The following is a 57,450-nucleotide window of genomic DNA, read 5'->3' on the forward strand; positions in this document are numbered from 1 at the left end:
TACATGCTGATCCAGCCCACGCTGGCCCCGGTGAACATCGCCCCGGCGGCGCTGACGGTAACGGGCACCACCATCGCCAATAAGCTGTTTGATGGGACTGTGTCAGCCACGGTAAGCGGCGGAACGCTGGTTGGGGTTGTCCCGAATGACGTCGTCACCCTCGCGCAAAGTGCTGTTTTTGGCAGTATCACCCCTGGCGCGCAGGTACCGATTATCGTGAATGACACACTCGGCGGCGCCAGCGCGCGCAATTATGTGCTGAACGAGCCGGCCGGTCTTTTTGCGACGATCCTTGCGCCGATGGCAGCACCGACCGCTGTTGAACAGACTGGAGTGTTAACGCAAACGAACACCTCTCTCGCCACGGGGGCGATTAACCCGCTTGGCCTGGTGAGCGGTGGTCTCTCTGCCGTTACGCTCGGCGTGACACAGGGCGGCGTGAACGGTGCCGGGACGAGCGGCGGCACGAGTTCGACGGTGATCTCGCCATACGTCGTGCAGAGCAACGACCGGTTATGGAAGAAAAACCGCACATCTTAAGCCTCGAAATTGACGAACAAAAACGTTCTGATCCCGGTCGGGTGATTCAAGTAAAAGGACTCTCATAAGATGTATGGTTTGGTTTCGAAGCCCAAGCGAATCCGGTTGCGCATGGCGCAAATATCCGCGCTGACCCTCACCACGGCTATGACCGTCATTCCCATGGGCCACAGCTACGCGGCGCCTGCGCCGACGACGGGCGCGATTATGCAGCAGGCCATGCCACCCGCACCGGCGATGACACCACCGCCCGCGGTGTTATCCTTGCCGGCCCCGCAGGCGCAGGCGGAGTCTTCAAATCTCAAGATTCCGGTCAAGACGCTGGTCATTGATGGCAATAAGCTTCTGCCGGCCGCGCTGTTGCACGCGCTGGTGCAGCCGGCCGAAGGGCAGAGCCTGACCTTGGGGGAATTGCGCGATTATGTGGCACGTATCACCAGTGCCTATCAGGCGCATGGGTACCCTCTGGCCTATGCGTATCTCCCGGCGCAGCAGATACGCGATGGCGTGATCCATATCGGCATCGTGGAGCCGAATTATGATGCCGTGCAAATTCTTGGCCACGCGCGTCTGCGTGTGGATGTTGCCAAGCGTACCCTCGGCATAACCCCCGGCACGCCGGTCGCGCAAGCGCCGCTGGATCGTGGGTTGCTGCTGCTTGACCAGACGCCGGGCGTAAAGGTGAACGGCGTTCTGGTGCCTGGTGCGCAACCTCGCACCAGCACCCTGCAGGTGAATGTCGCCGATGAGGACCTCGTCTCAGGGGATGTTTACACCAGCAACTACGGCAACCGTTACACCGGCAGCTATGTGGTGGGTTTTGACACCAGCGTTAACGACCCATTTGGCTATGGTAGCTCTATCGCGTTCAACGGCATGTACGCACCCGGAGGGCATTTGAAGGCGGGTGGCTTCAACCTCAATTCGCCCTACATCTGGAATGGGCTGCGTCTGGGCGTTTATGGTTCTTACACCGACTACCATCTCGGCGGCAGCTTCACCTCCCTGCTCCAACGCGGACACGCAAACCAGCTCGGCGCAGACCTGAGCTATCCGCTGATCCTGCGTCCTGGGCGGGCGTTGAACCTCCGCTTCGATGTGTTGCAGAACTGGCTGGGGCAGAAGACCCTCAGCGTCGGTTCAGCTTCCAAACAATCCATCACGCTCGAACGCGTGACCCTCAGCGGAGTCGAAAGCGATCATTGGCAGGGCATCACCACGGCCAGCCTTGCCATCACGCAGGGAAACCTCGCCATCGGAGATGCCCAGGCAAAAGCGACGGACGCCTTGGGGCCAAAAGCTCGAGGAAATTTCGAGACCGCGCTGCTACAAATCATGCGGACACAGTCCATCTCCTACGGTTTTACCCTTACGCCCTCGCTGACGGCTCAGATCGCCAGCAAAAATCTGGATAGCTCGCAACAGCTTTATCTCGGCGGACCGTATGGCGTCATGAGTTATCCGGTGGGTGAGGGTGGCGGTGATGCAGGGTATCTGGCCGATGTGCATCTCAGCCACGCGCTGCTGCTGCCGTCCCATATTCCCGGCCAGCTCCAGGCATCCATCCTGGCCCAGACCGGGGCTGTTTGGGTTAACCACAATGTCTATGCCGGGTATGCTGGCGCCAATCGCATCACAGAAATGGGGGTTGGCGGCGAACTCACCTACGACCTAAAAAATTGGCACGGGCAGATCGTGTATGTCCATCAGGCCGGTCCGGCAAATCCCGCCGGGCTCTCAACACATGGCGGACAAATCTGGTTCCTGATCAATTACAGCTTCTGAGGTTACGCGCCAAGGTCGTGTCCCCACAGTCCCGGCACCACTCGAGTGCGATCGTTTGAGGTTCGCTCAACCGAGCGAGCCGAAAGCGCGAATCGCCCTCAGAAAAATAGCGAGAGCCTGATCGCACTTAAAGCGGTCAGGCTCTCGGGGCGACACGGCCAATCAATGACGGACGGCAGTAGGATATTTGTGCCGGAGGTGTCTCAACGCATGCGCTACGCCGCCATATCTGCGCCATATCGCCGCGTTATCTGGCCTGCGGACCCGGCTTGCGCCGCCCCTCGGCAGACCCCAAAGAGGATTCAATGAAGACACTCTCCCTCGCCATTGCGTTTTGCATCCTATCTCTCGGCGTGCCGGCCCAAGCCCAGGAAGATTTGGGCACCCCGGCCGATGTGCTGGCTGCCCATAATGCCTACCGGGCGAGCGTTGGTCTTCCGCCGTTGCGCTGGTCAGGCCCGCTGGCGGTGCAGGCGCAGCAATGGGCTGATCATCTGGCCGAGACGGGCGTGCTCCAGCATAGCGGATCAGGGCAAAATCTGGCCATGGCGGAAGACGGCACGCAGACGGTCACGCAGCTGGTTGATCTCTGGGGCCGTGAGCAGGCAGATTTCACGGATGGCATCTTCCCCAGCATCTCCACCACCGGAAACTGGATGGATGTGGGCCATTACAGCCAAATGGTCTGGAGGGCGACAACCGCGGTCGGGTGCGGGTTCGCGGAGAATTATGGGCGCGAGGTTCTGGTTTGTGATTACAGCCCCGTTGGGAATGTCATGGGTGAGCGGGCCTATTAGGTCCTGTTACATTCATCGCAAAAATCAAAAATCTACGCCAGCGTCCGGCAGCGTTCCAGTGCTGCGATCAAAACGGTCCGCACCCCTGGCTCCAGGGCCGAATGTCCGGCATCGGGCACCATGGTCAGCCGGGCGCGGGGCCATGCCGCCGTCAGTTCAAACGCCGACTGCGCCGGGCAAATCATGTCATAGCGCCCTTGCACGATCTCGCCAGGAATCTCCCGCAATTTTTCCATTTGGCCGAGTAATCCACCCTCAGGCAGAAACAGATCATTTACAAAATAATGCGCCTCGATTCGCGCCAGCCCAAGGGCCGAGCGGTCCTGCGCAAAAGCCGATACGGCTTCAAAACTGGGCAGCAGCGTTGAGCACGACCCCTCATAAATACTCCAGCTCCGCGCTGCGGGCCCGTGGATCAGCGGGTCGGGATCGGTCAATCGCCGCAAATAGCTGGCCAGCAAATCTCCCCGTTCATGCTCAGGCAGAAACTGCGAAAACGCCGCATGCGCCTCGGGGAACACACGCGCCATGCCATGCAGAAACCACTCCACCTCCATCGCCCGGCCAAGAAAAATTCCACGCAATACCGCGCCCGTTACTGCCTCGGGATGCGCCTGCGCATAAGCCAGCGCCAGCGTCGAGCCCCATGAGCCGCCAAACAGCAGCCAGCGCTCGATGCCTAAAAACCTCCGCAACACCTCAATGTCAGCCACCAGATGCGGCGTGGTATTGGCCACCAGGCTACCCAGCGGCGTTGATCTGCCCGCCCCGCGCTGGTCAAAAATAATCACCCGCCACACGTTCGGGTCAAAAAACCGGCGATGCACCGTCCCCGCACCCGCACCCGGCCCGCCGTGCAGAAACAACACGGGCTTGCCGAGCGGGTTGCCCACCTGTTCCCAATACATCACATGCCCGTCGGAGAGGGGCAGATACCCGCTCTGATAAGGGCCGATCTCGGGGAACAAATCACCGCGCGGCATGGCCAGCCCTAAACCAGCGCGGCGCGCAGCACCGCCGCCACCCGGGCTGCTTGTGCGTCGCTTAAATCCGGGTGGATCGGCAGCGCCAAAATCCGCCGCCCCAGCCCTTCGGCCACCGGCAGCGGCACGCCATCATGGCAGGAGGCATAGGCCGGCTGCTGATGCAGCGCGCGCGGATAATACACCGCATGCCCAATCCCCGCCGCCTGCAGCGCCGCCTTCGCCGTTTCGCGTTCCGCCTCGTCGCGCAGCAACACCGAATACACAGCCCAGGCGCTTACGCTCTGCGCCACCCGCGATGGAATTTTGAGGACATCCGCCAGCGCCTTGTCATAAATCCCGGCGATCTGCTCACGGCGCGCGATTTCGCCCTCGAACACTTCCAGCTTCGCCAGCAACACGGCCGCCTGCATCGTATCCAGCCGGCCGTTCATGCCGATGCGCATCACCTCATAGCGCGTGGTGCCCTCGCCATGCGTGCGCAATGAGCGGAACAGCGCCGCGCGCTCCGCCGACTCCGTAAACAGCGCGCCGCCATCGCCATAAGCGCCGAGCGGCTTGGAGGGGAAAAAGCTGGTCGCCGTGGCATCCGCTGCCCGGCCCAGGCGCTCGCCTTTCAGCGCCGCGCCGAAGCTCTGCGCGCAGTCATCCAGCGTAAACAGCCCTTCACGTGTGGCGATGGCGCGGATTGCGTCCCAATCCGCCGGTTGCCCGAACAAATCCACGCCGACAATGGCCCGCGGCCGCAACGTGCCGCCACGCTTCACATCGGCGATCCGCGCCTTCAGCCCCGCTACATCAATCTGGAATGTATGTGGATCAACATCCACAAACACCGGCGTGGCGCCCAGCAGCAGCGGCACCTCGGCGGTCGCGGTGTAGGTGAAGGCGGGCAGAAACACCGCATCGCCGCGCCCGATTCCCTCGGCCATCATCGCAATCTGCAACGCATCGGTGCCCGAACTCACCGTCACGCAATGCGCCGCGCCGCAAAACGCCGCCAGCCGGGCCTCCAGTTCGCTCACCTCCGGCCCCAGAATATACTGTCCGTGCGCCAGCACCGCATCCAGCCTGGCGCGCAGGCCGGGGCCAATGCGCGCCTGCTGCGCCTTCAAATCGAGAAACGGGATCGGCGGAAAATCATCACTGTTCATAATACCAACCCTAGCTCGCCGGACTAAAAACGGCGAGACCTCCCGCCGGTACAAATTCAGGCACCATCCGCGCCAGCGCCGCCAGCGCCGCGGCCTCGTCGGCCGCCACGCAAGCCGCTTCAATATCCCTTATCGCCGCCGCGACCAGCCGCACATCGCTCACGCGCGGGCTGGCCATCAACAATCCCTCATGGCCCGTGGGCTCCGCTTGTTCGCCGCCATGGAACAACTCCTCGAATAACTTCTCTCCCGCCCGCAGCCCGGTATAGCGGATCGCCACATCCACATCCGGCCGCAATCCGGCAAGCCGGATCATCTGCCGCGCCAGATCCACGATTTTCACGGGCGCCCCCATGTCCAGCACAAAAATCCCGCCACCGGGGAGCGTGGTTTCGCCGTTCCCCGCCACAGAGGCCTGAAGCACCAATTCCACGGCTTCGCGCACGGTCATGAAGTAGCGCTGCATTTCGGGATGCGTCACCGTCAGCGGTCCGCCCTGCGCCAGTTGCCGGCGGAACAGCGGCACCACAGAGCCGGTGGAGCCCAGCACATTACCGAACCGCACCGTCACGCAGCGCATCCTCTGGCTACCGCCGCGCCGTGCCTCCAGGTTCAACCCTTGGCAATACATTTCCGCCAGCCGCTTGCTCGCCCCCATCACCGAGCTGGGGTTAACCGCCTTGTCGGTCGAGATCAGCACCATCAACGCCGCACCGCTGGCGGCAGCGGCATCAGCCACCGCCCTTGTGCCGAGCACATTGGTCTCCAGCCCCTCCAGCGGGTTTGCTTCCACGATCGGCACATGTTTCAGCGCGGCGGCGTGGAACACCAGCTCGGGCCGGAATTTTTTGCATAACGCCGTCATCCGCGCCGCATCGCGCACATCGCCGATAACCGCGTGCCGCGCCACCTCCGGGGCCAGCTCCGCCAGCTCCAGATCAATCTGCCAAAGCGCATACTCGCCATTGTCCAGCAGCAGAATTTCCGCCGGCGCAAAGCCCGCCACCTGGCGCGCGAGTTCCGCGCCAATACTCCCCCCCGCACCCGTCACCAGCACGCGCCTGCCCGCGATCAGCCGGGCCATGCCCGAACGGTCCGGCCGCACTTGCTGGCGGTTCAGCAAATCCTCAATCGCGATCGGCTGTAATTCAAGCTTTTGTTCCGCCGGCGCCAGCCGGGTCAGGCTGGGAGCCCGCAACACCCTTATGCCGCTCCGCGCGGCAACCGCCAGCAATCCCGCCAGCCTGTCACCCGCCAGCCCGCCCGAGGTGATAATCAGCAGGTCAGGCTTTTGTTCCAGCCTGGCCAGCGCCGCCTCGGCCTTCTCCACGGTGGCGAAAACGTCCAGCCCGTGCAGACGCTGCCCCATATGCCGGGCTGAGAGCGAGATCACCCCAATCACCCGGTAGGGTGACGCGGCAGCCTGGTGATGCGCCGTCAAAAACAATTCAGCACTTGGCGCATCCCCCACCAGAACCGCCCTCTGCGCCGCTGTCCGGCGCTCAGAGCTGGGGATACGTGCGAGCCGGTACAGAAATTTCGGCGAAACCAGAAAAACCACCAGGGCAAGTGCCAATATGACCGGAAAAGCCGGCGAGGGCAGGGGGATGCCCGAACCCACCATCAGCAGCACCAGCATCACCGCCGTCACCGCGCCGGCAGCGCCGATCACCGCCAGATCACGGAAGGAAATAAACCGCCAATGCAGCCGGGGAAGCCCGAGCGGCACCCCAATCAGCCAGATCGCCACGGCGCCGCCGAGCGGCAGGGTATGCGGTTGCGGAACGGGGGAAGCCGGGTTGGCCAGCCAGAAACTAAAACCCACGGCGAGGGCCGCCAGCACGCCGTCCAGGAGAATGTTCACTGCCATGCGGACCGGGAGACGTGAGGAGCTGTGCTGACTCATGGTTGCAGCCTTATACCCGCGGAAACCGCCGTTGATCCATAAGCAAGATCAGCCGTGCGGATTTAAAACATCCCGGTCCGGCGGCATGCTCTCAGCCGAGCCAGAAAATCCCTTCGACCTCAACCGCCGCATCCAGCGGCAACGACGCGACGCCAACGGTCGAGCGCGCATGGCGCCCAGCCTCGCCAAAGGCTGCCACGGCCAGATCGGATGCACCGTTCATCACAACGGCATGCTGCGAGAATTCCGGCGTCGCGGCAATGAAGCCGCCAAGCCGGACCACCTTGGCAATGCTGGCCAAGCCACCTGGCAGCGCCGTTTCAAGCTGCGCCAGCACATTAATCAGGCAGAGCCGCGCCGCGTGCTGCCCCTCCTCGATCGAGACATTCAATCCGAGCTTTCCCGTCACCGCCACCTTGCCGTCAATGGCGGGCAGTTGCCCGCTCACGGTCACAAGGTTGCCGGCAATGCTCACCGGCACATAAGTCGCCACGGGCGGCATCGGCTTGGGCAGAGTAATGCCAAGCGCCGCCAGTCGTTCAATCACGTTCATGCGTTGCTCACCAGTTTAAGGTTTTTGCGCCGTTCGCGCGGGGCAGGGGCGGGAAGGTCAAGCGGCAGCAGCGGTGCGCGGTCAGCCGCGCCATCGCCCACGGTATCGCTGGCCTCGGGCGTCGCCGGGGCCAAATTGGTCTGCCCCAGATAATTCACCGCGAGATTGCGGAACACATAATCGATCATCGAGGTCGCCTGCGGCACCGCCGGATCGCCTTCCACCGCCCCGGCGGGACCAAAGCGCGTGAAGGTGAATGCCTCCACGTAATCCTCCAGGTTCACCCCATGCTGCAGCCCGAGGCTCACCGCGATCGCAAAGGCATCCATCAGGCCGCGGAAGGCCGATCCCTCCTTGTGCAGCGCGATGAAAATCTCGCCCAACCGGCCATTGCCATACTCGCCGGTGGAGATAAATAATTTATGCCCGCCAACGCTGGCTTTCTGCGTATAGCCGCTGCGCCGCGCGGGCAGGGCCTCGCGGTTGGATTGCCGGCGTGCCGGCATGGGGGCGGCCGGACGCGCGGGCATTGCCGCCACCAAAGGCTCCAGCGCGTCGTGCATGGCAACATGCGCCGCCGGGCGAATGGGGGCGAACAGCGATTCACCGCCCAACATTTTAACCAGCGCCGCCTCCGCGCTCAGCCCTTGTGCCGCCAGCCGCGCCCGGGCCCAAAGGCTGAGTTGCCCCTCACCAGTCAACGGCGAGAGGGCGGGTGCGAAATTGCGCACTTCGGCGCCCAACAGCGCCTCCACCTCCGGCGCCTCGGCAAAGCCCAGCAACGCCTCATGGCGGCGTGTACCCGCCGCCAGAGCCTCCTGTTGTGCCGCCAAGGTTGCCGTTTTCAACCCCGGCACCACGCAATCGGCCGGAAGCGCCGCGGCCGTCACCGGATATCCGGGCGCCGCGCCACGGGCCAGCAATTTCGCCGAGGCAATATCCGCCTGCGCGCCGATGAACGCCGTCACCATCACGGCGATGTCCCACGCCGCTGTGGAATCATAATCCACCCCGAGTCCCGCCAGGAACAGGTTAAGGTCCGTGAACCCGATATTCAGCCGATGCGCCGAGGGTGTTCCCAGCGTCAGCGCCGTCACCGCGAGCCGCACCGCCGCCCCCAGCCCGGTAATGTCAAAAACGCCGGCCTCATCAACAAACGCATTCAGGTTGAACACAAAACCCGGCTGCCCCGGTAATTTATTCTGCCAGACATTCGCATTGGGGCTGCCCCGCCGTGCCGCCAGCAGCGCATGCAGCTGCGCCCCCAGCTCCGATGAAATCCCGGCGGTTTCCGCCCGGGCTGCAACCGGTGCAATCCAGGCCTGCGCGGCGAGCGCAATATCCAGCGCGCCCCGGTCCGGCAATATTCCAGCCAGCGCATCAGCCGCCACGGCGCCCCAGGCGGCGGGTATCTTCACTTCCACCGCCGCCGCATCCGGGTCCGCGCGCCCGGCGAACACCGCCTGTTTTATGCCATGCCAGGATTTATCTGTTTTATAAGTGCCCATGCCCTCATCCTATGCCGAGCCGTGCGCCAGTTAAAGTGCATATAGTGGTAATTTTTGCTCCCAGCCACAAAATACTGTGGATAGTCTGCATGCAACTTCAAGATGGACCCCGGCGCCCGCTTCACTTATATCAGGCGGCATGAGCACCTCCCCTTCGCCTGCCAAAGTCTCAATCAGCCAGCTTGGCGGTTTGCGCCGGCTTATCTTCAACCCCGGCCTGATCCTCTACACGCTCCGCCATGGCCGTCTCGCCGGGCAGGACGAACAGGGTAATCATTATTTCGAGCGCCCGGCCCACGGCATCGCCCGCAACGGCCGCCGCTGGGTGGTTTATGCCGGCGCTGACGACCCTTCCGCGATCGGCCCGCGCTGGCACGCCTGGCTGCACCACCTCACGGATAAACCGCTGCCCGAGACGGGCGCCAGGCCGTGGGTAAAGCCGCACCAGCCCAACCTCACCGGCACGGCGGAAAGCTACCGCCCCGCCGGGCATGACTATCAGGGCGGCCAGCGCGCGGCGGCCTCGGCTGATTACGAATCCTGGACTCCGGGGCAGTAACGATGGCCCGTAAGCTTCCCGAACTGCTTACCGGCTTTGCCGTTATCATCGCTTCGGCGGCGTTTCTGGTCTACGCACTTAGCGCGTCCGGAACCGTCACAACCGGCGGCTATCCGTTGCAGGCGCAATTCGCCAGCATCGGCGGGCTCACCGTCGGCGCGGATGTTAAAATTGGCGGCGTTGTCATCGGCCATGTCGCCGATGAGCGGCTCGATCCCAATACCTACGCCGCCATCGTCCGGCTGGTCATCGACAATGGCATCAAGGTTCCCGATGACAGCAGTGCCGCCATCTCCTCCGATGGTCTGCTCGGCGGCAATTACGTCTCCGTATCGCCAGGCGGCTCAAATAACATGCTTGCCGCCGGCCAGTCCTTCGCCGTGACCCAGTCGGCGATCAACATCGAGGATCTGCTTGGCAAGTTCATCTTCTCGATGGGCGGAACCTCCGGCAAAACATCCACACAGGCCGCGCCGGCCCAGGGCAATGCCAGCAACCCGCCGGCGAACCCCGCCGCGCTCTCTCCCGCCGCGGCAAAATAATGCGTTTTTGCGCCGCCACGGCTGTTCTTACATTGCTGGCGGGCAGCCTGGCCTGGGGGCAGACGGATAATGCCGTGGTGGTGCCGCCTGCACCGCCCATTGTCTCCGCGCCGCTGGCCAGCCCGGCGCCCGTGGCCCCGCCCGCGGCGCAGCCGCCGCCCGGCCTTGTGCAAACGCAGCCGCCGCCGGTGCCTGCCGCCGCCGCCACGGACTCCAGTACGGCGGATGCAGCCCCCGCGACACCCAACAACTGGGTGGTTGGCACGACCGCGCTACTCGGTGTGCTCGATAAAGTTGATGGCAGTACAACCAAGATATCCATCCCGGCCGGGGGGCAGGCGAATGTGGGTGATCTCCAGATCTCCGTGCAGTCCTGCGTCAACCGCCCCGCCGGGCAATTGCCCGACGCCGCGATCTTCCTCACGGTTCAACCTCTGTCCAACACCGCCGGCCCGCCGCTGTTCCGCGGCTGGATGGTCCGCTCCACGCCCGGCGCAACCGTTGTCGGCGACGCTGGAGAAATTTTCCGCGTCATGGGCTGTTCTTAAGTCTTCTGCCGCCTCTGAGGCCGCATGCCGCTTGCAGCGAGCGGAAGAGACCTGCAGGCCCCGTGAAGTTCGTATGCCGCGACGGCTGAAATCTGGACATTAGTTCATGTTGCGGCGCGCAAATTGTGCTAAAAATACAACAGGTTCAGAATGTTAAAGCTTGAAGTGAATTGGCTCTGTTGATTCATTCCCGAAGTCACTAAATGGGCTTGGTTCGTCTCGTCATTTTTGTTTGGAGTTTAGATTATGAAGCTGCGCTTAGCCCTTGCCGCCGCCACCTGCCTTGCATTGCCGCTCGCGGCCCATGCGCAGCCGGTCACCGGCCCTTATGTCAGCCTCGGTGCTGGCACCAGCATTCTCAATCCGATCCCGGCAAGCGACGCAACCGGTTCCGGCAAAATTCTGTCCCGTCCTTCCTATGCTGGCGATGCCGCCGTCGGTTACGGCTTTGGCAACGGCCTGCGCGTGGAGCTGAATGGTGACTTCTACCGCAACACAGCCCATAAAATCGGTGGCGGCCCGCGCGTGACGGGCGGCTTCAATACTTATGGCCCGATGGTCAACGCGCTGTATGACATGAACGTCGGCCTGCCGATCTTCCCATATGTTGGCGCTGGCGTCGGCTATCAGTGGCAGAACCTCGACTCCGCTCTGAGAAGTTCAACCGGTGGCTTCGCGGTCAGAGGCAACAGGGGCAGCTTCGCCTATAACGTTATCGCTGGCGCCGCTTATCCGCTGCCGATGGTTCCGGGTCTTTCCGTAACCGCTGAGTACAAGTTCACCCAGCTGGTTGAGAGCCGTAACTATAGCGAAGGGAATGGCCTCAAGTTCAAGCTTGGCCAGGAGTCGAGCCACACCTTCCTGCTCGGCCTGCGCTATCAGCTGTTCAACGCCCCTGCGGCCGCCCCGGCCGTTGCCCCGGTTGCAGCTCCGGTTGCCGCAGCCCCGGCCCCGGCTCCGGCCCGCACCTACCTGGTCTTCTTTGATTGGGATAAGGCAAGCCTGACCCCGCGCGCCACGCAGATCATCGCGCAGGCGGCGTCCGACAGCAAAACCCAGTCCACCACGACGATCGACGTGAACGGCTACACCGACACCTCCGGCACCCCGGTTTACAACCAGGGCCTCTCCGTGCGCCGCGCCAAGGCCGTTGCGGCCCAGCTGGTGGCGGACGGCGTTCCCGCCTCCGAGATCACCGCCCAGGGCTTTGGCGACACCAAGCTGCTCGTGCCGACCGGCCCGGGCGTGCGCGAGCCGCAGAACCGCCGCGTGGAAATCATCCTCAACTAACCACGGTTTGTTCGAGAATAACGGCCCCGGCAGGCAACTGCCGGGGTTTTTTTTATTCAGCAGGCTGGCGCCGGACAAAAAAAGCCCCGGCAGTTGCCCGCCGGGGCTTAGAGCCTGATCGCTTTAGGTGCGATCAGGCTCTAGCGGTTTTTCTGAGGGCGATTCACGCTTTCGGCTCGCTCGGTTGAGCGAACCTCAAACGATCGCGCTTAACTTATATTCTGGCGCTACCAGAACCGCTGTGACCTGCCTTTTGCCTGCCCCGGATCGGATGCCTGCCCCGGATCAGACGGAAATTGGCTCAGGGTTCGCCGGCGGAAGCCACCGTGGTTGGCGCCTGCGGTGTCATGTTGGACGCGAAATTATCCAGCTCCTGCGTGTTGCGTAACGCCAGTACCGCGTTGAATTCCGCACTGTTGTTCAGACAAAAAACGGAGCCTTGCGCCTGGGCGCTGACGGACTGGTTGTTGGCCAGCAGCGTCACGAAATCATCCTCCCGGCTTTGGCCCGCCCGTCCGCCCACGCGGCGGAAATAGCCATCCATGACATGCTGTTCTGCCAGAATATGCGGCTGGAAGGTGGTCATGAACACGTCATACTGTCTTCTCTGGTCACAGGTGAGCGCGCCGACCATCAATGCCGATTTCAGCCCGATAACATTGAACGCCTGCTGGTAGGATTCCACCTGCGCCCGGCTCATCTTGATTCTGTGCGAGCTGACGACCGGCATTTCCACCATGGTCGGGTAAATATGCCCCACCGGCGCGGGCGGCGGCGGCTGCATGACCGCGACTGCCCCCGGTCTGGAGCAGCCCGCCAGTGTCAGCATCGTCAGGCCGATCACCATACCCGTTTTGCCCACACCCGAGGCTGCCCGCATTGAATGCAATGTCAAATCCTTCAAATTAACGTGTATAAATAGTTTTCCATGCATTAATACAGAGAAACTCCCGCGCCGCCAAGGCGCAAATCATGCTGAATGTGACGTGTAAAACGTTCATATTAAAACATTTTTACGGCCCATGGTGAATTTGTAATGCGGGGCTATATGCTCACCACCCGCAGCGCATTCGTTGTTCCCGGCTGCCCAAACGGCACCCCGGCCACCACCACGATTTCCTCGCCCTTTTTGGCAAAGCCCTCCAGCCGGGTTATTTTCACCGCCTGCGCCACGGCCTCGGTCATGGAGTGCACCTGCACGGTCATGGCCGCATGCACCCCCCACACTAACGCCAGCCGCCGCGCCACGGGAGTCGTGGTGGTCAGCCCCAAAACCGGGCAGTCCGGCTTCTCGCGCGCCACCCGCAACGCGGTGGAACCGGACTCCGTCAGCGCCACAATCGCCTGCGCGCCGATGGTATGCGCCACCTGCACCGCCGCCGCGGCAATCGCGTCGGCGGAGGATCTTTCCGGTGCCGGGCGTTTCGCATCAATCCCGCGCCGCCAGTCCGCATCGCGCTCCACCCGCGCGATAATCCGGTCCATCATGTTCACCGCCTCGCGCGGATACTGCCCGGCGGCCGACTCTGCCGAGAGCATCACCGCATCCGCCCCATCATACACGGCCGTCGCCACATCTGAGGCTTCCGCGCGCGTTGGCGCCGGCGCCGAGATCATGCTCTCAAGCATCTGCGTCGCCACCACCACCGGCATCCCCCGCTGCTGCGCCGCGCGGATGATCTGCTTCTGCGCAATGGGCACATCCTCGGGCGGCAGCTCCACGCCAAGATCACCGCGCGCCACCATCACCGCATCCGCCAGCCGGAGAATTTCCTCCAGGTTTTCCAGCGCCTGCGGTTTTTCCAGCTTGGCCATCACCATCGCCCGCCCGCCCGCCAGCGCTTTCGCCTGCGCCACATCCTCCGGCCGCTGCACGAATGAGAGCCCGATATAGTCGATCCCCAGCGGCAGCACGAAATTAAGGTCCGCGATATCCTTCGCCGTCAGCGCCGGGATCGGCAGCACCACGTCGGGAATATTCACCCCCTTGCGGTCGGAGAGCACGCCACCATTCAACACCTCGGTGAGCAGATGGTCCTCGCGCTTGCGCAGCACCCGCAGCCGCAATTTGCCATCATCGAGCAACAGCATAGAGCCGATTTCCGCGGCTCCCAGAATTTCCGGGTGCGGCAGGCAGACCCGCCGCGTGTCGCCGGGCGCCGCATTCATATCCAGCGTGAACTGCTGCCCCGCCTGCAGGCTCACCCGCCCGGACTGAAACTGCCCCACCCGCAGCTTCGGCCCCTGCACATCGGCCAAAATCCCGATGGGGCGGCCAAATTTCTTCTCCAGCGCGCGGATCATCCCGATCCGCGCGGCATGGTCGTCGTGGCTCCCGTGCGAAAAATTCAGCCGGAACACATCGGCCCCGGCAACGAATAATTGCGCGAGCATCTCCGGGGTGGCGCTCGCCGGCCCCAGTGTCGCGATGATTTTGGTACGGCGGTGGCGGCGCAGGCGTTCGGTCATGTAAACCTCATAAAATCATTACAGCGCGAATATCGTTGACATTTGTTAACGTCGGCCCGGTGACGATCAGATCACCAAGCGATTTAAAAAAACTGTAGCTGTCGTGCGCGGCCAAAAACCCCGCCGCATCCAGCCCCAGGGCGCGGGCGCGGGCCAGCGTCTCCGGGCCGATCATCGCCCCGGCGGCGTCCTCGGTGCCATCGATTCCATCGGAATCCCCCGCCAGCGCGTAAACATTTTTAGCCCCGTCCAAGGCAATCGCCATGCTGAGCAGAAACTCCATATTGCGCCCGCCGCGCCCGGGCTTTGCCGCCCCGATCGTCACAGTGGTCTCGCCGCCCGAAAGCAGCAATACCGGCCCGCGCTCCGCCAGAGCCAGCGCCGCCATGCCGCGCCCAAGCACCGCGGCTTCCCCCTCCAGCGCGTCCCCCAATATTTTCACCCTCATGCCACTGGCCCCGGCCGCCGCCTGCAAGGCCATCATCGGCGTCGCGATGAGGCGATAATCCGCGCCCTCAACCCATGTCGGTCCGGAGCCGATAACAGCCGGGTCATCTCCCGGAACATCGGAAATCGCCAGCGTCACAAGCTTCGCCGGCGCGCAGGCCGCGGCCAGCCTGCCGCCCTTGATGCCCGAAAGCCGTTTGCGAATCCGGTTCATCGCCGCAATAGGCGCGCCGGAGGCCAGCAGCGCCTGATTGACCAGAATCTTATCCTCCAGCGTCACCCCCGCCGCCGGCAGTGCGAGCAACGCCGATGCCCCGCCGGAAATCAGCGCGATCACCTGATCCTGCGGACCAAGCCCGTGCACCGCCGCCATGATTTCACGCGCAGCCGCCTCGCTCGCCGCGTCAGGCACCGGGTGCGCCGCCTGCAGCACCCTGATTTTCCGCGTGGGCAGTTCATGGCCGTAGCGGGTCACGACAACGCCCTCTATCGCCTGCCCCTCGGGCCAGGCATTCTCCATCGCCGCCGCCATCGCCGCCGCGGCCTTCCCCGCGCCGATAACGATGTTCCGCCCCTTGCCAGGTGGCGGCAGATTCGGAGGCAAACACACCGCCGGGTCCGCGGCGGCAATCGCCGCTTGGAATATCGCGCGCAGACGATTGGCGGTATCATGCTCCACAACGCCACTATGCCAGGAGCCACAGGATGAGCAAACCGGAGATCACCCCCGCCCAGACCGAAAAACTGGAGGCCGCCGCCTTCCGCGCCCTGGTTGCGCATTTGCGCGCCAATCCGCAGGTGCAGAATATCGACCTGATGAATCTCGCCGGCTTCTGCCGCAACTGCCTCTCGCGCTGGTACCGCGAAGCCGCCGAGGCACAAGGCATCGCCCTCTCCGACCCCGCCGCGCGCGAAATTATTTATGGCATGCCCTACAAGGATTGGCAGGCGCAGCACCAGAAACCCGCCAGCCCGCAGGCCCAGGCCACCTTCGCGGCCAAACAAGGGAGCGGGGAAGGGCATTGACGCTGGGTGTTCTAACCCTCTATCCCCGCCCTCCCGATTGAGAAGGATATACCATGGCGCTTGATGCAACCGAAGAAAAACCGGCCAATGTCGCGGGCGAGCGCCTGCGCAGCATTGTCGACCGGATTGAGCGGCTCGAGGAAGAGCGCAAGGCGCTCGGCTCGGACATCAAGGACATCTACTCCGAAGCGAAGTCGGCCGGGTTCGATGTGAAGGTGCTGCGCCAGCTCATCCGCATCCGCAAACAGGAACCCGCCGAGATCGAGGAGCAGGAAACCCTGCTCGACGTTTACCGCCGCGCCATCGGCATGTGAGGCGCCGCCGTGCCCAAGGCGCAGTCAGGCCTTGGGCACGGTCAGGATTTTCAGGGCATCGGTCCGCATGTAATTGGCTTTCGCCGCTTGCGGGTCGGGCAGGGCGCAGCGCAGCGCCAGGGCGATAATCCCCAGGCTAAAGACGCTGATCACAACCGTGCCGCTCAGGTTTGAGAAAGTGCCGGTGCCATGCGCCGGCCCGAGATAGGTGATCAACCACAGCCCGCCGAAATAAGGCGCCATCCACCAGGCGCCCCGCCATTCCAGATGGCGCAGCGTCCGCTGCACGGCGAATTGCTGCCCGCAATAAAACATGAACATGAGCAGCAGGCCGCCCAGCAAATGGTTGGCGACATCCGCCCCCGCCCAGAACACCACCAGATTCGCAACGATAAAGGCCATTGGCGCGAACACCATGGCCAGACGAAGGCGGAAGGGGCGCTTGTATTGCGCCTCGGGCAGGGTTTGGCGGAAGGCAAGCAAAACCACCGGGCCAATGCCGTAGGCGATGACGCTGATGGACGAGATATAGGTCACGAGCAACCGCCAGGAGGGAAGGGGCAGCAAAAACAGCAGCCCGGCAAAAAAGCTCAGCGCCAGGCTGGTCACGGGCACGCCGTTGCCCGAGATCTGGGTGAAGAGCCGCGGCATGAACCCGGAATCGGCGGTTGCATAGATCACCCGCGCCGCCGTGGTGTTATAAATGACCCCGGTGCCCCCCGGCGATATCGCGGCATCCGCATACAAGGTGATAGCCAGCCAGGTCAGCCCCAGCCCGCTGGCCAGCCCGGCAAACGGCCCGGAAATCCCAGGAAAGCTCAATTTTGCCCAGCCGTTGGCGAGGTCGGCGGGGGTGAGCGCGCCGATGAATGCCAGTTCCAGCCCGCAATAGAGCAGGATGCACAGAAGGACCGATCCCACGATGGCAAAGGGCAGGCTGCGGCTGGGGTTGGAGGTCTCGCCCGCCAGCTCGATCGCCTGACGGAATCCCAGATAAGCAAACAGAACACCCGATCCCGAAACCGCCGCCAGCACCCCGTTCATGCCGGTGGGGGCAAAGCCGAACTGGGTGAAATTGCGCGCCCGAAAATGCACGAACATCAGGACAACCACGGTCCCCGCCGGCACCAGCAGCTTCCACCATGTAATCGCGTTGTTGATCTTCAGCACGAGCCTGATCGCCAGCAGGTTGATCCAGAGGAACAGCACCATCAGCGCCGCCGCCGCCGCGAAGCCTTTCATGGTGAGCATGCCGCTCGCCGGGTCGACCAGGCCGGAGAAAAAATTATTGCTGTAATTGATCACTGAAACCGCCTCGACCGGCGGGACGGAAATATAGGCAAGAAAATTGATCCAGGTCATCACCTGCGCCGAGAGCCGGCCAAAGCAGAGATACGGGAACACAATCACCGCTCCCGGCTGCGGGAACATGGTGGAAAGCTCGGCAAACACAAAAGCCAGCAGGAGCACCGCCCCGCCGCCGATCACCCAGGCAATGAGCGAGGCCGGCCCCGCGATTTTCGCAGCGTTCATCGCCCCGAACAGCCAGCCGGAACCGATCATCCCTCCCAGGCTGGCGAATAAGAGGCCAATACGTCCGGCGTCGCGTTTCAGAGCGGGTGCGGGCATGAAATCTCCTGGCCGGGGATGGGTTGATCCACCAAGGTCTAACCGCGATTTTCCCATGCGTCACGCAATTATCGTCGAGGCAGGCGCGCCCCGCCGCCGCTCCACCTTTGCCGCCGGCCGATTAGCGCCTACATCTGCGGGCAACATCAGGAGCGGATTATATGCACGCAACACAGATCGCCCGGCACCCCGAAGGTTTCTCCGCGAGCAGCGGCACGCTGCCGGTCTGGAACCTCAACGATCTGTACGCCGGCCTGGAAGACCCGCGCATCGCCGCCGATCTGCAAAGCGCCCAGGATGCCGCCGCCGCCTTCGAGTCCCGCTACAAAAACCGCCTCGCTGGTCTCTCCGGCGCGGAGCTGGCCGCCGCCGTGCATGAATACGAGCGCATCTCCGAATCCCTCGGCCGCGCCACCTCCTTCGCGCAGTTGCTGTTCTCCGCCGATTCCAACAACCCCGCCCACGGCAAATTCTACCAGACCATGTCCGAGCGCGTGACGCTCATCAACACCTCCCTGTTGTTCTTCACCCTGGAGCTCAACCTCCTCCCCGAGGCTGATCTGGCCGCCAAACAGCAAGACCCTGCCTTGGCCCGCTACGCCCCCTGGCTGCGCGATCTGCGGGTCTTCCTGCCGCACCAGCTCTCCGCCGAGCTGGAAAAACTGTTGATGGAAAAAGACGTCACCGGCCATGCCGCCTGGAGCCGCCTGTTCGATGAGACCACCGCCGCCATGCGCGTGCCGGTCAACGGTGAAGACCTCACCCTCTCCGCCGCCCTCAACAAACTATCAGACCCTGAGCGCGCCACCCGCCAGGCCGCCGGCAAGGCGGTTGGCGAGGCGATGGGCCGCCACGAAAAACTCTTCGCCCTCATCACCAACACCTTGGCCAAGGACAAGGAGATCGACGACAACTGGCGCCACTACCCAACCCCCGCCTCCTACCGCAACCGCTCCAACATGGTTGAGGACGAGGTGGTCGAAGCCCTGAGTTCGGCGGTAAAATCCTCCTACGCCCGCCTCGCGCACCGCTATTACGCCATGAAGGCGAAATGGCTGGGGCTGGACAAGCTCGAATACTGGGACCGCAACGCCCCGCTCCCCGGCGATGATGACCGTGCCATCCCCTGGCCCGAGGCAAAGGAGATGGTGCTCGGCGCCTACGCTCGCTTCAACCCCGCCCTGGCCGCGCAGATCGAGCCGTTTTTCGAGCAGAGCTGGATCGACGCGGCCCCGCGCCCCGGCAAATCCGGCGGCGCCTTCGCCCACCCCACAATCCCCGCCGCGCACCCCTATGTGCTGATGAATTATCACGGCCGCACCCACGATGTGATGACCCTGGCGCACGAGCTTGGCCACGGCGCCCACCAGCGCTTGGCGGCCGAGCAGGGCTACCTGATGTCCGGCACGCCCCTGACCCTGGCCGAAACCGCCAGCGTCTTCGGCGAAATGCTCACCTTCCGCTCCCTGCTCGATGCCGAGTCAGACCCCCAGCGCCGCCGCTTCATGCTGGCCGGCAAGGTGGAGGACATGCTCAACACCGTCGTCCGCCAGATCGCCTTCTACCAGTTTGAGCTAAAAGTTCACGCCGAACGCCGCACCGGCGAGCTGCTCCCCGCCCGGATCGGCGAAATCTGGCTGGAAGTGCAGACCGAGAGCCTCGGCCCGGCCTTCACCTTCGCTGAGGAATACCGCCTCTTCTGGGCCTATGTCCCGCATTTCATCCACTCGCCGTTTTATGTCTATGCCTATGCCTTCGGCGATTGCCTGGTGAACGCCCTCTACGCTGTCTACCAGGAGAGCGCGGACAAAACCGCCTTCGCCGGAAAATACACCGAAATGCTCAAAGCCGGCGGCACCTTGCGCCACAAGGAGCTTCTCGCCCCCTTCGGCCTGGACGCCAGCCACCCCGAATTCTGGCAAAAGGGGCTGGACGTGATCGCCGGGTTCATTGACGAGCTGGAAGCCTGATGGCCGAACGCGAAGGCAATATTTTCGGCGACATCGGCCGCTTCGCCCGCACCTCCGGCGCCGTCGGCGGCATCGCCGCGCGCATCGCGGGGGAGCGTGTGCTCGGCATCAAAACCGACCAGGCCCGCCACGCGCAGGATTTAAAAGCCGTGCTCGGCGGCCTCAAGGGCCCGATGATGAAGGTGGCCCAGTTCCTCTCCACCGTGCCCGACGCATTGCCCCCCGAATACGCCGCCCAACTGGCCGAACTCCAGGCCAACGCGCCACCCATGGGCTGGGCCTTCGTGCGCCGGCGCATGCAAAGCGAGCTGGGGCCGGATTGGGAGAAAAAATTCACGACCTTCGGCCATGAGGCCGCCGCCGCCGCCAGTCTCGGCCAGGTCCACAAGGCTATCCTGCCGGATGGCACCCAGGTCGCCTGCAAGCTGCAATACCCTGACATGCCCAACATCGTGGAAGCCGACCTGCGCCAGGTGAAAATGGCCATGGCGCTCTACCGGCGCATGGATAACGCCATCATCCAGGACGACATCTACACCGAACTCTGCGAGCGCCTGCGCGAGGAGCTGGACTACAAGCGCGAGGCCGCGCAGATGCGCCTCTACCGCGCCATGCTGGCGGGCGTCCCCAACGTAAATGTCCCCGAGCCGGTGGCGCAATACACCACGCCGCGCCTGCTCACCATGAAATGGTTGAACGGCGTGGGGCTGAAAACCTGGCTGGAGGGCGAGCCGAGCCTGGAGCAGCGCAACGCGCTCGCCACCGCGCTCTTCCGCGCCTGGTACATCCCCTTCTACCGCTACGGCGTCATCCACGGTGACCCGCATCTGGGCAACTACCAGGTCTCCGAGAGTGGCGGCCTCAACCTGCTGGATTACGGCTCCATCCGCGTCTTCCCCGCCAAATTCGTCGGCGGCGTGCTCGACCTCTACGCCGCCGTACGCGACGCCGACTCCGAGCGCGCCCGCCACGCCTACGACATCTGGGGCTTCAAAGGCATCACCGATGAGCAGATCACCATCCTCAATGACTGGGCGCAATTCCTCTACGGCCCGCTGGTGGAAGACCGCGTCCGCCCGATCCAGGACGACGGCGACACCCAGTTCGGCCGTTCGGTGGCACAAAAGGTTCATGCGGGCCTGCAGCGCACGGGCGGCGTGCGCCCCCCGCGCGAATTCGTCCTCATGGACCGCTCCGCGATCGGCCTCGGCTCGGTTTTCATGCGCCTGCGCGCCGAGCTTAACTGGAGCCGTCTGTTCCATGAGACGGTCGATGATTTCGACCCCGCCCAACTGGCCGCCCGCCAGCAGGAGGCTTTGCGCATTGCCGGGGTGCCGGAGGCCAAGTAATACCAGCGAGCGTGCAACAATCATGACCGAGGGCGTCGATGGCAATTTTTAAACGCGGCCTGCGCGAGGGCTTCATCGCCCGCGCCTACCGCAAGACCCTGCATTCCTTCTACGCCAACGATCTATGGATCGACCTGCGCCTGCACGCCAAGCGCGAGGCCGTGGATTATATCGTCGCCAACATGAGCGAGGCGATGGTCCTGCCCGACCGGCTGGATCTGCTGAAATTCGCCCTCTCGCGCGCCCCGGCCGAGGGGCTGGTGCTGGAGTTCGGCGTCGAAAAGGGCGCCTCCTTGCGCCACCTCGCCAGCCTGCGCCCCGGCAATGTGCATGGATTTGACAGTTTCGAGGGCCTCCCCGGCGACTGGGGCGGCACCAAGGAGGCCGCGGGCGCCTTCACCCTGCGCGGAAAACTGCCAAAAGTCCCCGCCAACGCCATCCTGCATGTCGGCTGGTTTGACAAAACCCTGGCGCCCTTCCTGGCGGAAAACCCCGCGCAATGCGCCCTCATCCATGTCGATTGCGACATCTACATCAGCACAGCCGTCATTTTCGAGCAGCTGCGCTCGCGCATCGGCCGTGGCACGGTCATCGTGTTCGATGAATATTTCAACTATCCAGGCTGGCGCGCGCATGAATACAAGGCGTTCCAGGAGTTCATCGCCGCCAGTGGGCTAAACTATCGTTATCTCGGTTTTTCCGCCGAAAAAGGCCATGTCGCGGTCATCATCCTTTAAAGACCGCGCCAAAATACCTCACATTTCCGGCAGGGTAGGGCATGCCGCGCCCCCTGCTGGCGGCTGGTGCTCTTGAATAATTACGCGGCCTCCATCATGGTGCGCTGCAATCGATTGCGTTTTTTAGGGAATGGTCCATGCGTCTAGCGGTTTTGAAAGAACGTCGTGCCGGGGAAGCCCGTGTGGCGGCGACACCAGATACGGTCAAAAAACTGATCGGGCTTGGCCTGAGCGTTGCTGTTGAAGCAGGCGCCGGGCTGACCGCCGCGATCTCCGATGAGGAATTCGCCGCCGCGGGTGCGCAAATCACCCCCGATGCCGCAACCGCGTTGAACGGCGCTGAAATCCTCTTCGCGGTGCAGGCGCCCGAGCCGGAAATCCGCACGCAGGTTGCCCCCGGCACCCTGCTGGTCTGCACCATGAACACGTTTGGCAACCCTGAGCTGGTCCCAGCCCTGGCCGCCGCGAAGATTGACGCCGTGGCGATGGAGATGATGCCCCGCATCACCCGCGCCCAGAGCATGGATGTGCTCTCATCCCAGGCCAACCTCTCCGGCTACCGCGCCCTCATCGAGGCCGCCGGCGCCTTCGCGCGCGGCTTCCCGATGATGATGACCGCCGCCGGCACTGTGCCGCCCGCCCGCGTGCTGGTCATCGGCGCCGGCGTCGCCGGGTTGCAGGCCATCGCCACCGCGCGCCGCCTCGGCGGCATCGTCTCCGGCACGGACGTCCGCCCCGCCGCCAAGGAGGAGATCAGATCCCTCGGCGCCACCTATATCGGCGTCGATGACGAAGAGTCAGCCAAGCAGACCGGCCCCTATGCCGGGCAGATGTCCGAGGAATTCCGCAAGAAACAGGCTGACCTCATGGCCACCACCGTCGCGAAGAACGACATCATCGTCTGCACCGCTCTGGTGCAGGGCCGCAAGGCGCCGGTGATCGTCACCTCCGAGATGGTCGCCGCCATGCGCGCGGGCAGCATCATCATCGACCTCGCGGCCGATTCCGGCGGCAACTGCGCCGACACCGTGCCGGGCGAGACCATCACCACCGCCAATGGCGTCACCATCATCGGTCACCGCAACTGGCCCTCGCGCATCGCCGTCGCCGCCAGCCAGCTCTACGCGCGCAACCTGCTCACCTTCATCACCACCTTCTGGGATAAAGACGCAAAGGCGCCCAAGCTCACCGAGACCGACGACATCATCAAAGGTGTGCTGCTGACCAAGGGCGGTCAGATCGTCCACCCGAATTTCATTCCCGCAGCCGCTTAAGGGGGGCGCCAAACCATGACACCAGCCGATTTAGCCGCACAAGCGGCAGACCTCGCGCATCAGGCCGCCGTGCTCGCGCAAAACGCCGCCGGGGTTGCCGCGGTCGCCGCGCAGAATGCGCCGCCCGCTGCCCCGTTCGTCTATCTGTTCAGCATTTTCGTGCTGGCGATCTTCGTGGGCTATTATGTGGTGTGGAACGTAACCCCGGCGCTGCACTCACCGCTGATGGCCGTCACCAACGCCATCTCCTCGGTCATTATCGTCGGCGCCATGCTGGCCACCGGGCTGCAGGGCAGCAATGTCGCGCATCTCTTTGGCTTCCTGGCCGTGGTGCTGGTGAGCGTCAATATTTTCGGCGGCTTTGTGGTGACCAACCGCATGCTCTCGATGTTCCGTAAAAAATAAGGCGCCCGCCAGATGAACCAGTCCCTTACCTCCTTCGCCTATCTGGTCGCCGCGGTATTATTTATCCTGGCGCTGCGTGGCCTCTCGCACCCCACCACCTCGCGCCGCGGCAACCAGCTCGGCATCATCGGCATGGGCATCGCCATTTTGGCGACCCTCCTGCACAGCGGCATGTCGCTGGGCGGCGTGGCGCTCATCGTGCTCGGTGTCGCCATCGGCGGCGCCATCGGCACCGTGGCGGCGCTGCGGATTAAAATGACCGCGCTGCCCCAGCTCGTCGCCGCCTTCCACTCGCTGGTCGGTCTGGCCGCCGTGTTCGTCGCCGCCTCGGCGCTGAACGCGCCGCAGAGCTTCGGCATCGGCACCACCGGGCATATCCATCTGGAGAGCCTGGTGGAAATGTCGCTCGGCCTGGCCATCGGCGCCGTCACCTTCACCGGCTCGCTCATCGCCTTCGCCAAGCTGCAGGCGCTGATGTCGGGCACGCCGATCACCTTCCGCGGCCAGCACAAGCTCAACCTGGGCCTTGGCATCCTGCTGTTCATCCTGGTCCTGCTGTTCATCGTCTCCGGCGGCAGCAAAATCCTGTTCACGGCCGTGGCGATCCTGGCGTTGCTCATGGGCTTCCTGCTCATCATCCCCATCGGCGGCGCCGATATGCCGGTCGTGGTCTCGATGCTGAACTCCTATTCCGGCTGGGCAGCTGCCGGCATCGGCTTCACCATCGGCAACATGGCGCTTATCGTCACCGGCGCGCTGGTTGGCTCCTCGGGTGCCATCCTGTCCTACATCATGTGCAAGGGCATGAACCGCAGCATCTTCAACGTGCTGCTGGGCGGCTTCGGCAACGCCGGCGGCGAGGCCGTGGCCGGCACCACCTCGGGCGACAAATCGGTGAAAATCGGTTCCGCCGAGGATGCCGCCTTTATCATGAAGAACGCCTCCAAGGTCATCATCGTGCCCGGCTACGGCATGGCTGTCTCCCAGGCGCAGCATGCGCTGCGTGAAATGGCGGACGTGCTGAAGGCTGACAACATCGTGGTCAAATACGCGATCCATCCGGTGGCGGGCCGCATGCCCGGCCACATGAACGTGCTGCTGGCTGAAGCCGGTGTCTCGTATGATGATGTGTTCGAGTTGGAGACCATCAACAACGAGTTTGCCTCGGCTGACGTGGTGTATGTCATCGGCGCCAATGACGTGACCAACCCGGCCGCGAAAACCAACCCGGCCAGCCCGATCTTCGGGATGCCGATCCTGGAAGTCGACAAGGCAAAAACCGTGCTGTTCGTGAAGCGCTCGATGGCATCCGGCTACTCCGGCGTCGACAACGAGCTCTTCTTCCGTGACAACACCATGATGCTCTTCGGCGACGCCAAAAAGATGACCGAGGAAATCGTGCAGTCGCTGGACCACTGAGGTCCAGGTAAATGCCGCTAAAAAAGGCGGGCTTCATAGCCCGCCTTTTTTATGCCGGGATAATTAAGCCTAAAAATAAACCAGCACAGTGTTTTGCTGCAAAAAAAGGCATAATCTCGCCTATCTCCTGGCTGGTGGCATTGCTCAAGGGTAATCATTTAGGATACGACCATGCAAACCGGCCCAGCCGGTACTATGTCGGCATGACGGAGAGATACATCTGTGAAGCATTTCAAACGCCTTCTGGTCGCCAACCGGTCTGAAATCGCCATTCGCGTCATGCGCGCGGCGGCTGAGCTTGGCATTCAGACCATCGCCATCTATCCGGAGCATGACAAACTCTCTCTGCACCGGTTCAAGGCGGACGAGGCGTATCTGATCGGCCGCGGCATGGGCCCCATAGAGGCCTATCTCTCCATTGAGGAAGTCATCCGCGTCGCCAAACAGGCCAATGCCGATGCCATCCACCCCGGCTATGGCTTTCTCTCCGAAAACCCCGATTTCGCCGACGCCTGCGCCGCCGAGGGCATTGTCTTCATCGGCCCCTCGCCGGACACCATGCGCCGCCTCGGCAACAAGGTCGCCGCCCGCAACCTCGCCATCTCTGTCGGCGTGCCGGTCATGCCCGCCACCAACCCGCTGCCCGGCGACGCGGCGGAGATCAAACGTCTGGCCGCTGAAGTCGGCTACCCGGTCATGCTTAAGGCCTCCTGGGGCGGCGGCGGCCGTGGCATGCGCCCCATCGAGTCCGAGGACACCCTGCTGGAATCCGTCCAGGCCGCCCGGCGCGAGGCCAAGGCCGCCTTCGGCAACGATGAAGTCTATCTGGAAAAACTCGTCCGCCGCGCCCGCCATGTCGAGGTCCAGCTCCTGGGCGATTCCCACGGCAACCTCGTCCACCTTTTCGAGCGTGACTGCTCCATCCAGCGCCGCCACCAAAAGGTCATCGAGCGCGCCCCGGCCCCCTATCTGAACGAGTCCGAACGGGCCGAAATCTGCAACGCCGCACTCGCCATCGGCCGCGCCACCCAATACTGCAACGCCGGCACCGTCGAATTCCTGATGGATATGGACACCGGCAAGTTCTACTTCATCGAGGTCAACCCGCGCGTCCAGGTCGAGCACACCGTCACCGAGGTCGTCACCGGCATCGACATCGTCAAGGCCCAGATCCACATCGCCGAGGGCGGCCATATCGGCAACCTGCCCGAAACCGGCGTGCCCGAGCAGCAAAACATCCACCTTAGCGGCCATGCCCTGCAATGCCGCATCACCACAGAGAACCCCGAGAACAATTTCATCCCCGACTACGGCCGCATCACCGCCTATCGCGGCGCTTTTGGCTTTGGCATCCGCGCGGACGGCGGCACCGCCTACGCCGGCGCGATCGTCACCCGGTTTTATGACGCCCTGCTCGAAAAGGTCACCGCCTGGGCGCCAACACCCGAGGAAGCCGTCGCCCGCATGGACCGCGCCCTGCGCGAATACCGCATCCGCGGCGTCGCCACCAACCTCACCTTCCTCGAGGCCCTGCTCAACCACCCGGATTTCATCGCCAACCGCTACACCACCCGCTTTATCGACAACACGCCAGAGCTCTTCCAGGTCCGCAAGCGCCGCGACCGCGCGACCAAACTGTTGCGCTACATCGCCGACGTTACCGTTAACGGCCACCCCGAAACCCGCGGCAAGCCGCTGCCGGCCGCCCACGCCCGCACCCCCGAGGCCCCACGCTTCGGCAACGAGCGCGCCGATGGCACCAAACAAATCCTCGACCAGCGCGGCCCGATGGGCTTCTCCAAATGGATGCGCGAACAAAAGCGCGCCCTGGTGACCGACACCACCATGCGCGACGCCCACCAGTCGCTGCTCGCCACGCGCATGCGCTCCTACGACATCATAACCGCCGCCAAGGCCTACTCGGTCGCCCTGCCGCAGCTCTTCTCGCTGGAATGCTGGGGCGGCGCCACTTTCGATGTCTCCATGCGCTTCCTGCAGGAAGGCCCGTGGGAGCGCCTGCGCGGCATCCGCGAGCGCACCCCCAACCTGCTGCTGCAAATGCTGCTGCGCGGCGCCAATGGCGTCGGCTACACAAACTACCCCGATAACGTCGTCAAATTCTTCGTCAAACAGGCGGCCGAAGGCGGCATCGACCTGTTCCGCGTGTTTGACTGCCTGAACTGGGTGGAGAACATGCGCGTCGCGATTGACGCTGTGGTGGAATCGGGCAAGCTGGCCGAAGGCGCGCTCTGCTACACCGGCGACATCCTCGACCCCGCCCGCGCCAAATACTCCCTCAACTACTACGTTGACCTCGCCAAACAGCTTGAGGCCGCGGGCTGCCATATCCTCGCGATCAAGGACATGGCCGGCCTGCTCAAACCCGCCGCCGCCAGCGTGCTGGTCAAGGCCCTGAAGGAAAACGTGGGCCTGCCGATCCACCTGCACACGCATGACACCTCCGGCATTTCCGGCGCCACCGTCTTCGCCGCCGTCACCGCCGGGGTGGACGCCTTCGACGCCGCGATGGACCCGATGTCCGGCCTCACCTCGCAGCCTTGCCTTGGCTCGCTGGTTGAAGCCCTGCGCCACACCGAGCGCGACACCGGCCTCGACCCCGACGCCATCCGCCGCATGAGCTTCTACTGGGAGGCCGTGCGCGGCCAGTACGCCGCCTTTGAGAGCGACCTGCAATCAGGCGCCTCGGAGGTCTACCTGCACGAAATGCCTGGCGGCCAGTTCACCAACCTGCGTGAACAAGCCCGCTCGCTCGGCCTGGAGACCCGCTGGCACGAGGTCGCCCGCGCCTACCGCGACGCCAACGACCTCTTTGGCGACATCGTGAAGGTCACCCCCTCCTCGAAAGTGGTGGGCGACATGGCGCTGATGATGGTCAGCCAAAATCTCTCGGCCAGGGATGTCGCCGACCCGGCTCGGGAAATCTCCTTCCCGCAATCCGTCGTCGAAATGTTGCATGGCGACCTCGGCCAGCCCCCCGGCGGCTGGCCCGAAGCCCTGCAAAAAAAGGTGCTCAAAGGCAAAGCCCCCATCACCGTGCGCCCCGGCTCGCTCATCCCCGCGGCCGACATCGAGGCCGTGCGCAAAACCGCGGCCGAGCGCTGCGGGATCGAGTTCAACGACGAGATCCTCGCCTCCTACCTGATGTACCCGGAGGTCTTCACCAACTTCAACGCCTCCATGCGCACCTACGGCCCGGTCTCCGTGCTGCCCACGCCGGTCTATTTCTACGGCATGAAGCCGGGGGACGAGATTTCGGTCACCCTGGAGGCCGGCAAAACCATGATCGTCAGCCTGCAAACCCTGGGCGACACCGACGAGGACGGCAACGTGCGCGTCTTCTTCGAGCTCAACGGCCAGCCCCGCGTCATCAGCGTGCCCAACCGCAACGCCACCGCCGCGCGCCCCGCTCGCCGCAAGGCGGACGATTCCGACCCCAAACAGCTCGGCGCCCCCATGCCAGGCTCCATCGCCGCCATCCTCGTGCGCGAAGATCAGAGCGTGGCCCAGGGCGAACCCCTGCTGGCCATCGAGGCCATGAAAATGGAAGCCCAGCTCACCGCCCCGCGTGAAGGGGTTATCAAATCCATCCTGGTGCGCCCCGGCGAACAGGTGGACGCCAAAGACCTGCTGATCGAATTCGTGTAGCCCCGGATATCGCTCCAGGGCCTGATCGCTTTAAATGCGATCAGGCCCTGGCCATTTTTCGGATGGCGATTCACGCGTTCGGCTTGCTTGATTGAGCGAACCTCAAACGATCGCGCTTTACCCAAAGAACCCAGGGCTTTGCGCCAGCTCCGTGGTGATGAAGGCGGCGGCAGCGCGCACATGCGCGGATTTGCGGTTGTCTTCATGGATATGCATGAAGAACGAGCGTTTCAGCGAGATCTCCTCCGCCAGCACGGGCACCAGCCCCGGATGCAGCCGGGCGATGAACGCCGGCAGCACGCAAAGCCCGCTTCCGGCCGCGGTGGCATAGGCCTGGGCGGTGAGGTTGGTGCTGCGGATGCGCGCGCTGATCCCGGGGCCGATGCTGCTGAGGTAGTTCAGCTCCGGCGTGAACAGCATGTCCTCGATATAGCCGACAAATCCGTGGCGGGAGAGGTCGGCGGGGCTGGTGATCGGCGGTTGCGCCGCGAGGTAGTCGCCTGAGGCATATATATGCAGCCGGTAATCGGTCAGGCGGCGCGAGACGACGCGGGCATGTTCCGGCGAGGTGAGGCTGATGCCGATATCCGCCTCGCGTTTGGAGAGGCTGAACACCCGCGCGGTGGCCAACAGCTCGATTTCCAGTTTGGGATGCAGCGCGGCCAGCTTGTGGATACGCGGGGCGAGAAACGCGGTGCCGAAACCATCCGGCGCGCCGATGCGGATGGTGCCCGAGACCGCCGGATTTTCGCTCTCCATCGAGGCGGCCTGCAGATAGCTGGCTTCCATGGTCTCGGCGATGGGCCGCAATTGCTCCCCGCTCGCGGTCAAATCGTAACCAAGGTTGCTGCGGTAGAATATCCGCGTGGTCAGACGTTCCTCCAGCCGCTGGATGTGCCGGGCGACAGTGGTGTGGTCGGTTCCCAGCGCCTCCGCCGCGGCCGAGAGCGTGCCGGTGCGCGCCACGGCCAGAAAATGCCGCAAATCATCCCAATTCTGCGCGCGTTTACGTCCGGCCATGGCCTGCCCTTATGCGCACGAGTGCGTTGTGCAAAATTGCGCAATGATTGCGGAAGAATTACTCTTCATCGGGCATGTTAACGCGGATAGACAGCTCCGGCAAGAACAGCCCAGAGGAGAGACCCATGGCGCGCGAATTAAATCATTTCATTGGCGGCAAAACCGTCACCGGCACATCCGGCCGCTTTGCCGATGTTTTCGATCCCAACACCGGCGCCGTGCAGGCGAAGGTCGCGCTGGCAAGCAAGCAGGAGGTTGAGGCCGCAATTGCCAATGCCGCCGCCGCCCAGCCCGGCTGGGCCGCGACCAACCCGCAGCGCCGCGCCCGCGTGCTGATAAATTTCCTCGCGCTGATCAACGCCGAGATGGACTCCCTGGCCCGCCTGCTCTCCTCCGAGCACGGCAAGACCGTGCCTGACGCCAAGGGCGACATTCAGCGCGGCGTTGAAGTGCTGGAGTTTGCCATCGGCATCCCGCATCTGCTCAAGGGCGAATACACCACCGAGGCCGGCACCAATATTGACGTCTACTCCATGCGCCAGCCGCTGGGCGTCGTCGCGGGGATCACCCCGTTCAACTTCCCGGCCATGATCCCGCTGTGGAAGGCCGCCCCGGCGATTGCTTGCGGCAACGCCTTTATCCTCAAGCCCTCCGAGCGCGACCCCTCGGTGCCGCTGCGCCTGGCCGAGCTGTTCCTCGCCGCCGGCGGCCCGCCGGGCATCTTCAACGTGGTGAACGGTGACAAGGAAGCGGTGGACACCATCCTGCATGACCCGCGCGTCATGGCGGTGGGCTTCGTCGGCTCCTCCCCGATCGCAAACTACATTTACGCGACCGCCGCCCAGAACGGTAAACGCGCGCAATGTTTCGGCGGCGCCAAGAACCACGCCATCATCATGCCGGATGCGGATATGGACCAGGTGGCCGATGCCCTCATCGGCGCGGCCTACGGCTCCGCCGGCGAGCGTTGCATGGCGCTCTCGGTCGCCGTGCCGGTCGGCAAGGCCACCGCCGATGCGCTGGTGAAAAAGCTGATCCCGCGCGTTGAAGCGTTGAAGATCGGCCTGTCCTCCGATGCCGGGGCTGATTACGGCCCGCTGGTCACCAAGGATGCGCTGAACCGCGTGAAGAGCTATATCGATGAGGGCGTGGCCGAAGGTGCGAACCTGCTGGTCGATGGCCGTGGCTTCAAGATGCAGGGCTACGAGAACGGCTATTTCATCGGCGGCACCTTGTTCGACAACGTCACCCCCACGATGAAAATCTACAAGGAAGAGATTTTCGGGCCGGTGCTGGCGGTGGTCCGCGCTGACACTTACGAAGATGCCCTGCGCCTGCCCAACGAGCATGAATATGGCAACGGCACCGCGATCTTCACCCGTGACGGCGATGCCGCGCGCGATTTCTGCGCCCGCGTGCAGGTCGGCATGGTCGGCGTGAACGTGCCCATCCCTGTTCCCATCGCCTACCACACCTTTGGCGGATGGAAGCGTTCGGGCTTTGGCGATCTCAACCAGCATGGCCCAGACTCGATCCGCTTCTACACCAAGACCAAAACCGTCACCTCGCGCTGGCCTTCAGGCGTGAAAGACGGCGCCAGCTTCGTCATCCCGACGATGGATTGATGACCATGGGTGGCCTCTCGTTCAACCTCGATGAAGATCAACTCGCCATTCGTGACATGGCCCAGACGTTCGCGACCGAACGTCTGGCGCCTTCCGCGATTGAATGGGACCGGGAGAAGCATTTTCCGGTTGATGTGATACGTGAGGCCGCCGCCTTGGGCATGGGCGGAATTTATATCGACGAAGCCTATGGCGGTTCGGGTCTGACCCGGCTGCACGCGGCCTTGATTATCGAGGCGCTGGCGACCGGCTGCCCGGCGGTTTCCTCCTATATCTCGATCCACAACATGGCCGCCGGAATGATCGAGCGTTACGGCAGCGATGCGCAGAAAGCAAAATATCTGCCCAAGCTGTGCAGCATGGAATGGTTCTCCAGCTACTGCCTCACCGAACCGGCCGCCGGGTCGGACGCCGCCTCCCTGCGCACCAAAGCCGTGCTCGATGGTGAGCATTATATCGTCAACGGCGTGAAGCAATTCATTTCGGGTGCGGGCACGGCGGAAGTCTATGTTGTGATGGTGCGCACCGGCGGCGAGGGGGCCGGCGGTATTTCCACGTTGATTATCGACAAGGACACCCCCGGCGTCTCCTTCGGCGCCAATGAATACAAGATGGGCTGGAACGCCCAGCCGACGCGGCAGGTGATTTTTGAGGATGCGCGCGTGCCCGTGGCAAATCGTTTAGGCCCGGAGGGCATCGGTTTTAAAATCGCGATGGCGGGGCTTGATGGCGGGCGCATCAACATTGGCGCGGCCTCGCTCGGCGGCGCGCAGGCGGCGCTGGATAAAACCATCACCTACCTCTCCGAGCGCAAGGCGTTCGGCAAGCCCATCGGCACGTTCCAGGCGTTGCAGTTCCGCATTGCGGATATGGCAACCGAGCTGGAGGCGGCGCGGCTGCTGCTGTGGCGCGCGGCCAGCGCGCTGGATGCGAAAACCGCCGACGCAACGGTGCTCTGCGCGATGGCCAAACGCTTCGCCACCGACACCGGCTTCGAGATCGCCAACGAAGCGCTGCAGATGCACGGCGGCTACGGCTATCTGGCCGATTACGGCATCGAGAAAATCGTGCGCGATCTGCGCGTGCATCAGATCCTTGAAGGCACCAACGAAATCATGCGGGTGATCATCTCGCGCCAGCTCATGGGAGACAAAAAATAATGGCGAAAATCGCATTTATCGGCCTGGGCAACATGGGCCTGCCGATGGCCATCAACCTGGTGAAGGCCGGGCATGAGGTGAACGGGTTCGATCTGGTTCCCGCCGCCATCGAGGCTGCGGCCAAGGCCGGGATCAAGGTGATGCCGAGTGCCGCGGGCTCTCTCGCGGGGGCGGAAATCGCCATCACCATGCTGCCCAACGGCAAACTGGTGCTGGGCGTCTACAACGACATTTTAAAAGCCGCCGTGCCCGGCACGCTGTTCATCGACAGCTCGACGATTGACGTGGACAGCGCCCGCAAGGCGCATGAACTGGCGGAAAAAGCTGGCTTTGCGGCAGTGGACGCGCCGGTTTCCGGCGGTGTCGGCGGGGCGGCGGCCGGCACGCTCACCTTCATGGCCGGTGGCGAGGATGCGGCCTTTGCGCGCGCCAAGCCGGTGCTGGAGGTCATGGGCAAGAAGATCGTGCATTGCGGTGGCGCCGGTGCGGGGCAGGTTGCGAAAATCTGCAACAACATGATCCTGGGTATTTCGATGATCGGCGTTTCCGAGGCGTTTGTGCTGGGCGAAAAGCTCGGGCTTTCGGCGCAGGCGCTGTACGATGTCGCCAGCACCTCTTCCGGCCAGTGCTGGTCGCTCACCAGCTATTGCCCGGTGCCCGGCCCAGTGCCCACCAGCCCTTCCAACAATGATTACAAGCCGGGCTTTGCCGCGGCGCTGATGCTCAAGGATCTGCTGCTCAGCCAGGACGCCGCCGCCAGCGCGGGAGCCGCCACCGCACTGGGCAAGCATGCCGCTGAAATTTATCAGGACTACGTTGATACAGGACATGCGGGCGTGGATTTCTCAGGCATTATTAACGCTATCCGGGAAAAATGATCCGGGAGGGTTTCACCTCCCGGCCGTGCGGAATTTGAAGGGGCGGCTGCCAGGGCCGCCCCTTGCCGCATGGCGCGCCCCTCCAGCCTTGACCGCCGGAAGTGGAATAGAATAGCAGACATGCCAAGCCGCCCCTTGGGGGAAGTCACGACAACACCAGCCTCTGAGGGATGCCAAATAAATGCAGCAAGTTGAACCAGGCAATGTGGCCTGGGTGCTGATGTGCACGATTCTGGTGCTGTTGATGACAATACCAGGTCTGGCGCTGTTTTATGCCGGAATGGTTCGGAAGAAGAACGTTCTCGCGATCATGATGCAGTCGTTCATGCTCTGCGCGGTGATGACCGTGTTGTGGATGATTGTTGGCTATTCACTGGTTTTCACCAATGGTAACGCTTTCATCGGTGATTTTTCGCGTGTGTTCCTGCAGGGGCTTGCTGCGAACTGGGACAAGCCCTTCACCCTCGCCGCGGGAACGCCCTACGCCACGCAGACGACAATCCCCGAGAGCGTGTTCCTGATGTTCCAGATGAGCTTCGCCATCATCACCCCCGCGGTGGTGACCGGCAGTTGCGCGGATCGCATGAAGTTCTCCGCGCTGCTGCTGTTTTTCACCATGTGGTCGATATTGGTTTATGCGCCGCTGGCGCATTGGGTGTGGGCGCCCACAGGCTGGCTCGCCAAAATGGGCATCGCGGATTTTGCGGGCGGTACGGTGGTTGAAATCAACTGCGGTGTCACCGGGCTGATCTGTGCGCTCATGCTGGGTAAGCGCCTGGGCTACGGGCAGGAGAACATGGCGCCCTGGAACCTCAGCTACGCTGTTATTGGCGCCTCGCTGCTCTGGGTTGGCTGGATGGGCTTTAACTCCGGCGGCGCCATGGGCGCCAACGGCCGCGCCGGGATGGCGGTGCTGGTGACCCAGATTGCCGCCGCCGCCGCCACTTTGTCCTGGATTTTCGTCGAATGGGCGCTGCGTGGCAAACCTTCGGTTTTGGGCGCCATCTCCGGCGCCGTGGCCGGGCTGGTGGCGATTACCCCGGCAGCCGGGTTCGTGCTGCCGGGCCCGGCACTGGCCATCGGCCTGGCGGCGGGGTTTGTGTGTTTCTGGACCGCCACCTCGTTGAAATCCGCCTTGGGGTATGATGACAGCCTCGATGCCTTTGGCGTGCATGGCATCGCCGGAATGATTGGCACGCTGGCCACCGGCTGGTTTGCTTTTGGCCCCCTTTCGGCCACCCTGGCGGCGCCTGGCGGTGTGGCGTTGTTGAAGGTTCAGGCCGTGGGCGTGTTGGCCACTGTTGTTTATTGCGCGGCGATGAGCTGGGTGCTGCTCAAAATCACCGATATGGTGGTTGGGTTGCGGGTGACGCGGGAAGAAGAACGCGAAGGGTTGGATATTGTGCTGCATGGCGAACAATTGTTTTAGAATATCCAGCAAATGGCTGAATATTCTAAGCTCGTGTTTGCGCGAGCAATATGCGGTTAGCTTGAACGGCTTACCCATAGCGCCAGCACCACGCGAAGGGGCGCGGCCGTTATGTACTTTCCCGCGCCGCGAGTTCCAGCCCAACATTGACACGCCGCGCCGCCGGGCTGCCGCCCGCGATGCGCGCAAGCAGCATTTCCGCCGCGGTGTGGCCCATGAGTTTACGTGGTGAGATGATTGTGGTGAGCGACGGCGTGACCAGCGTGCTGACCGGCAGGCCATTGAAGCCGGCGATGGCGATGCGCCCGGGAATTGCGATGCCCTCCCGCTGGGCGCGCAGAATGGCGCCAACCGCCATTTCATCACTGGCGAAAAACAGCGCATCAAGCTCCGGGTTGGATTTCAGGATATCTCCAAGCGCGTTCCAGCCAAGTTGCTGGCTGCCGCCCCCCGGATAATCAAACAGCATATCGCTCGCGATTTTGCTTTCCAGCAGGCGCCGGTGCATGCCATCGTAGCGCTGTCTCGCGCGATAGTCATCGCGCAGCCTTGTGCCCACGAAGCCGATTTTCCGGTACCCGCGCGAGAGCAAATGTTCGGCCATTTCCATGCCGGCGCGAACATGCGAGAGGCCGACATTCATGTCGATGCAGCGCGCCCCGTACTCCATCATCTCGACCACCGGCAGCCCGGCATTTTTGAGGATGGTATTGGTGCGCGGCAGATGCCGAAGGCCCGCGATCATCACGCCGGGCGGCGCCCAGCCGAGCAGGGCCGAAACCAGCTCGGCTTCCCGCTCCAGGTTATAGTCGGTGGTGCCCAGCAACAACTGGTAGCCGTGCGCCGTCAGCGTTTCCTGCACGCCTTCAATCACCTCGATGAAGACGACGTTCGAGAGAGACGGAACGATGACGGGGATAACCTTGGTTTTGGCGGAGGCGAGGGCGCCGGCCATGCGGTTGGGCACATAGCCGAGCTGATCCACCGCCGTGCGAATGCGGCTGCGAAGCGTCTCCGAGACGCTGTCCGGGCTGTTCAGCGCGCGCGATACAGTAATGGGCGCCACCCGGGCAAGGGTCGCGACATCCGCCAGTGTGACAGCGCCATGGCTGGCGCGGCGAGCCTCGGTGTTGATGGTTTCAGGCGGGGATTTATCCAAAATGCCTTGTCTTTCTATGGCCTTGGGCGATTGTTGCCATGTTTACTTCCTCTTGCCGGTCTCGTCCAGGGCAAATAACAAGAAAATGGTAGCGCTATCAAAAAATATGGTTGCGCTGTCATTCGGGGTAACATATAACGCTCCGGCGGCCTGACAGGTGAGAATCGGGGTACGCATAGGGAACGTTAATTGGTGGAAATTTCAAAGAATTTGCCTCGGGACGCCGCCGTGCAGGATTTGATGAGCCGCACCTCTGGCCTGCTGGCCGCCGCCGGGATTGATAAGCGCTTCGGAGCCAACAGCGTGTTGCGCAATGTCTCCCTTTCTCTGGCGCCGGGCGAAGTGCATACGCTGATGGGTGAGAACGGAGCCGGAAAATCCACGCTTTTCCGCATTCTCGCCGGGATTCACCAGCCCGATGCCGGGCAGATCAGCCTGGACGGCGCGGCGCTCGATCTGCGCAACCCCAGCGCCGCGTATGGCCATGGCATCTACCTGGTTCCTCAGGAGCCGGCATTGTTGAAGGAGCTGAGCGTCGCCGAAAACATGTTCCTCGGGATGCTCCCCACGCGCGGCCGTTTTCCTTCCCGGATTGACTGGAAGACCATTCGTGGCCAGGCGCAGGACGCACTCTCGGCGCTCGGGCTGGATGTGGATGTGCGCGATGACGCCAAGCATCTGAGCATTGCCCAGCAGCAGCTTGTGGAATGCGCCAAGGCGCTGTTGCGCGGGTGCCGGATTATTTTGTTCGATGAGCCGACATCCCCCCTCACCGGCCGGGAGGTGGGGATTCTATTCGCCATCATGCGCCGGTTGCGCGGGCAGGGCTGCACGCTGGGTTTTATCAGCCATCGCATGGAAGAGGTAAGCGAGATCAGCGACCGCGTAAGCGTTCTGCGTGATGGCGCGGTGACCGATGAGGTGGGCCGCGACGGGTTCGACCGCGCCCGCCTGGTACGCGCCATGGTGGGGCGTGAGGTAATTTTTGATCGCAGGCGGGTTCGCCGGGAGGCCCAGGGCGAGCCTGTGTTGAGCGTGCGCGGCCTGGCGCATGCGCCGGTGTTCTCAGGGGTGGATTTTGATGTCCGCCCAGGTGAGATCCTCGGCTTTTCAGGATTGATCGGCTCCGGCCGCACAGAAATCGCCGAGGCGGTGTGCGGCTTGCGCGCGAAGTCCGGCGGCAGCGTAATGCTGGCCGGCCGGGACATCTCCACTTCATCAATTGGCGATATTATCGAGGCCGGGCTGGTTTATGTGCCTGAGGACCGCGCGCGCCATGGCGTGATCCTTCCCATGTCGATCCGCGACAACGCAACCGCCGGGCAGATCGGCCGGCTGCAGCGCAAGAGCGGCATCCTCAACCGCGGACGTGAAATTGCGATCGCCAACGACACGATGCACCGCTACCAGGTGCGCGCGCGCGGGATTGACCAGCCGGCCGGCCAGCTTTCGGGCGGCAACCAGCAGAAGATCGTGTTCGGCAAATGGATGAGCACAAACCCGAAGGTTGCAATTCTAGATGAGCCGACGCGCGGCGTGGACGTCGGCGCGAAGGATGAGATTTACCGGTTGATCGAGGAATTATCGGCGCAGGGGATGGCCATTGTCGTCATATCGTCGGAGCTGGAAGAGTTGATCGTATTATGCGACAGGGTGATTGCGATTTATGGCGGAAAAATCGCGGCCGAATTAAAGGGTGCGGATGTGACCGCCGCACGCGTCGGCGCTGCGTTCCTCGGCGCGGAGGCGCATTGAGATGAACAGCGCCGCCACGGCCACATCGGAGCCCGGCCACCGCGCAAAACCCCGGCCGCGCCGCCGGGAGCTTCGTGAAGTCACGCTTCTGGTTGCGACATTTGTGGTGGTGCTCGGGGTCGGGGCGCTGCGGCCAAGCTTTATGTCCTTCAGCAATATCGAATTCATGGTCCTCAGCTCCGTTGTTTTGGGGCTGGTCGGCATCAGCCAGACCTTCGTTATCATAACACGCGGGATTGATCTTTCAGTCTCCGCCGTTCTGGGTTTGAGCGCGATGGTTTTTGGGCTGCTCTCCACAACATCCAGTATGCCGCTCTGGCAGGTGTTGCCACTCTGCATGGCCATGGGCGCGGTGCTTGGCTGCCTCAATGGCTTTTTGGTCGCCTGGCTTAAAATCCCGCCGATTATCGCAACGCTGGGGACGTACAGCCTTTATGGCGGGCTGACATTTATCTATTCCAACGGGCTGCAGGTGGACCAGGTCTCGCCAGATTTCGCCGCATTCGGCAATGGAAATCTCATCCCCTTCCTACCGGTGCCAACGCCCGTGCTTGCACTTATCGCTGTTGCAACGGCTGCCTGGTTTGTCCTGAACCACATGAAGTTTGGCCGCAATATTCTGGCAATCGGCAACAATGCCGCCGCGGCCTATAACGCCGGTATTTCTGTGCGCCGCACACTGCTGGCAGTGTATACCATCTCCGGTGCGCTGGCGGCTTTCGCTGGGCTCGTGTTCGTGGCCTATACCGGGTCCGCAACAGCCACAACCGGCACGGGCGACCATGTCGAGCTGCAATCCATAGCGATCGCGCTGATCGGCGGCACGGCGATCGCGGGCGGGCGGGGCAATCTCGCCGGCACGGTAATCGGCAGTGTGTTCCTGAGCGTCGTCATCACCGCGCTGGTGTTTCTGCAGGTTCCCGCGATCTGGTATTCGGCGGGTGAGGGGCTGATGATCCTCGCCGCCGTCACGCTTGGCGCAAGGCGGAGTTCAAACCCATGAAATATCTGTTCCCCCGCCAACCATGGGACCGTGCGCTGGTCGCGATTTTGGTGGCGCTCTTCTCAGGGTTCTGCATTTTTACACCGGGCTTCTATGACGGTTTCCACGGTACCCTCGCGATCACCGAAGAGTTTCTGCCGTTCGGCTTTGTGGCTTTAGGACTCTCGGTGGTGATCCTAACCGGCGGCATTGACCTTTCGGTTGGTTCCATCTCGGGGCTTGCGGCTGTCATCATGGCCATCCTCATCAAATCCTACGGCTTGAATACCTGGCTTGCGGTGTTGCTGGCGATTGGCGCCGGCGGTGGCCTTGGGTGGTTGAACGGGCAAATTATCACCCGCCTGCGCGTGGAACCGCTGATTGCGACACTGTCCACGAATTTCATCTATTCCAGCATCGCCATCGCGCTTGCCGGCGCATCGCCGCCTTACGGGTTCGGCCCGGCATTCGGTGAACTTGGAACCGGCGCCCTGGCGGGGTGGGTGCCCGTGCAGTTAGTGATATTTATCGTCCTGGCCATCGGATTTTCGGGGCTGATAACCCGCACCGGGTATGGCCGCAGGCTGGTGATGATCGGCTATAACCGGGATGCGGCGCATTATGCCGGTGTTTCCGTTGCCTCCGTTGAGCGGCGCGCCTATTGCATCAGCGGCATAATGGCAGCCTTCGCGGGCATTGTTCTCGCATCTTATTACGATGCCGTCCGTGCCGATATGGGCGACATCCTGCTGCTGACTTCGATCACCATGGTCGTGCTGGGCGGCATCAGTATATTCGGAGGCGAAGGCGGAATTCTCGGCGTAACTCTCGCGGTGATGATCCTTGGGGTTCTTCGCCAGGGGATGTTGATCGCCGGCTTTTCAGACATGGTCACAACAATGCTGATCGGCGCCATTTTGCTCTCATCCATCGCCATCAAAAATCTTTTTTCCAGCCGGGGTTTTGATCTTGGTTCTATAATCCGGCGCCTATCCTCGTTGCGCCCGCCGGAGCGCATGGCCCCCAGATCCTAGAGCAAAACACCGGATTACGTGCCTGCGACGATAACAAAAAACTCATGTAGGGATATTATGAAGCCACTTATCAAAATGTTATTGGTTTCGGCCAGCCTGGGCGCCATGGCAACGGCCGCTCATGCACAGATGTCGATTGACACGTCCAAGACCATCAAAGTTGCGATGGTTCCAAAGCTGATCGGGCTTTCGGTCTTTAAGGCCAATGAGCAAGGAGCAATTGAAGCCGCAAAATCGCTCAACATCAATTTTCTCTACACCGGCCCCGTGACCGCCTCCGCGCAAGGCCAGGTTGACATCATCAATAGCCTGGTTGCGCGGAAGTTTGATGCCATCACGGTGACATCAAACAATCCGACGGAGCTTGCGCCATCGCTGAAGCGGGCGATGGCCCAGGGTATCGCCGTGGTGAGCTATGATTCCGATGTCTCGCCCGACGCACGGGATTTCTTCATTCAGAATACGGCCTATCCGGCGATGGGCAAGGCGCTGGTAGACTCCGTTGAAGCCTATGCCGGCCCAAATGCGCAAGTCGCCATTTTGTCTTCAACACCTGATGCGGCTATTCAAAACGCATGGCTGGGCGCGGTAAAAACCTATATGGCGGCAACTTATCCAAATATGAAAGTGGTGACCACGCAATATGGCCAGTCCAGCCCGTCGCTGTCACTGTCGGCGGGTCTGAATATTCTGCATGCCTATCCGCAGGTAACCGCGATTATCGCGCCGGACGGTGCGGCGGAAGTGGGCGCCGCCGCGGCAATTGAAAAACTTGGAATGCAGGGCAAGGTTTTTGCCACCGGCGCGAGCGATCCGAACTCGATCCGTCAATACGTTAAGGATGGCGTCATCAAGGCCAGCCCGCTTTGGGATGAGGTGGGAGAAGGCAAGCTGGTCATGTATGTGGCGCGTCTGGCCGCCAACCATGCACTGAAACCAGACGACACCTTTACCGTGCCGGGGCTTGGCACCTATACTGTCAACAACAAGGTGATCATTTTCAGCGAGCCTCTGGTTTTCACAGCGGAAAATATCGATAAATACAATTTCTAAAGCCACCGAAACAATCCGCCGGCTGCAGAAAGCCGGCGGATAAGACCTACACACCATGGAGAGCAGTGAATGAAACGGATAGTATTTACAGGCGGCAGCGGCAAGGCGGGAAAGCACGCCGTGCAGCATCTCGTCGAGCACGGTTACCGCGTGCTGAATATCGACACGAAACCGCTTGATAATCCGCAAGTCCGTACCTTGATCACGGACCTCACCGATCAGGGCCAGGTATTCAATGCACTGTCGAGCTATACCGGCCTGCATGAATTCGATGCCTCGCTGCGTCCCGAACCGATCGATGCGGTCGTGCATTTTGCCGCCATTCCGCGCATTATGATCACGCCCGATAACGAAGTGTTCCGCATCAACACGCTCAGTACCTATAACGTCATCGAAGCTGCGGTGAAGCTCGGCATCAAAAAAATCATCATTGCGTCGAGCGAGACGATTTATGGGCTTGTCTTCGCCAATGAACCACGCGACCCCGTCTATTTCCCGCTCGATGAGGAATACCCCGTTGATCCGATGGACAGCTACGCGCTCTCCAAACTTTGCAACGAGAATACCGCGAAGGCTTTCGCGCTGCGCTCCGGGATCGATATATATTCAATCCGTATAGGCAACGTGATCGAGCCGCACGAGTATGCGAACTTCCCTAAATTTTTTGTTGATCCTGGCTTCCGCAAGCGGATTGCGTGGAGCTACATCGACGCCCGTGACCTAGGTGAGATCACCCGGCTTGGCATCGAGAAGGACGGTCTGGGCTTCCAGGTGTTCAACGGCGTCAGCGGCGATACCTCGTCCGACCTTCCAACAGCTGAGCTGCTTCGCCGTTTCTATCCAAACGCGCCGGTGCGCGGCACACTCGGGGAATTTGAAACACTGCTCTCCAACCGGAAAACATGCGATGTCCTCGGATTCAAACAAGCTCATTTCTGGCGCGACTATGTCAAATAACCCGAATACCTCCGAGCGGATCGGTTTCATCGGCGTTGGGCTGATGGGCCATGGCATAGCGAAAAATATTCTCGAAGCCGGCTATCCTCTTACCGTGCTGGCGAATCGCAACCGGGTGCCGGTTGAGGATTTGCTGGCACGTGGCGCCGCGGAAGCAAGTTCCGCGAAGGCATTGGCGCAAGCGGTGGACATCGTCTTTCTCTGCGTCACGGGTAGCCCCCAGGTGGTGTCGATTATCAACGGGGAAAATGGCCTGGCGGCGGCAGGGAAAAAACTGCTGATCGTTGATTGTTCGACCTCCGACCCATCCGTCACCACCGCGCTGGCGGGTGAACTCGCGGGCCGGGAGATCACCCTGATCGACGCCCCGCTCAGCCGGACGCCGAAAGATGCTTGGGCCGGCACGCTTGATGTGATGATCGGCGGGGCGGATGACGTTGTTGCGCGTGTGAGGCCGATTATCGAATCATTTTCTCAGCGCATGGTCCACACCGGCCCAACCGGCACCGGCCACACGATGAAACTGCTGAATAATTTCATATCGCTGGGTTATGGCGCGCTCTATTCCGAAGCCCTGATGCTGGGCGCCAAAGCTGGATTGCGCGCGGATATATTCGACCAGGTAATTCGGGGTGGCCGAATGGATTGCCCATTCTATCAGACATTTTTCAAATATGTGATAGAACGTGATCGCGATGCGCATAAATTCACGCTCAACAATGCGCTGAAGGACCTTACTTACCTCTCTGCCTTCGCCATCAACGCGGGTGCCGCGAATCCTGTTTCCGCCGCGGTGCGCAATTCCTATGCGCTAGCCATAGGTGCCGGGCGCGGCGATGACTATGTGCCGATGCTCTCGGATATTGTTGCCGCTCTCAACGGCATCCAGCCAGAACCAGGCTGAGACAAAGTCAAACCCTGCATGTATTCTCAAAAACACGGCCTATTCACAATAGGCCGTGTTTTCGTTAATGCATCATCGCCAGTGCGCGCATGAAGAAGTCCTGGCCGCCGAAATTGCCTGATTTCAGAGCAAGCAACATGCCGGCATCCTTCCCGCCCAAGCTGCGCAACACGGGTACACCGGGGGCAATTTCCGGGCCAAGCTGAAAGGCTGATATCCCCAAGCGGTTTATCACCGCGCCGGAGGTCTCGCCACCGCCAACAACCAGGCGCCTAACGCCGCGCGCCACGAGCCCAGCGGCAATCGCAGCCATCGCTTGTTCAATGGCATGGCCGGCGCGCTCGCGCCCATAGCGCTCCTGCAGGCTCGCCACCTCTTCGGTTGAGCCGCTGCTGGCGATCAGTACCGGGGCAGTGGCCAGGCGCGCCGCCGCCCATTCCAGCGCATCTTCGATTTCTGCTGAATTATCCATTATGTTTTCAGTTCGCAGGCGCAAGACCGGCAAAAACTGCGCGGCGGCGTCAATCTGTTCCAGCGTGGCTTTTGAACAGCTTCCCACCAGGCAAGCCGCAAGCCCGCCAACAGGCGCGCCTGCATCCGACGGTTTCGCGACGCTGTTCACCGCAAGCGCGCGTGCAAGCCCCAGGCCCAGCCCGGATGCGCCAACGGAAAGTTTCTGGCCGATGGCGGCGGCGCCGATCGCGAGCAGGTCGCTCTCCCTGATGGCATCAATAATCGCGATGCCGCGATGCTGCTGCGCGAGTTCACGCTGGCGCGTCAAAATCGCTGCTGGCCCGCGTGCGACAACCTCCGCGTCTATCAGACCGATCTGCGCATCGCCACACTGGCGCTGCAAAACGCGTACGAGGTTGGAATCCCGCATCGGGTTTAGCGGATGATCTTTCAACGGGCTTTCATTCAACGGAACGCCGTTCACGAATAGATGGCCCTGGTAGACGGTCCGGCCTGTTTCAGGAAATGCAGGTGTAACCAACAGACTTTCTACGCCGCCGTCAGCCTGCAACGCCAAGGTTACCGGCCCGATATTGCCCGCATCCGTTGAATCGAATGTGGAACATATTTTGAACATCACATGCGCCGCACCTTGGCCCCGCAGCCAGCGCGCCGCGGCGCGGGAGCTGGCAACCGCATCGGCCGCCGCGATAGACCGGCTTTTCAATGAGACGACGACAGCATCAACGTCCGCCAGGGGCAAGCCTGCCGCAGGAACGCCAATCGTCTGCACAGTCCGCAGGCCGTTGCGTGTCAGCGTGTTCGCAAGATCGGAGGCGCCAGTGTAATCATCGGCGATGCAGCCAAGGCGCAGGCTCATTGCTCTGCCCCGGCATCATGCAACCACCGGAGCCCGGCCAGCGTTCCGGCGCGCGGATTATACTCGCAACCGATGAAGCCTCCATAATTCAAATTTTCAAGCATCCTGAAAATATGGCTATCGTTCAGTTCACCGGTATTGGGCTCATTGCGCAACGGCACACTGGCCACCTGCACATGGCCGATGATCGGCATCAGCCTGGCCAGCGCGGCCGAGACATCGCCATGCATAATCTGGCGATGGAAAATATCGAATTGCAACCGCAGATTCGTCAATCCCAGCCGCTGGATCAGCGCTTCGGCATAGGGGTAATCATTGAGGAAATATCCTGGCATGCTGCGGGCGTTGATCGGCTCCAGCAACAGCTCGATGCCATGTTCCCCCAGTTGTTCCGCCGCGTAGGTTACCGCCGTCTCGTAGCGCGAAGCCGCCCCGGGGCTATCGCGGTTCACGATCCCCGCCATAAGGTGCAGCCGCTTCGCGCCGGTTGCCTGGGCATAGACCAAGGCTGTTTGCACGCTCGCCTTCAGTTCCTCTAACCGGCCGGGCAGGGCGGCCACGCCGCGCTCGCCCGCCGCCCAATCGCCCGGCGGCATGTTGAACAGCGCCTGAGTCAGTCTGTGGCGTTGTAGGCGGGCGGCAATCGCTTCGGGTGGATGCTCATAGGGAAAGAGATATTCCACCGCCTGGAACCCTGCATCCGCGGCCGCGCCAAAGCGGTCCAGAAACGTCCATTCGGTGAACATCATCGAGAGGTTAGCAGCAAATTTCAGCATCAATTATCATTCCCCGGCAGTTTGGCACCGCTCAGCCGGGCATAAACCCGCGCGACGGAGGCATCGTCATCGCGCCCCATGCCCATGCCCGACGCCGCGAGAAACATCTGTAGCGCACTGGCCGCGACGGGAACCGGAAATTTTGCGTCTCTCGCCATGTCCTGAATAATGCCAAGATCTTTCACGAAAATATCCACCGCACTGTGCGGCGTATAATCTCCCGCCAGAACATGTGGCATACGGTTTTCAAACATCCAGGAATTTCCGGCGGAAGCGGTAATCACGTCGTAAACTTTCGCAAGATCCAACCCCTGCTTCGCGGCGAAGGCCATCGCCTCGCTGGCGGCGGCGATATGCACCCCGGCCAGAAGCTGGTTGATCATTTTGAACGCAGCCCCCAGCCCGGCCTCGTCTCCCAGCTCATACACTTTCGCAGCCATCGCCGAGAGTGCAGGCCGGGCCTTGGAAAATGCCTCCGGGGTGCCGGAGGCGAGGATGGTCAACGCGCCATCGCGTGCGCGGAGGGCGCCACCGCTGATCGGTGCATCCAGATAATGCCGGCCGGTTGCTTCCAGCCGCGCCGCGAATTGCCGCGCGATTTCGGGCGCCATGGTGGCGGCGGAGATGAACACGCCACCTTTTGTCAATGTTTCCGCCACTCCGGCATCGCCAAACAAAATCGCCTCGGTCTGCGCGGCATTCACCACCACCGAGACGACAATTTCAGCCCCCGCGGCCGCTTGCGCCGGGCTGTCCGCGCCGCGTCCGCCCTCTGCCCGCAAGCGGTTGACGGCATCCCGCGCGACATCGAACCCCGCCACCGAAAAACCCGCGCGGCCCAGCGATTGCGCCATGCCAAAGCCCATGGAGCCCAGCCCGATAACCGCGACCGTCGCGGTATTCGCCATATTGATGGTCTGAGTGCTCATTTACATCTTCCGGCAGGCCCGGCCGGCTCCGTGGCAAATCGGTTTATTCGGTACTCTGTCACGTGATGATCTCCCGGAACGCGGCATTCACCGCTGGCGCCGCGTGTAAATGGTAGCGCTATCATATTTCTAGGTTATTTTCCGGCGCTTGCCAAGAGCTAATGGGAGCGCTACCAATTCAATGTTTACAATGGCCAAAAGGAAGTGAAGGACCATGAATGAATCGGCCCTGCGCGAGCAGATCTGCCGCTTCGGCGCCTCGCTGTTTGAACGTGGGCTGACACCGGGAGCATCGGGCAATATCTCCGTGCGGCTGAGCGATGGTGGCTGGCTGGTTACGCCCACCAACGTCTCGCTGGGTTTTCTGGATCCGGCACGGCTCTCCCGGCTAGATGCTTCGGGCCGGCTGCTCTCAGGCGACCCGCCAACCAAGGAAATCCCGCTACACGCTGCGATTTATGAAAGCCGCAAGGCGGCGGCGGTGGTGCATCTGCATTCAACCCATGCCGTCGCGGTCTCCATGCTGCCGGAAATCAACCCTGCCAACGCGCTGCCGCCGCTCACGCCTTATTATGTGATGCGTTGCGGCTGCACCGCCCTGGTGCCGTATCATCGTCCGGGAGACCCGGCGGTGGGTGATGCCATCCGTGGCCTCGGCGGCCGTTATTCATGCGTTCTGCTGGCCAATCATGGCTCGGTGCTTGCGGGCGAGACGCTGGAGGCAGCTGTTTTCGCGGCGGAGGAGTTGGAGGAGACGGCGAAGCTCTACTTGCTGCTGCGCGGCGCCGCGCCGCGCGTGCTGGATTCGGGCCAGGTCAGCGATCTGGTGGAGCATTTCAATTTATCTCCAGAGCTGTGCCGGATGTGATCCGGCGCCGGTTATCCGGTGGCCGATCGCGCGCGAGGCGCGCCGGGTGCTTCACGTGAAGCTATTGTGAGAAATTCTCTATAACACACTGTTAGTTCGGTTTAATTTTTTTCTTGCACCCCAATTTGTGCGGGTTTGTGTTGGAAAAGAAATGAATTTGCGGGCAGGCGGCCCGGGGATGTTCCGGGCCGTTTCCGCTGCGGGGGGTTCAGGCGGCTTGCGCGGCTGTTTCCTCGGTGTGTTGCGGATCTTTGCCGAAGAGGAAGTCTATGTCCTCCGCGTTGAAGGCGAGGCCGCCGGATTCGGAGAAGGCGATGCTGGCGAGTTCGGCCTTGCGCTGTTGCAGCTCCAGGATGCGTTCTTCGACCGTATCGACCGCGATCATCTTATAGACGAACACGGATTTGGTCTGGCCGATACGGTGCGCGCGGTCGGAGGCCTGGTTTTCCACCGCCGGGTTCCACCAGGGATCGTAATGGATCACGGTGTCGGCGGAGGTGAGGTTGAGGCCACGCCCGCCGGCCTTCAGCGAGATGAGGAAGAGCGGGACTTCGCCCGCCTCGAACGAGCGGACCGGCTCGGCGCGGTCGCGCGTGTCGCCGCGCAGCTCAACATAGGGGACGCCCGCTTCAACGAGGCGGGGCTTGATGAGGTCAAGCATCGAGGTGAACTGCGAGAACACCAGGATGCGCCGGCCCTCGGGGATCAGTTCGCCGATCATCTCCATCAGGTCGTCGAGCTTGGCGGAGCTTTCGGTGCCGCGGTTGCCGCCGCCGAGCTTGACCAGGCGGGGGTCGCAACAGGCCTGGCGGAGTTTGAGCAGGGCATCCAGCACGATGACGCGGCTCTGCGCCAGGGTGCGCTCGGCCATCTGGTCGCGCACGGTCTCATACAGGGTGCCGCGGATGGTCTCGTAGAGTTCGCGCTGGTCGGGCGCCAGGGAGATGCGGCGCAGGATGGTGTGCTTGGGCGGCAGCTCGGTCGCGACTTCGGATTTGGTGCGGCGCATGATGAAGGGGGCGATGCGCGAGACGAGCTGGGCGCGGCATACGGGGTCGCCGTTTTTCTCGATGGGGGTGCGGAAACGCTTGGTGAAGCCGCGCCGGTCACCCAGCAATCCTGGCATGAGGAAGGCGAATTGCGACCACAGCTCGTCGAGGTTGTTCTCGATGGGGGTGCCGGAGAGGCAGATGCGGTGGACGGTGTTGAGCTGGCAGACCGAGCGGGTGGCCCGGGCATCGGGGCTTTTGATGGCCTGGGCTTCATCCAGCACCACAATGTGCCAGGGGAGCTGTTTCATCTCCTCGATGTCGCGCGTCAGGACCGTGTAGGTGGTGATGACGACGTTGACGCCTTCGAGCTGTTCACGGCGCTCGTGGCGCTCCATGCCATGCAGCACGGCGACCGTGAGCTGGGGGGCGAATTTGCCGAGTTCCGCGGTCCAGTTGGCGACGAGGCTGGTGGGGACGACGATGAGGGCGGGGGCGGTGAGGCGGCCTTCGGCGTGGTCAACGCAGATATGGGCGATGGTCTGGGCGGTTTTGCCGAGGCCCATGTCGTCGGCGAGGAACCCGCCGAGGCCGTGGCTGGCGAGGTGCTGCAGCCAGTCCACGCCGTGTTGCTGATAGGGGCGCAGGTGGCCCCGGAATTCTTCCGGCACGACGACCGGGATGATCTCCGGCTCGCCGCGGAAGCGTTCGACATAGGCCTCGATGGTGGCGGCGTTTTGCCAGCTTGTGGTGAGTACGTCCTCCAGCTCCAGCACGGTCGCGGCGGCGCCGACGGGCAGGACCAGGGATTTTTCGGCGGAGCGCCCGGCGGCCTCGATGAGGTCGCCCATGACGGAGAGCAGGCGGCGGATGCGCTCGGCGGGAAGCTTGATGACGCGGCCATCATCCATGCTGGTGATGAGCTCATCGCCCACGATCTGCGCCGCCTCATAGCCGCCGCGGGCGAGCAGATGTTCGAGGATGGGCAGCAAGGGGTGGCGCACACCGTCGATCTCGATGCCGAATTCGAGGCTGAAGCTGCCTTTTTCGGCGTCCGCCACGGTGACATCGAGATTGCCGACGTTCTCCGCCAGTTGCGGGCCGAAATTGGCCTCGATGCTGCTTTGCCAGCCGAGTGCCGTGAGCTCGGGCACGCGCACGGCGACGAAATGGTGCCATTGGGTGGCGGCGGTCTCGCCCCGGAAGACGAGGACGCGCTGGCCACGGGCGGATTTGCCGTCGGCGACGCGCATTTGCACGAAGTTATCGGGGCGGAGGGTGTCGAGGGCGGCGGCTTCGGCGGCGGTGTCGCGCCGGATGAAAACGATGTGGCCGCCGGATTTGACGCGGATGAACTGGGCATCGTCGGCGCCGTCAACCCGCACGCCGGCATAGTCGAAGTCGAGCGTCAGAACATCGATGATGCGCGGGCGGCCGAATTCATCAGGTGCCTGCAGGCGGCGCAGGCGCAGCACGGGGGTGCAGGGGCGCTCCAGCACGGTGGCGCCGGGTTCGGGGGCGTCGGGCAGGATGGGCGCGATGTTGGCGGCGCGGGCGCGCCGGCCGGTGGGGCGCATGCGGGTTGGCGGCGGCGGGAAGGGGCGCTCGTGCGCGGGGATGATGGTGTCAATGAGCGATTTGGGCGCGGCCTTGCGCAGCACGGGGAAGCATTCCAGGGCCTTGAGCGCGGTGGCGGCGAGGTGCTTGCATTTGCTCTCGCCGCAGCTGCATTCGCGCTCGGCGAAGGAGATGCGCTGGCCCATGGCGATAGGGGTGATCTTGGTGGTCCACTTGGCGCCCATCTGGTTGGTGCCGGTGATGGTTTCGCCATCCAGGGAGACGTCGGTCATCTCGGCCATGAACCGGCTGCTGGTGAGGATCTTGGAGTCGAAAACTTTTTCAAGATCTTCAGCGGAATACGGCACCGGCATCAGGCTAACCCTTCAATCTGTCTCGCGCCGCCAGGCTTGGCGCGCGCATCCAACCCGCCGCGCGGCGGGCCAAAGGGTCTCATAGCCGATATTGCGGAAAAGGGCAGGGGGAAAAGACAGAAATTTGCGGGAGGCAGGGCTGAATTGTGCGTGTGTAAAATAAACCCGGTGGTTATTTTATGAGATTCGTAAACCCATTGGTCATCGGGTAGCGCCGGTCGCGGCCAAAAGCGCGGAGGGAAATTTTGACGCCGGGGGGCGATTGGCGGCGTTTGTATTCGGCGCGGTCGAGCAGTTTCCAGATGCGCAGGACGGTGGGGCGCTCGAAACCTTCGGATACAACGTCATCGATGCTGGCTTCGCCCTCGATGAGGCGGTGCAGGATGGCGTCCAGCATGTCGTAGGGGGGCAGGGAGTCCTGGTCGGTCTGGTTTTCCCGCAGTTCCGCGCTGGGGGCTTTGGTGATGACGCGCTCGGGCATGGCGGGGGCGCGCGGGCAGAGGGTGCCCGTGGGGGTGTGCGCGTTGCGCCAGCGGGAGAGTTCGAACACCGTGGTTTTGTAAATGTCCTTGAGGACTGAGTAGCCGCCGCACATGTCGCCATAGAGGGTGGCGTAGCCGACTGACATTTCGGATTTGTTGCCGGTGGTGAGCAGCATGGGGCCGAATTTGTTGGAGAGCGCCATGAGGATGATGGCGCGCGTGCGCGATTGCAGGTTTTCCTCGGTGATGTCCGGCTCGCGGCCGGCGAAGGCGGGGGCGAGGGCCTGGGCGAAAGCGCCGATGGCGCCGGAGATGGGGATGGTCTCATAGGGGATGCCCAGCATCTGGGCGCAGGCGGCGGCGTCTTCCAGCGAGTGCGCGGAGGTGTAGGGGCTGGGAAGCATGACGGCGCGCACCCGCTCCGGCCCCAGGGCGTCGGCGGCGACGGCGGCGGAGATGGCGCTGTCGATGCCGCCGGAGAGGCCGAGGACCACGCCGGGGAAGCCGTTTTTGTTCACATAGTCGCGCAGGCCCATCATCATGGCCTGGTAGATCAGCTCCAGCCGGTGCGGCGCGGGGGGAAAGCGGGTCTGGGCGCAGATCAGGCCGGTGGCGGTGCGGGTCCAGGTGGTGAGGGTGAGGGATTCGGCGAAATGGGGGAGCTGGGCGGCGAGGCCGGAGTCAGCGTTCAGCACAAAGGAGGCGCCGTCGAAGACGATTTCATCCTGCCCGCCGGTGAGGGCGGCGAAGATGTAGGGAAGCCCGGTTTCGGCGACGCGCTGGGCGGCCAGCGCGATGCGGGTGGATTGCTTGCCGTCCTCGAAGGGGGAGCCGTTGATGGAGAGCAGAAGCTCGGCGCCGGAATCGGCGAGGGATTTCGGCACGGTGGGGAACCACCAGTCCTCGCAGATCATCAGGCCGAGGGAGAAGCCGCGGAAGTTCACCGGCATGGGGACGGGGCCGGGGGCGAAGACGCGTTTTTCGTCGAACACGCCGTAGTTGGGGAGTTCGTGTTTTTTGCGCCGCGCGGTGATCTTGCCGCCATCGAGCACGAAGGCGGCGTTGTGCAGGCCGGTGCCGTTGCGCCAGGGGGTGCCGATGATGAGGCCGGGGCCGCCATCGGTTGTGTCCAGCGCCAGTTCCTCGGCGGCGGCTTCGCAGGCGGCGACGAAGGCGGGTTTGAGCACAAGGTCTTCGGGCGGGTAGCCGGAGATGGAGAGCTCGGGTGTGATGAGGAGATCAGCGCCCAGTTCGGCGGCCTGTTTGCGCGCGGCGCGGATGGCGGCGAGGTTTTTGCCGATGGCGCCGAGGTGCAGGTTGAGCTGGGCGATGGCGATTTTAAGCGTGGCGGTCATGGTGGGGGCCCGTCGGGTTAAGGCAGGGAGATGCCGGCTTGCGCCGGCATGACGGTGTTTTTTGGCGGGGTGGGGCGGTTAGCCGAGGTCACGTTTCACCGAGCGCAGGAGGAATTCGCGGCCGATTTTGACCATTGGTTCGCCATCGTAGGAGATGATGTCGGCGGTGGCGTAGGTCTCGGACCAGATTTCGGGGATGAAGCTGCCGGTGCCCACCATGTCAATCGGGGTGTGGGCGTCGGCCATGACGCTGCATTTCTCGACGCCGAAGCCGGAGCTGGCGACGATGCGGACGCGCTCAAACCCGGCATTGTTGAGGGATTCACGCATTTTCCAGATGGCGGCGGCGGAGACGCCGGTGCCGATGAGGTAGCGCAGTTCGCTTTGGCTGCGGTAGCGGCGCAGGGCGCCAGGGGCGTGGCGCTCGAGCACGGCGTAGCTCTCCTGCGGGTCGAGCCCTTCGAGAAACCGGCCGCCGTGGGTGTCCAGCCGGACGGCCATGCGCCCGGCATGGGCCATTTCGGAGAAATGGCGGCAGACGGTCAGCGCGTCGGTGATCTCGTGGCCAAAATAGTCAACTAATACGGTAAGGTCTTCATCGGGGAAGGTCTCGGCGAACATTTCCGCGGCCCGCAGGGTGGAGCCGGCATAGCCGATGAGGGCGTGCGGCATGGTGCCGTAGCCGGTGGGGGCGCCGAAATAATGCGCTGTCCAATCGTTGGCGTTGCCGATGAAGCCTTTGGCGCCCTCGGCCTTGGCGGCGCGCGAGCCGACAGCGGCGGCGTAGGCCATGATCTCCTGCATCTCGGCCCCGGCGCAGTGCCGTGCATCCATCGCCAGGAAGGTGGTTTTGGGCAAGGCGACGCACATCTGGAAGGCATTGTGGGCAGCGACACAGGCGGCGCCGATTTTTTGCAGGATCAGGGTTTCGAGATCAGTGAGGGCCTGCATGCTGCCGGTGATGTAGACCAGCGGCTCGCCCGCGCCGACCCATTCGCCCTCCTTGTGCATCAGCTCGATTTCAAAGGTTTCGCCGCGCGCGGCGGCGACGGCGTTCAACCAGTCCACCATGAGCGCCGGGGCGCACACCACCGGGCGGCGGAGGAACACCGCGTAGGTGACGCGCTTGTCCCCGAAGCGGGCGACGACCGCGCGCGTGCGGTTGAAATAGGCATCCGTGCGCGCGGTGATCTCCGCCTCGTTGAGCGGGGAGAGGCTCATGCGCTTGGGCGCTTGGCCCGGCGGGTTTTCAGCTCCTCGGCGAGGAAGAAGGCGAGTTCCAGCGCCTGTTCGGCGTTGAGACGGGGGTCGCAGGAGGTCTCATAGCGGTTGCCGAGATCGGCCTCAGAGAGGCCACGCGCGCCGCCGGTGCATTCGGTGACATCCTGCCCGGTCATTTCCATATGCGCGCCGCCGGCGATGGTGCCTTCAGCGGCATGGGCGGCGAAGAAGCTCTTCAGCTCGGAGACGATGGCCTCATAGCGCCGGGTTTTGAGTTTTTGCGCGGTGTTGATGGTGTTGCCGTGCATGGGGTCGCACATCCAGACCGGGGTGCGCCCGGCGGCCTTGACCGCGCGCAGCAGGGCGGGGAGCTTTTCGTCCACCTTATCGGCGCCCATGCGGGCAATGAGGGAGAGGCGGCCGGGTTCGTTGTTGGGGTCCAGCCGGTCCATCAGGCGCAGCAGGTCGTCGATTTCCATGCTGGGGCCGACCTTCATGCCGATCGGGTTGCGGATGCCGCGCATGAATTCGACATGCGCGCCGTCCAGTTGGCGGGTGCGGTCGCCGATCCACAGGTAATGCGCCGAGCAGGCATAGTATTCGCCGGAGGTGGAATCCAGGCGGGTGAGGGCCTGCTCGTAGGGGAGCAGGAGGGATTCGTGGCTGGTGTAGAAATCGGTCTCACGGATTTGCGGCGCGGAGATGCTGGTGAGGCCGCAGGCACCCATGAAGGCCAGGGTCTCATCGATGCGCGCTGAGAGGTCGCGGTAGCGCGCGGCCAGGGGCGATTTTTCGACGAAATCAAGGTTCCAGCGGTGGACTTCGTGCAGGTCGGCATAGCCGCCGGAGGCGAAGGCGCGCAGCAGGTTGAGTGTGCCGGCGGACTGGAAATAGCCGAATTCCATGCGCGTGGGATCGGGGATGCGCGCCTGGGCGGAGAATTCTGGGCCGTTGACGATGTCGCCACGGTAGGAGGGGAGGGAGATGCCGTCGATCGTCTCGGTGTCCGACGAGCGGGGCTTGGCGAACTGGCCGGCCATGCGGCCGAGTTTGACCACCGGCATCGCGCCGCCAAAGGTGAGCACCACGGCCATTTGCAGCAGGACGCGGAAGGTGTCGCGGATGATGTTGGCGGTGAAGTCGCCAAAACTCTCGGCGCAGTCGCCGCCCTGGAGCACGAAGGCCTGGCCGGAGGCGGCCTGGCCGAGCTGCGCCTTCAGGCGGCGGGCCTCGCCCGCGAACACCAGCGGCGGAAAACGGGTCAGCCGCGCTTCCATCGCCGCCAGCTTGGCTTCGTCGGGGTAGCTCGGCACCTGACGGATGGGGCAGTTGCGCCAGCTCGCGGGGGTCCAGCCGGGGGTGAGATGGGCTGGGGTGATCGTGTCCATGGGGTCTCCAGAGTCCTCGTTTGGGGGTATTATCGCGCGATTTGGGCGCGCTGGCTACTTGGGGGGCGTCTTTGCTCCGACAACCCTGGTCTGACTACGCAGGGTGACGAATTCTTCCGCCGCGGTGGGGTGGATGCCGATGGTGCGGTCGAAGTCGGCCTTGGTCGCCCCGGCGGTGATGGCGATGGCGATGCCCTGCATGATCTCCGGCGCGTCTTCGCCCAGCATATGCGCGCCGATGATTTTATCGGTGGCGGCGTCGGCCAGCAGTTTCATGATGGTTTTGCGCGGGCGGCGCGAGAGGGCGTGGCGCATGGGGGTGAAGCGGGTGAGGAAGATTTTGGTCTCGCCGCGCGCGGCGGCTTGCTCTTCGGTGAGGCCGACCGTGGCGACCGGCGGGATGGAGAAGACCGCCGTGGGGACATTCTCCAGGCTGATGCTGCGGGGATTGTTGCCAAAGAGCGTGTCGGCCAGGGCGTGGCCCTCGGCGGTGGCGACGGGGGTGAGGTTCAGGCGGTCGGTCACATCGCCGATGGCGTAGATGTTGGGGGTGGAGGTGGTGAGGTTTTCGTCAATATGGATGGCGCCGGAGGGAGTGGTTTTGACGCCCGCGGCGGCGAGGTTGAGGCCGGAGACGTTGGGCGCGCGGCCGGTGGCGAAAAAGACGAGGTCCACCTCCAGCGCGCTGCCATCGGAGAGGGTGATGTGTTTGGCGCCGTTCACCGCGCGGATGGAATGCGGCGTGGTGCCGGGGTGGAGGGTGACGCCGTTTTGCGCCAGCTCCTCGGCGAGGCCGGAGCGGATGTCGGCATCGAACCCGCGCAGGGGCAGGGGCTGGCGGTAGATGAGGTGGGTTTGCGCGCCCAGCCCGGCGAACACACCCGCGAATTCCACAGCGATGTAGCCGCTGCCGAGGATGGCGACGCGCTTTGGCATGGCGGGGAGGTAGAAGGCGTCATCGGAGACGATGGCCAGCTCCGCGCCGGGGATGGGCAGGCTGGTGGGGTGGCCGCCGGTGGCGATGACGATTTTTTCGGCCGTGATCCGCCGGCCGCCGACATCGAGCGTATGGGAGTCGATAAAGCTGGCTTTGGCCTCGAAGATAGTGGCACCGGCCTGGTCAAGCAGGCGCTTGTAGATGCCGTTGAGGCGGGTGATCTCAGTGTCCTTGGCGGCGAGCAGGGCGGACCAGTCATGCTTGCCTTTGGGCGTGTCCCAGCCGAAGCCGCGCGCGTCTTGCGCCAGGGCGCCGTATTCCGCCGCCATGACCAGGAATTTTTTCGGCACGCAGCCGATGTTGACGCAGGTGCCGCCCCAGAAGCGGGATTCGGCAACGCCGGTGCGCGCGCCATGCCCCGCGGCAATGCGCGCGCAGCGCACGCCGGCCGAGCCGCCGCCGATCACGAAAAGGTCAAAATCCACGCTGTACTCCTGAACTGAAATTAGGCGCCGCGCCGCGCGGCGGCGGCTTTGGCCGGGGTAATGAGAATGGAGGCGGTGTGGCGCAAGGATTTCGCTATTGGGAAAAAGCGGTTGGGGGTGGCGCCTTTTACGAAGGAGGCAACCCAGCCGGTGACATAACTGCCCTCCATGCTGCCCACATGTCCACGAATTGCCATCGTCCGGTTTGGTCTCCAAGCTTGGGCCAGGGCTTGGGCACCCGGGCGGGTCTGCGCCTGTTCTCTATTATCACCGGGTCTGGCTCAAGTCCTAAATACGAATTTTCCGGCAAAAGCGGTTGTCACGCGTGCGCGGCGCCGTGGAGGTTTAGGTTTTGGGTAACTGCCGGGCTTTGGCGGCGGGGGTGACGCCGATCATCTGCAGCAATTGGTTGAGCACGTCATCGGCATTGAAGCGCGAGGCGTCGAACCATTTGTAGATCCAGAAGGTGGCGCCGAAGATGGCCTGGGTGGCGACGAATTCATCGATCGGCGGCAGGATGCCGGCGATGATCGCGCGGCGGATGCTTTTATAGAAATAGCCAGAGTAGACCGCGAGTTTTTTGGCCAGCGCGGCGCGGAGCTGTTTATCTTCGAGGGTTGGCTGGTGGTCGAAGAAATAGCGGTAGAAATCCATCTCGCCGGTGACCTGGGTTACCTGATGGCGCATCAGCTGCACCAGGCATTCATAGGGGTCCGGCTCCTCGGCGATTTTGGCGAGGAGGATGAGCTGTTCGTCGGCGCGTTGGGAGGCAAGCTCGAAGAACAGATGCGCCTTGGAGGGGAAGTAGTAATACAGCGAGGGTTTGCTCAGGCCGGTTTCACGCGCCACGTCGTCCAGCGAGGCGTTGGCGTAGCCTTTTTGCACGAACACGTTACGCGCGGCCTGGAGAATTTCCTCGCGGCGGGTGGCGTAGAGTTCCGAGGGCACGGCGTGCGAGGGCCGTCCGCGCCCGCGCTTGGGCGGGGCGGGAAGGGTTTGCAGCTCCAGGGGCAGGCCGTCGGTAGTCATAGGGTTGTGCGTGCTCCCTTATTTGGCGGCGTGGCTGGAATCGGTGAATTTATCATAATGGATGGCTTCCAGCGGTAAGCCAAGAGCGGTGAGGGCGGTGACGGCGGCGTCGATCATCGGTGGGGGGCCGCACATGTATGCTTGTGTGGCGGTGGCTTGAGCCGCGGGAATGAATTCGGGCAGCATGCCGGTGAAGAAGCCGCGCCTGCCGGTCCAGCCGCTATCGGCGGGTTCGTCGCTCAGCACGGGGAGGAAGGTGAATTCGTCCTGCCAGGTGTTCTTGATCTCCTCGATCTGGTCGAGCGCATAGAGGTCGGCCTGGGTGCGGGCGCCGAACAGCAGGACGCAGCGGCGGCGCAGGCGGTTTTTGCGGGCGTCGTGCAGCAGGCTGAGCAGGGGGGCGAGGCCGCTGCCGCCGGCCATGCAGATGATCGGGCCTTCGCCGCCGCGCAGGAAGAAATGGCCGTGCGGGCCGGTGAGCTCAAACGTGGTGTTTTGCAGCGCGCCGGTGAAGAGTTTATCGGTGAAGGCGCCGCCGGGGACCTTGCGGATGTAGAAGGTGAGCTCGCGCCGGCCGCCCCGCTCGGGCGCGGTGGCGAAGGAATAGGAGCGCCCGGCCAGGGCCGGCAGGTTGAGGCTGGCATATTGCCCGGCGACATAGGGCATGGCGCGGTCGATCTCGACGGTGAGGGCGAGGATGTCATGCGTGAGGGGCTCTTGGCGGGTAATCTGGCCGGTGTAGGTTTCAGGCTCGGGCAGATTGTCGCCCGCGGTTTCGACCTTCACGGTGATGGGGGATTTCAGCCGTGCCTGACAGGCGAGGATGTAGCCGGCGGCGAGTTCCTCGCGCGAAAGGGTGTAGCCGAAATCGGTGATGGCGGAGACCTTGCCCTCGGTTAGC

50 protein-coding genes (1 of these 50 only partly in view) are annotated in these 57,450 nt (G+C 63.0%); 28 read left to right on the forward strand and 22 right to left on the reverse strand.

The window, feature by feature from the left end:
* The 3 genes from QQJ84_RS07555 to QQJ84_RS07565 form a co-directional block, all read left to right on the forward strand.
* Positions 1-540, forward strand: a 540-nt coding sequence (locus QQJ84_RS07555; protein ID WP_284257518.1) for a YDG domain-containing protein, incomplete at its 5' end; no start/stop codon positions are given.
* Positions 541-651: 111 nt separating this feature from the next.
* The gene (locus QQJ84_RS07560; protein WP_284257519.1) at positions 652-2,325 is read left to right on the forward strand and encodes a ShlB/FhaC/HecB family hemolysin secretion/activation protein; all 1,674 of its coding nucleotides are present in this window, start codon (positions 652-654) and stop codon (positions 2,323-2,325) included.
* A gap of 305 nt (positions 2,326-2,630) precedes the next feature.
* Entirely contained in the window at positions 2,631-3,122 is a 492-nt protein-coding gene (locus tag QQJ84_RS07565) for a CAP family protein (RefSeq protein WP_284257520.1), read from the forward strand.
* 32 nt (positions 3,123-3,154) lie between these two features.
* On the opposite strand, the gene pip is transcribed toward QQJ84_RS07565, so the two are convergent.
* The 5 genes from pip to QQJ84_RS19570 form a co-directional block, all read right to left on the reverse strand.
* Positions 3,155-4,105, reverse strand: a complete 951-nt coding sequence (gene pip / locus QQJ84_RS07570; RefSeq protein WP_284257521.1) for a prolyl aminopeptidase — start codon at positions 4,103-4,105, stop codon at positions 3,155-3,157.
* An 8-nt stretch (positions 4,106-4,113) separates the two neighbouring features.
* Positions 4,114-5,259, reverse strand: a complete 1,146-nt coding sequence (locus tag QQJ84_RS07575) for a DegT/DnrJ/EryC1/StrS family aminotransferase (RefSeq protein WP_284257522.1) — start codon at positions 5,257-5,259, stop codon at positions 4,114-4,116.
* Positions 5,260-5,269: 10 nt separating this feature from the next.
* On the reverse strand, positions 5,270-7,165 hold the full coding sequence (locus QQJ84_RS07580; protein ID WP_284257523.1) for a polysaccharide biosynthesis protein: 1,896 nt from the start codon (positions 7,163-7,165) through the stop codon (positions 5,270-5,272).
* A gap of 91 nt (positions 7,166-7,256) precedes the next feature.
* Positions 7,257-7,718 (reverse strand): RidA family protein, encoded by a 462-nt coding sequence (locus QQJ84_RS07585; RefSeq protein WP_284257524.1) that lies wholly within the window; start codon positions 7,716-7,718, stop codon positions 7,257-7,259.
* A complete protein-coding gene (locus QQJ84_RS19570; RefSeq protein ID WP_284257525.1) occupies positions 7,715-9,226 on the reverse strand; it encodes a TSCPD domain-containing protein in 1,512 nt (503 codons plus the stop codon). The genes QQJ84_RS07585 and QQJ84_RS19570 overlap by 4 nt, the downstream gene beginning before the upstream one ends.
* 139 nt (positions 9,227-9,365) lie before the next feature.
* Between QQJ84_RS19570 and QQJ84_RS07595 the strand changes: the two genes are divergently transcribed.
* The 4 genes from QQJ84_RS07595 (at position 9,366) to QQJ84_RS07610 (ending at position 12,165) form a co-directional block, all read left to right on the forward strand.
* Positions 9,366-9,785 (forward strand): NADH-ubiquinone oxidoreductase subunit NDUFA12 family protein, encoded by a 420-nt coding sequence (locus QQJ84_RS07595; protein WP_284257526.1) that lies wholly within the window; start codon positions 9,366-9,368, stop codon positions 9,783-9,785.
* A 2-nt stretch (positions 9,786-9,787) separates the two neighbouring features.
* Positions 9,788-10,327: an outer membrane lipid asymmetry maintenance protein MlaD gene (gene mlaD / locus QQJ84_RS07600; protein ID WP_284257527.1), complete on the forward strand. Its 540-nt coding sequence runs from the start codon at positions 9,788-9,790 to the stop codon at positions 10,325-10,327.
* Positions 10,327-10,875: a DUF2155 domain-containing protein gene (locus QQJ84_RS07605; protein WP_284257528.1), complete on the forward strand. Its 549-nt coding sequence runs from the start codon at positions 10,327-10,329 to the stop codon at positions 10,873-10,875. Before mlaD ends, QQJ84_RS07605 begins: the two co-directional genes overlap by 1 nt.
* Positions 10,876-11,121: 246 nt before the next feature.
* Complete coding sequence (locus tag QQJ84_RS07610; RefSeq protein WP_284257529.1) at positions 11,122-12,165, forward strand: OmpA family protein; 1,044 nt, start codon at positions 11,122-11,124, stop codon at positions 12,163-12,165.
* 301 nt (positions 12,166-12,466) lie between these two features.
* Here the strand turns inward: QQJ84_RS07610 and QQJ84_RS07615 are convergent, their stop codons facing one another.
* The 3 genes from QQJ84_RS07615 to QQJ84_RS07625 form a co-directional block, all read right to left on the reverse strand.
* Positions 12,467-13,045 (reverse strand): hypothetical protein, encoded by a 579-nt coding sequence (locus tag QQJ84_RS07615; protein ID WP_284257530.1) that lies wholly within the window; start codon positions 13,043-13,045, stop codon positions 12,467-12,469.
* 164 nt (positions 13,046-13,209) lie between these two features.
* Complete coding sequence (gene pyk, locus QQJ84_RS07620) at positions 13,210-14,634, reverse strand: pyruvate kinase (RefSeq protein ID WP_284257531.1); 1,425 nt, start codon at positions 14,632-14,634, stop codon at positions 13,210-13,212.
* Between the two features lie 7 nt (positions 14,635-14,641).
* Positions 14,642-15,760, reverse strand: coding sequence for a glycerate kinase type-2 family protein (locus tag QQJ84_RS07625; protein ID WP_284257532.1), 1,119 nt, complete (start codon positions 15,758-15,760; stop codon positions 14,642-14,644).
* Positions 15,761-15,786: 26 nt separating this feature from the next.
* Here QQJ84_RS07625 and QQJ84_RS07630 point away from each other — a divergent pair, with 26 nt between their 5' ends.
* Together QQJ84_RS07630 and QQJ84_RS07635 are read left to right on the forward strand one after the other, a co-directional pair.
* The gene (locus tag QQJ84_RS07630) at positions 15,787-16,107 is read left to right on the forward strand and encodes a DUF1244 domain-containing protein (RefSeq protein WP_284257533.1); all 321 of its coding nucleotides are present in this window, start codon (positions 15,787-15,789) and stop codon (positions 16,105-16,107) included.
* Positions 16,108-16,160: 53 nt separating this feature from the next.
* Positions 16,161-16,421 carry a DUF2312 domain-containing protein gene (locus QQJ84_RS07635; protein WP_284257534.1) on the forward strand — a complete coding sequence of 87 codons (261 nt, stop codon included), beginning with the start codon at positions 16,161-16,163 and terminating at the stop codon, positions 16,419-16,421.
* Positions 16,422-16,445: 24 nt separating this feature from the next.
* Here QQJ84_RS07635 and QQJ84_RS07640 read toward each other — a convergent pair whose 3' ends face one another.
* Complete coding sequence (locus QQJ84_RS07640; protein WP_284257535.1) at positions 16,446-18,050, reverse strand: APC family permease; 1,605 nt, start codon at positions 18,048-18,050, stop codon at positions 16,446-16,448.
* Positions 18,051-18,211: 161 nt separating this feature from the next.
* On the opposite strand from QQJ84_RS07640, the gene QQJ84_RS07645 reads away from it, so the two are divergent.
* From QQJ84_RS07645 to pyc, 8 genes are all read left to right on the forward strand, one after another.
* Positions 18,212-20,020 (forward strand): M3 family oligoendopeptidase, encoded by a 1,809-nt coding sequence (locus QQJ84_RS07645; protein WP_284257536.1) that lies wholly within the window; start codon positions 18,212-18,214, stop codon positions 20,018-20,020.
* On the forward strand, positions 20,020-21,369 hold the full coding sequence (locus QQJ84_RS07650) for an ABC1 kinase family protein (protein ID WP_284257537.1): 1,350 nt from the start codon (positions 20,020-20,022) through the stop codon (positions 21,367-21,369). The genes QQJ84_RS07645 and QQJ84_RS07650 overlap by 1 nt, the downstream gene beginning before the upstream one ends.
* Before the next feature lie 38 nt (positions 21,370-21,407).
* Positions 21,408-22,106 carry a class I SAM-dependent methyltransferase gene (locus QQJ84_RS07655; RefSeq protein WP_284257538.1) on the forward strand — a complete coding sequence of 233 codons (699 nt, stop codon included), beginning with the start codon at positions 21,408-21,410 and terminating at the stop codon, positions 22,104-22,106.
* Positions 22,107-22,243: 137 nt separating this feature from the next.
* Positions 22,244-23,380: a Re/Si-specific NAD(P)(+) transhydrogenase subunit alpha gene (locus QQJ84_RS07660; RefSeq protein ID WP_284257539.1), complete on the forward strand. Its 1,137-nt coding sequence runs from the start codon at positions 22,244-22,246 to the stop codon at positions 23,378-23,380.
* 15 nt (positions 23,381-23,395) lie between these two features.
* Positions 23,396-23,785, forward strand: a complete 390-nt coding sequence (locus QQJ84_RS07665) for a proton-translocating transhydrogenase family protein (RefSeq protein ID WP_284257540.1) — start codon at positions 23,396-23,398, stop codon at positions 23,783-23,785.
* Positions 23,786-23,797: 12 nt separating this feature from the next.
* Positions 23,798-25,204: an NAD(P)(+) transhydrogenase (Re/Si-specific) subunit beta gene (locus QQJ84_RS07670; protein WP_284257541.1), complete on the forward strand. Its 1,407-nt coding sequence runs from the start codon at positions 23,798-23,800 to the stop codon at positions 25,202-25,204.
* 11 nt (positions 25,205-25,215) lie between these two features.
* Positions 25,216-25,467: a hypothetical protein gene (locus QQJ84_RS07675; RefSeq protein WP_284257542.1), complete on the forward strand. Its 252-nt coding sequence runs from the start codon at positions 25,216-25,218 to the stop codon at positions 25,465-25,467.
* Positions 25,427-28,870 carry a pyruvate carboxylase gene (gene pyc / locus QQJ84_RS07680; RefSeq protein WP_456304812.1) on the forward strand — a complete coding sequence of 1,148 codons (3,444 nt, stop codon included), beginning with the start codon at positions 25,427-25,429 and terminating at the stop codon, positions 28,868-28,870. The genes QQJ84_RS07675 and pyc overlap by 41 nt, the downstream gene beginning before the upstream one ends.
* Before the next feature lie 117 nt (positions 28,871-28,987).
* On the opposite strand, the gene QQJ84_RS07685 is transcribed toward pyc, so the two are convergent.
* Positions 28,988-29,890 carry a LysR family transcriptional regulator gene (locus tag QQJ84_RS07685; protein WP_284257543.1) on the reverse strand — a complete coding sequence of 301 codons (903 nt, stop codon included), beginning with the start codon at positions 29,888-29,890 and terminating at the stop codon, positions 28,988-28,990.
* A 125-nt stretch (positions 29,891-30,015) separates the two neighbouring features.
* Here QQJ84_RS07685 and QQJ84_RS07690 point away from each other — a divergent pair, with 125 nt between their 5' ends.
* From QQJ84_RS07690 to QQJ84_RS07705, 4 genes are all read left to right on the forward strand, one after another.
* A complete protein-coding gene (locus tag QQJ84_RS07690; RefSeq protein ID WP_284257544.1) occupies positions 30,016-31,515 on the forward strand; it encodes a CoA-acylating methylmalonate-semialdehyde dehydrogenase in 1,500 nt (499 codons plus the stop codon).
* Positions 31,516-31,520: 5 nt separating this feature from the next.
* Entirely contained in the window at positions 31,521-32,675 is a 1,155-nt protein-coding gene (locus QQJ84_RS07695; protein ID WP_284257545.1) for an isobutyryl-CoA dehydrogenase, read from the forward strand.
* Complete coding sequence (mmsB, locus tag QQJ84_RS07700) at positions 32,675-33,553, forward strand: 3-hydroxyisobutyrate dehydrogenase (protein ID WP_284257546.1); 879 nt, start codon at positions 32,675-32,677, stop codon at positions 33,551-33,553. The genes QQJ84_RS07695 and mmsB overlap by 1 nt, the downstream gene beginning before the upstream one ends.
* A 181-nt stretch (positions 33,554-33,734) precedes the next feature.
* Positions 33,735-34,982, forward strand: a complete 1,248-nt coding sequence (locus QQJ84_RS07705) for an ammonium transporter (protein WP_284257547.1) — start codon at positions 33,735-33,737, stop codon at positions 34,980-34,982.
* Positions 34,983-35,091: 109 nt separating this feature from the next.
* On the opposite strand, the gene QQJ84_RS07710 is transcribed toward QQJ84_RS07705, so the two are convergent.
* On the reverse strand, positions 35,092-36,141 hold the full coding sequence (locus tag QQJ84_RS07710; protein ID WP_284257548.1) for a LacI family DNA-binding transcriptional regulator: 1,050 nt from the start codon (positions 36,139-36,141) through the stop codon (positions 35,092-35,094).
* A gap of 240 nt (positions 36,142-36,381) precedes the next feature.
* Between QQJ84_RS07710 and QQJ84_RS07715 the strand changes: the two genes are divergently transcribed.
* From QQJ84_RS07715 to QQJ84_RS07740, 6 genes are all read left to right on the forward strand, one after another.
* Positions 36,382-37,896 (forward strand): sugar ABC transporter ATP-binding protein, encoded by a 1,515-nt coding sequence (locus tag QQJ84_RS07715; protein WP_284257549.1) that lies wholly within the window; start codon positions 36,382-36,384, stop codon positions 37,894-37,896.
* Position 37,897: 1 nt separating this feature from the next.
* Positions 37,898-38,899 (forward strand): ABC transporter permease, encoded by a 1,002-nt coding sequence (locus QQJ84_RS07720; protein ID WP_284257550.1) that lies wholly within the window; start codon positions 37,898-37,900, stop codon positions 38,897-38,899.
* Positions 38,896-39,912, forward strand: coding sequence for an ABC transporter permease (locus tag QQJ84_RS07725; protein ID WP_284257551.1), 1,017 nt, complete (start codon positions 38,896-38,898; stop codon positions 39,910-39,912). Before QQJ84_RS07720 ends, QQJ84_RS07725 begins: the two co-directional genes overlap by 4 nt.
* An 18-nt stretch (positions 39,913-39,930) precedes the next feature.
* Complete coding sequence (locus tag QQJ84_RS07730; protein WP_284257552.1) at positions 39,931-40,965, forward strand: autoinducer 2 ABC transporter substrate-binding protein; 1,035 nt, start codon at positions 39,931-39,933, stop codon at positions 40,963-40,965.
* Between the two features lie 69 nt (positions 40,966-41,034).
* Entirely contained in the window at positions 41,035-41,922 is an 888-nt protein-coding gene (locus QQJ84_RS07735; protein WP_284257553.1) for an NAD-dependent epimerase/dehydratase family protein, read from the forward strand.
* Positions 41,912-42,826, forward strand: a complete 915-nt coding sequence (locus QQJ84_RS07740; RefSeq protein WP_284257554.1) for an NAD(P)-dependent oxidoreductase — start codon at positions 41,912-41,914, stop codon at positions 42,824-42,826. Before QQJ84_RS07735 ends, QQJ84_RS07740 begins: the two co-directional genes overlap by 11 nt.
* A 64-nt stretch (positions 42,827-42,890) precedes the next feature.
* Here QQJ84_RS07740 and otnK read toward each other — a convergent pair whose 3' ends face one another.
* Genes otnK through ltnD form a run of 3 tightly spaced genes read right to left on the reverse strand, consistent with a single transcriptional unit; the run spans position 42,891 to position 45,864 of the window.
* Positions 42,891-44,159, reverse strand: coding sequence for a 3-oxo-tetronate kinase (gene otnK, locus QQJ84_RS07745; RefSeq protein ID WP_284257555.1), 1,269 nt, complete (start codon positions 44,157-44,159; stop codon positions 42,891-42,893).
* Positions 44,156-44,935 (reverse strand): 2-oxo-tetronate isomerase, encoded by a 780-nt coding sequence (otnI, locus tag QQJ84_RS07750; protein ID WP_284257556.1) that lies wholly within the window; start codon positions 44,933-44,935, stop codon positions 44,156-44,158. The genes otnK and otnI overlap by 4 nt, the downstream gene beginning before the upstream one ends.
* Entirely contained in the window at positions 44,935-45,864 is a 930-nt protein-coding gene (ltnD, locus tag QQJ84_RS07755) for an L-threonate dehydrogenase (RefSeq protein WP_284257557.1), read from the reverse strand. Before ltnD ends, otnI begins: the two co-directional genes overlap by 1 nt.
* Before the next feature lie 214 nt (positions 45,865-46,078).
* On the opposite strand from ltnD, the gene otnC reads away from it, so the two are divergent.
* Positions 46,079-46,732, forward strand: a complete 654-nt coding sequence (otnC, locus tag QQJ84_RS07760) for a 3-oxo-tetronate 4-phosphate decarboxylase (RefSeq protein ID WP_284257558.1) — start codon at positions 46,079-46,081, stop codon at positions 46,730-46,732.
* Positions 46,733-46,940: 208 nt separating this feature from the next.
* On the opposite strand, the gene QQJ84_RS07765 is transcribed toward otnC, so the two are convergent.
* The 8 genes from QQJ84_RS07765 to QQJ84_RS07800 form a co-directional block, all read right to left on the reverse strand.
* A complete protein-coding gene (locus tag QQJ84_RS07765; protein ID WP_284257559.1) occupies positions 46,941-49,652 on the reverse strand; it encodes a DEAD/DEAH box helicase in 2,712 nt (903 codons plus the stop codon).
* 172 nt (positions 49,653-49,824) lie between these two features.
* Entirely contained in the window at positions 49,825-51,489 is a 1,665-nt protein-coding gene (locus tag QQJ84_RS07770) for an NAD+ synthase (RefSeq protein WP_284257560.1), read from the reverse strand.
* A gap of 78 nt (positions 51,490-51,567) precedes the next feature.
* Positions 51,568-52,710 carry a beta/alpha barrel domain-containing protein gene (locus QQJ84_RS07775; protein ID WP_284257561.1) on the reverse strand — a complete coding sequence of 381 codons (1,143 nt, stop codon included), beginning with the start codon at positions 52,708-52,710 and terminating at the stop codon, positions 51,568-51,570.
* Positions 52,707-54,098: a class II 3-deoxy-7-phosphoheptulonate synthase gene (locus tag QQJ84_RS07780; RefSeq protein ID WP_284257562.1), complete on the reverse strand. Its 1,392-nt coding sequence runs from the start codon at positions 54,096-54,098 to the stop codon at positions 52,707-52,709. Before QQJ84_RS07780 ends, QQJ84_RS07775 begins: the two co-directional genes overlap by 4 nt.
* 54 nt (positions 54,099-54,152) lie before the next feature.
* Positions 54,153-55,520, reverse strand: a complete 1,368-nt coding sequence (gene gorA / locus QQJ84_RS07785) for a glutathione-disulfide reductase (RefSeq protein WP_284257563.1) — start codon at positions 55,518-55,520, stop codon at positions 54,153-54,155.
* A 20-nt stretch (positions 55,521-55,540) separates the two neighbouring features.
* Positions 55,541-55,717 carry a hypothetical protein gene (locus tag QQJ84_RS07790; RefSeq protein ID WP_284257564.1) on the reverse strand — a complete coding sequence of 59 codons (177 nt, stop codon included), beginning with the start codon at positions 55,715-55,717 and terminating at the stop codon, positions 55,541-55,543.
* Between the two features lie 148 nt (positions 55,718-55,865).
* A complete protein-coding gene (locus QQJ84_RS07795; protein WP_284257565.1) occupies positions 55,866-56,549 on the reverse strand; it encodes a TetR/AcrR family transcriptional regulator in 684 nt (227 codons plus the stop codon).
* A gap of 18 nt (positions 56,550-56,567) precedes the next feature.
* A protein-coding gene (locus tag QQJ84_RS07800; protein ID WP_284257566.1) for a 2Fe-2S iron-sulfur cluster binding domain-containing protein crosses the window boundary here: on the reverse strand, positions 56,568-57,450 show its 3' portion. It continues 179 nt past the right edge of the window; only the last 883 of its 1,062 coding nucleotides appear in the window; the start codon falls outside the window, past its right edge; the stop codon is at positions 56,568-56,570.

This window comes from Acidocella aquatica (genome assembly GCF_030160635.1).
GTDB lineage: Bacteria > Pseudomonadota > Alphaproteobacteria > Acetobacterales > Acetobacteraceae > Acidocella > Acidocella aquatica.

Coding starts and splice junctions, on each gene's coding strand:
- QQJ84_RS07795 (WP_284257565.1), bottom strand. CDS start 56,549: ATGACTACCGACGGCCTGCCCCTGGAGCTGCAAACCCTTCCCGCCCCG.
- QQJ84_RS07630 (WP_284257533.1), top strand. CDS start 15,787: ATGAGCAAACCGGAGATCACCCCCGCCCAGACCGAAAAACTGGAGGCC.
- QQJ84_RS07765 (WP_284257559.1), bottom strand. CDS start 49,652: ATGCCGGTGCCGTATTCCGCTGAAGATCTTGAAAAAGTTTTCGACTCC.
- QQJ84_RS07560 (WP_284257519.1), top strand. CDS start 652: ATGGCGCAAATATCCGCGCTGACCCTCACCACGGCTATGACCGTCATT.
- otnI (WP_284257556.1), bottom strand. CDS start 44,935: ATGCTGAAATTTGCTGCTAACCTCTCGATGATGTTCACCGAATGGACG.
- QQJ84_RS07665 (WP_284257540.1), top strand. CDS start 23,396: ATGACACCAGCCGATTTAGCCGCACAAGCGGCAGACCTCGCGCATCAG.
- QQJ84_RS07770 (WP_284257560.1), bottom strand. CDS start 51,489: ATGACCGCCACGCTTAAAATCGCCATCGCCCAGCTCAACCTGCACCTC.
- QQJ84_RS07605 (WP_284257528.1), top strand. CDS start 10,327: ATGCGTTTTTGCGCCGCCACGGCTGTTCTTACATTGCTGGCGGGCAGC.
- QQJ84_RS07595 (WP_284257526.1), top strand. CDS start 9,366: ATGAGCACCTCCCCTTCGCCTGCCAAAGTCTCAATCAGCCAGCTTGGC.
- pip (WP_284257521.1), bottom strand. CDS start 4,105: ATGCCGCGCGGTGATTTGTTCCCCGAGATCGGCCCTTATCAGAGCGGG.
- QQJ84_RS19570 (WP_284257525.1), bottom strand. CDS start 9,226: ATGGGCACTTATAAAACAGATAAATCCTGGCATGGCATAAAACAGGCG.
- QQJ84_RS07655 (WP_284257538.1), top strand. CDS start 21,408: ATGGCAATTTTTAAACGCGGCCTGCGCGAGGGCTTCATCGCCCGCGCC.
- otnK (WP_284257555.1), bottom strand. CDS start 44,159: ATGAGCCTGCGCCTTGGCTGCATCGCCGATGATTACACTGGCGCCTCC.
- QQJ84_RS07660 (WP_284257539.1), top strand. CDS start 22,244: ATGCGTCTAGCGGTTTTGAAAGAACGTCGTGCCGGGGAAGCCCGTGTG.
- QQJ84_RS07735 (WP_284257553.1), top strand. CDS start 41,035: ATGAAACGGATAGTATTTACAGGCGGCAGCGGCAAGGCGGGAAAGCAC.
- QQJ84_RS07790 (WP_284257564.1), bottom strand. CDS start 55,717: ATGGCAATTCGTGGACATGTGGGCAGCATGGAGGGCAGTTATGTCACC.
- QQJ84_RS07575 (WP_284257522.1), bottom strand. CDS start 5,259: ATGAACAGTGATGATTTTCCGCCGATCCCGTTTCTCGATTTGAAGGCG.
- QQJ84_RS07610 (WP_284257529.1), top strand. CDS start 11,122: ATGAAGCTGCGCTTAGCCCTTGCCGCCGCCACCTGCCTTGCATTGCCG.
- QQJ84_RS07675 (WP_284257542.1), top strand. CDS start 25,216: ATGCCGCTAAAAAAGGCGGGCTTCATAGCCCGCCTTTTTTATGCCGGG.
- QQJ84_RS07615 (WP_284257530.1), bottom strand. CDS start 13,045: ATGCGGGCAGCCTCGGGTGTGGGCAAAACGGGTATGGTGATCGGCCTG.
- QQJ84_RS07740 (WP_284257554.1), top strand. CDS start 41,912: ATGTCAAATAACCCGAATACCTCCGAGCGGATCGGTTTCATCGGCGTT.
- mlaD (WP_284257527.1), top strand. CDS start 9,788: ATGGCCCGTAAGCTTCCCGAACTGCTTACCGGCTTTGCCGTTATCATC.
- QQJ84_RS07780 (WP_284257562.1), bottom strand. CDS start 54,098: ATGGACACGATCACCCCAGCCCATCTCACCCCCGGCTGGACCCCCGCG.
- mmsB (WP_284257546.1), top strand. CDS start 32,675: ATGGCGAAAATCGCATTTATCGGCCTGGGCAACATGGGCCTGCCGATG.
- QQJ84_RS07585 (WP_284257524.1), bottom strand. CDS start 7,718: ATGAACGTGATTGAACGACTGGCGGCGCTTGGCATTACTCTGCCCAAG.
- QQJ84_RS07775 (WP_284257561.1), bottom strand. CDS start 52,710: ATGAGCCTCTCCCCGCTCAACGAGGCGGAGATCACCGCGCGCACGGAT.
- QQJ84_RS07725 (WP_284257551.1), top strand. CDS start 38,896: ATGAAATATCTGTTCCCCCGCCAACCATGGGACCGTGCGCTGGTCGCG.
- QQJ84_RS07580 (WP_284257523.1), bottom strand. CDS start 7,165: ATGAGTCAGCACAGCTCCTCACGTCTCCCGGTCCGCATGGCAGTGAAC.
- QQJ84_RS07650 (WP_284257537.1), top strand. CDS start 20,020: ATGGCCGAACGCGAAGGCAATATTTTCGGCGACATCGGCCGCTTCGCC.
- QQJ84_RS07690 (WP_284257544.1), top strand. CDS start 30,016: ATGGCGCGCGAATTAAATCATTTCATTGGCGGCAAAACCGTCACCGGC.
- otnC (WP_284257558.1), top strand. CDS start 46,079: ATGAATGAATCGGCCCTGCGCGAGCAGATCTGCCGCTTCGGCGCCTCG.
- QQJ84_RS07670 (WP_284257541.1), top strand. CDS start 23,798: ATGAACCAGTCCCTTACCTCCTTCGCCTATCTGGTCGCCGCGGTATTA.
- ltnD (WP_284257557.1), bottom strand. CDS start 45,864: ATGAGCACTCAGACCATCAATATGGCGAATACCGCGACGGTCGCGGTT.
- QQJ84_RS07565 (WP_284257520.1), top strand. CDS start 2,631: ATGAAGACACTCTCCCTCGCCATTGCGTTTTGCATCCTATCTCTCGGC.
- QQJ84_RS07640 (WP_284257535.1), bottom strand. CDS start 18,050: ATGCCCGCACCCGCTCTGAAACGCGACGCCGGACGTATTGGCCTCTTA.
- QQJ84_RS07695 (WP_284257545.1), top strand. CDS start 31,521: ATGGGTGGCCTCTCGTTCAACCTCGATGAAGATCAACTCGCCATTCGT.
- QQJ84_RS07720 (WP_284257550.1), top strand. CDS start 37,898: ATGAACAGCGCCGCCACGGCCACATCGGAGCCCGGCCACCGCGCAAAA.
- QQJ84_RS07715 (WP_284257549.1), top strand. CDS start 36,382: ATGAGCCGCACCTCTGGCCTGCTGGCCGCCGCCGGGATTGATAAGCGC.
- QQJ84_RS07645 (WP_284257536.1), top strand. CDS start 18,212: ATGCACGCAACACAGATCGCCCGGCACCCCGAAGGTTTCTCCGCGAGC.
- QQJ84_RS07685 (WP_284257543.1), bottom strand. CDS start 29,890: ATGGCCGGACGTAAACGCGCGCAGAATTGGGATGATTTGCGGCATTTT.
- pyk (WP_284257531.1), bottom strand. CDS start 14,634: ATGACCGAACGCCTGCGCCGCCACCGCCGTACCAAAATCATCGCGACA.
- QQJ84_RS07635 (WP_284257534.1), top strand. CDS start 16,161: ATGGCGCTTGATGCAACCGAAGAAAAACCGGCCAATGTCGCGGGCGAG.
- QQJ84_RS07705 (WP_284257547.1), top strand. CDS start 33,735: ATGCAGCAAGTTGAACCAGGCAATGTGGCCTGGGTGCTGATGTGCACG.